Annotated in this window: 54 protein-coding genes and 1 pseudogene (2 of these 55 running past the window's edge); 30 read left to right on the forward strand and 25 right to left on the reverse strand. The window is 48.0% G+C overall.

The window, feature by feature from the left end:
* A protein-coding gene (locus EL309_RS09660; protein WP_004284847.1) for a Re/Si-specific NAD(P)(+) transhydrogenase subunit alpha crosses the window boundary here: on the forward strand, positions 1-475 show its final stretch. 1,061 nt of this gene lie to the left of the window's left edge; the window shows 475 of its 1,536 coding nt (coding positions 1,062-1,536); its start codon lies beyond the left edge, outside the window; the stop codon is at positions 473-475.
* 10 nt (positions 476-485) lie between these two features.
* The gene (gene pntB / locus EL309_RS09665; protein WP_004284848.1) at positions 486-1,871 is read left to right on the forward strand and encodes a Re/Si-specific NAD(P)(+) transhydrogenase subunit beta; all 1,386 of its coding nucleotides are present in this window, start codon (positions 486-488) and stop codon (positions 1,869-1,871) included.
* Positions 1,872-1,963: 92 nt separating this feature from the next.
* Here the strand turns inward: pntB and EL309_RS09670 are convergent, their stop codons facing one another.
* Positions 1,964-4,609: a restriction endonuclease gene (locus tag EL309_RS09670; RefSeq protein WP_004284849.1), complete on the reverse strand. Its 2,646-nt coding sequence runs from the start codon at positions 4,607-4,609 to the stop codon at positions 1,964-1,966.
* A gap of 62 nt (positions 4,610-4,671) precedes the next feature.
* Here EL309_RS09670 and EL309_RS09675 point away from each other — a divergent pair, with 62 nt between their 5' ends.
* The gene (locus EL309_RS09675) at positions 4,672-4,938 is read left to right on the forward strand and encodes a hypothetical protein (RefSeq protein WP_081463206.1); all 267 of its coding nucleotides are present in this window, start codon (positions 4,672-4,674) and stop codon (positions 4,936-4,938) included.
* On the opposite strand, the gene EL309_RS09680 is transcribed toward EL309_RS09675, so the two are convergent.
* On the reverse strand, positions 4,879-6,783 hold the full coding sequence (locus EL309_RS09680) for a site-specific DNA-methyltransferase (RefSeq protein WP_126382105.1): 1,905 nt from the start codon (positions 6,781-6,783) through the stop codon (positions 4,879-4,881). The two genes, EL309_RS09675 and EL309_RS09680, sit on opposite strands and share 60 nt — an antisense overlap.
* A gap of 118 nt (positions 6,784-6,901) precedes the next feature.
* The gene (locus EL309_RS09685; RefSeq protein WP_004284852.1) at positions 6,902-8,206 is read right to left on the reverse strand and encodes an aminotransferase class I/II-fold pyridoxal phosphate-dependent enzyme; all 1,305 of its coding nucleotides are present in this window, start codon (positions 8,204-8,206) and stop codon (positions 6,902-6,904) included.
* Between the two features lie 248 nt (positions 8,207-8,454).
* Between EL309_RS09685 and ccoG the strand changes: the two genes are divergently transcribed.
* From ccoG to EL309_RS09700, 3 genes are all read left to right on the forward strand, one after another.
* Positions 8,455-9,885, forward strand: a complete 1,431-nt coding sequence (gene ccoG / locus EL309_RS09690) for a cytochrome c oxidase accessory protein CcoG (RefSeq protein ID WP_004284853.1) — start codon at positions 8,455-8,457, stop codon at positions 9,883-9,885.
* Between the two features lie 55 nt (positions 9,886-9,940).
* Positions 9,941-10,441, forward strand: a complete 501-nt coding sequence (locus EL309_RS09695; protein WP_231987956.1) for a FixH family protein — start codon at positions 9,941-9,943, stop codon at positions 10,439-10,441.
* Positions 10,442-10,837: 396 nt separating this feature from the next.
* Complete coding sequence (locus EL309_RS09700; RefSeq protein WP_004284856.1) at positions 10,838-13,117, forward strand: NADP-dependent malic enzyme; 2,280 nt, start codon at positions 10,838-10,840, stop codon at positions 13,115-13,117.
* Between the two features lie 119 nt (positions 13,118-13,236).
* On the opposite strand, the gene EL309_RS09705 is transcribed toward EL309_RS09700, so the two are convergent.
* Entirely contained in the window at positions 13,237-14,550 is a 1,314-nt protein-coding gene (locus EL309_RS09705; protein ID WP_004285477.1) for a replication-associated recombination protein A, read from the reverse strand.
* A gap of 89 nt (positions 14,551-14,639) precedes the next feature.
* Between EL309_RS09705 and EL309_RS09710 the strand changes: the two genes are divergently transcribed.
* The 6 genes from EL309_RS09710 to EL309_RS09735 all read left to right on the forward strand — a co-directional run bounded on the left by EL309_RS09710 (position 14,640) and on the right by EL309_RS09735 (position 21,425).
* The gene (locus EL309_RS09710; RefSeq protein WP_004284858.1) at positions 14,640-14,831 is read left to right on the forward strand and encodes a hypothetical protein; all 192 of its coding nucleotides are present in this window, start codon (positions 14,640-14,642) and stop codon (positions 14,829-14,831) included.
* 71 nt (positions 14,832-14,902) lie between these two features.
* Positions 14,903-16,315: a threonine synthase gene (gene thrC, locus EL309_RS09715; RefSeq protein ID WP_004284859.1), complete on the forward strand. Its 1,413-nt coding sequence runs from the start codon at positions 14,903-14,905 to the stop codon at positions 16,313-16,315.
* A gap of 172 nt (positions 16,316-16,487) precedes the next feature.
* Positions 16,488-18,236 (forward strand): lipid A export permease/ATP-binding protein MsbA, encoded by a 1,749-nt coding sequence (gene msbA, locus EL309_RS09720; RefSeq protein WP_004284860.1) that lies wholly within the window; start codon positions 16,488-16,490, stop codon positions 18,234-18,236.
* Between the two features lie 71 nt (positions 18,237-18,307).
* Positions 18,308-19,084: a ferredoxin--NADP reductase gene (locus tag EL309_RS09725; RefSeq protein WP_004284861.1), complete on the forward strand. Its 777-nt coding sequence runs from the start codon at positions 18,308-18,310 to the stop codon at positions 19,082-19,084.
* Between the two features lie 586 nt (positions 19,085-19,670).
* Complete coding sequence (locus tag EL309_RS09730) at positions 19,671-20,576, forward strand: lysine exporter LysO family protein (protein WP_004285015.1); 906 nt, start codon at positions 19,671-19,673, stop codon at positions 20,574-20,576.
* A 78-nt stretch (positions 20,577-20,654) separates the two neighbouring features.
* A complete protein-coding gene (locus EL309_RS09735) occupies positions 20,655-21,425 on the forward strand; it encodes a DeoR/GlpR family DNA-binding transcription regulator (RefSeq protein WP_004285014.1) in 771 nt (256 codons plus the stop codon).
* Positions 21,426-21,490: 65 nt separating this feature from the next.
* Here the strand turns inward: EL309_RS09735 and EL309_RS09740 are convergent, their stop codons facing one another.
* Complete coding sequence (locus EL309_RS09740) at positions 21,491-21,847, reverse strand: RidA family protein (protein ID WP_004285370.1); 357 nt, start codon at positions 21,845-21,847, stop codon at positions 21,491-21,493.
* A gap of 177 nt (positions 21,848-22,024) precedes the next feature.
* Here EL309_RS09740 and ybaK point away from each other — a divergent pair, with 177 nt between their 5' ends.
* A complete protein-coding gene (ybaK, locus tag EL309_RS09745) occupies positions 22,025-22,510 on the forward strand; it encodes a Cys-tRNA(Pro) deacylase (protein ID WP_004285012.1) in 486 nt (161 codons plus the stop codon).
* 82 nt (positions 22,511-22,592) lie between these two features.
* Complete coding sequence (locus tag EL309_RS09750; protein WP_004285011.1) at positions 22,593-23,477, forward strand: DMT family transporter; 885 nt, start codon at positions 22,593-22,595, stop codon at positions 23,475-23,477.
* Positions 23,478-23,623: 146 nt separating this feature from the next.
* Here EL309_RS09750 and EL309_RS09755 read toward each other — a convergent pair whose 3' ends face one another.
* Together EL309_RS09755 and EL309_RS09760 are read right to left on the reverse strand one after the other, a co-directional pair.
* The gene (locus tag EL309_RS09755) at positions 23,624-24,778 is read right to left on the reverse strand and encodes an NnrS family protein (RefSeq protein WP_004285009.1); all 1,155 of its coding nucleotides are present in this window, start codon (positions 24,776-24,778) and stop codon (positions 23,624-23,626) included.
* A 56-nt stretch (positions 24,779-24,834) separates the two neighbouring features.
* A complete protein-coding gene (locus EL309_RS09760) occupies positions 24,835-25,200 on the reverse strand; it encodes a hypothetical protein (RefSeq protein WP_036494237.1) in 366 nt (121 codons plus the stop codon).
* Between the two features lie 139 nt (positions 25,201-25,339).
* On the opposite strand from EL309_RS09760, the gene EL309_RS09765 reads away from it, so the two are divergent.
* Positions 25,340-25,789: an Rrf2 family transcriptional regulator gene (locus EL309_RS09765; protein WP_004285007.1), complete on the forward strand. Its 450-nt coding sequence runs from the start codon at positions 25,340-25,342 to the stop codon at positions 25,787-25,789.
* Between the two features lie 107 nt (positions 25,790-25,896).
* Here the strand turns inward: EL309_RS09765 and EL309_RS09770 are convergent, their stop codons facing one another.
* Entirely contained in the window at positions 25,897-27,300 is a 1,404-nt protein-coding gene (locus tag EL309_RS09770) for an alanine/glycine:cation symporter family protein (protein WP_004285006.1), read from the reverse strand.
* Between the two features lie 320 nt (positions 27,301-27,620).
* Here EL309_RS09770 and EL309_RS09775 point away from each other — a divergent pair, with 320 nt between their 5' ends.
* The 5 genes and pseudogenes from EL309_RS09775 to EL309_RS09795 all read left to right on the forward strand — a co-directional run bounded on the left by EL309_RS09775 (position 27,621) and on the right by EL309_RS09795 (position 32,491).
* On the forward strand, positions 27,621-28,349 hold the full coding sequence (locus EL309_RS09775) for a YebC/PmpR family DNA-binding transcriptional regulator (protein WP_004285004.1): 729 nt from the start codon (positions 27,621-27,623) through the stop codon (positions 28,347-28,349).
* A 159-nt stretch (positions 28,350-28,508) separates the two neighbouring features.
* Positions 28,509-29,357, forward strand: a complete 849-nt coding sequence (hpnD, locus tag EL309_RS09780; protein WP_004285003.1) for a presqualene diphosphate synthase HpnD — start codon at positions 28,509-28,511, stop codon at positions 29,355-29,357.
* Positions 29,354-30,688 (forward strand): hydroxysqualene dehydroxylase HpnE, encoded by a 1,335-nt coding sequence (gene hpnE / locus EL309_RS09785; RefSeq protein WP_004285002.1) that lies wholly within the window; start codon positions 29,354-29,356, stop codon positions 30,686-30,688. Before hpnD ends, hpnE begins: the two co-directional genes overlap by 4 nt.
* Entirely contained in the window at positions 30,675-31,394 is a 720-nt protein-coding gene (locus EL309_RS09790) for an SDR family oxidoreductase (RefSeq protein WP_004285001.1), read from the forward strand. Before hpnE ends, EL309_RS09790 begins: the two co-directional genes overlap by 14 nt.
* A gap of 89 nt (positions 31,395-31,483) precedes the next feature.
* Positions 31,484-32,491, forward strand: a pseudogene (locus tag EL309_RS09795) (IS5 family transposase).
* Between the two features lie 162 nt (positions 32,492-32,653).
* On the opposite strand, the gene EL309_RS09805 reads toward EL309_RS09795, so the two are convergent.
* Positions 32,654-33,064, reverse strand: a complete 411-nt coding sequence (locus EL309_RS09805) for a DUF4124 domain-containing protein (protein WP_004284989.1) — start codon at positions 33,062-33,064, stop codon at positions 32,654-32,656.
* 458 nt (positions 33,065-33,522) lie between these two features.
* On the opposite strand from EL309_RS09805, the gene EL309_RS09815 reads away from it, so the two are divergent.
* From EL309_RS09815 to EL309_RS09830, 4 genes are all read left to right on the forward strand, one after another.
* On the forward strand, positions 33,523-35,328 hold the full coding sequence (locus tag EL309_RS09815) for a DUF294 nucleotidyltransferase-like domain-containing protein (RefSeq protein ID WP_004284986.1): 1,806 nt from the start codon (positions 33,523-33,525) through the stop codon (positions 35,326-35,328).
* A gap of 11 nt (positions 35,329-35,339) precedes the next feature.
* The gene (locus tag EL309_RS09820; RefSeq protein ID WP_232014418.1) at positions 35,340-35,957 is read left to right on the forward strand and encodes a 3'-5' exonuclease; all 618 of its coding nucleotides are present in this window, start codon (positions 35,340-35,342) and stop codon (positions 35,955-35,957) included.
* Between the two features lie 235 nt (positions 35,958-36,192).
* Positions 36,193-38,241, forward strand: a complete 2,049-nt coding sequence (locus EL309_RS09825; RefSeq protein WP_107860830.1) for a transferrin-binding protein-like solute binding protein — start codon at positions 36,193-36,195, stop codon at positions 38,239-38,241.
* A 160-nt stretch (positions 38,242-38,401) separates the two neighbouring features.
* On the forward strand, positions 38,402-39,850 hold the full coding sequence (locus EL309_RS09830; RefSeq protein WP_004284983.1) for a surface lipoprotein assembly modifier: 1,449 nt from the start codon (positions 38,402-38,404) through the stop codon (positions 39,848-39,850).
* Positions 39,851-40,044: 194 nt separating this feature from the next.
* Here EL309_RS09830 and guaA read toward each other — a convergent pair whose 3' ends face one another.
* From guaA to EL309_RS09860, 6 genes are all read right to left on the reverse strand, one after another.
* Entirely contained in the window at positions 40,045-41,610 is a 1,566-nt protein-coding gene (guaA, locus tag EL309_RS09835; RefSeq protein WP_004284982.1) for a glutamine-hydrolyzing GMP synthase, read from the reverse strand.
* A gap of 162 nt (positions 41,611-41,772) precedes the next feature.
* Positions 41,773-42,120 (reverse strand): hypothetical protein, encoded by a 348-nt coding sequence (locus EL309_RS09840; protein WP_004284981.1) that lies wholly within the window; start codon positions 42,118-42,120, stop codon positions 41,773-41,775.
* A gap of 177 nt (positions 42,121-42,297) precedes the next feature.
* Positions 42,298-42,744, reverse strand: a complete 447-nt coding sequence (smpB, locus tag EL309_RS09845; RefSeq protein WP_004284980.1) for an SsrA-binding protein SmpB — start codon at positions 42,742-42,744, stop codon at positions 42,298-42,300.
* 61 nt (positions 42,745-42,805) lie between these two features.
* Positions 42,806-43,027 (reverse strand): DUF1653 domain-containing protein, encoded by a 222-nt coding sequence (locus EL309_RS09850; protein WP_004284979.1) that lies wholly within the window; start codon positions 43,025-43,027, stop codon positions 42,806-42,808.
* On the reverse strand, positions 43,011-43,229 hold the full coding sequence (locus EL309_RS09855; protein ID WP_231987935.1) for a branched-chain amino acid ABC transporter: 219 nt from the start codon (positions 43,227-43,229) through the stop codon (positions 43,011-43,013). Before EL309_RS09855 ends, EL309_RS09850 begins: the two co-directional genes overlap by 17 nt.
* 119 nt (positions 43,230-43,348) lie before the next feature.
* Positions 43,349-43,552 carry a cold-shock protein gene (locus tag EL309_RS09860; RefSeq protein WP_002217533.1) on the reverse strand — a complete coding sequence of 68 codons (204 nt, stop codon included), beginning with the start codon at positions 43,550-43,552 and terminating at the stop codon, positions 43,349-43,351.
* 247 nt (positions 43,553-43,799) lie between these two features.
* Here EL309_RS09860 and clpS point away from each other — a divergent pair, with 247 nt between their 5' ends.
* Both clpS and clpA read left to right on the forward strand, forming a co-directional pair.
* Positions 43,800-44,114: an ATP-dependent Clp protease adapter ClpS gene (gene clpS, locus EL309_RS09865; RefSeq protein ID WP_004284945.1), complete on the forward strand. Its 315-nt coding sequence runs from the start codon at positions 43,800-43,802 to the stop codon at positions 44,112-44,114.
* Positions 44,115-46,355: an ATP-dependent Clp protease ATP-binding subunit ClpA gene (gene clpA, locus EL309_RS09870; RefSeq protein ID WP_004284944.1), complete on the forward strand. Its 2,241-nt coding sequence runs from the start codon at positions 44,115-44,117 to the stop codon at positions 46,353-46,355.
* 151 nt (positions 46,356-46,506) lie between these two features.
* Here the strand turns inward: clpA and EL309_RS09875 are convergent, their stop codons facing one another.
* A complete protein-coding gene (locus tag EL309_RS09875; protein WP_036494943.1) occupies positions 46,507-46,911 on the reverse strand; it encodes an RNA-binding S4 domain-containing protein in 405 nt (134 codons plus the stop codon).
* Between the two features lie 389 nt (positions 46,912-47,300).
* Here EL309_RS09875 and EL309_RS09880 point away from each other — a divergent pair, with 389 nt between their 5' ends.
* The 4 genes from EL309_RS09880 (at position 47,301) to EL309_RS09895 (ending at position 51,174) form a co-directional block, all read left to right on the forward strand.
* Positions 47,301-48,260 carry an acetyl-CoA carboxylase carboxyltransferase subunit alpha gene (locus EL309_RS09880; RefSeq protein WP_004284942.1) on the forward strand — a complete coding sequence of 320 codons (960 nt, stop codon included), beginning with the start codon at positions 47,301-47,303 and terminating at the stop codon, positions 48,258-48,260.
* 156 nt (positions 48,261-48,416) lie between these two features.
* Entirely contained in the window at positions 48,417-49,790 is a 1,374-nt protein-coding gene (tilS, locus tag EL309_RS09885; protein ID WP_004284941.1) for a tRNA lysidine(34) synthetase TilS, read from the forward strand.
* Between the two features lie 120 nt (positions 49,791-49,910).
* Positions 49,911-50,510 carry an RNA polymerase sigma factor RpoE gene (gene rpoE, locus EL309_RS09890; protein WP_004284940.1) on the forward strand — a complete coding sequence of 200 codons (600 nt, stop codon included), beginning with the start codon at positions 49,911-49,913 and terminating at the stop codon, positions 50,508-50,510.
* Between the two features lie 4 nt (positions 50,511-50,514).
* Entirely contained in the window at positions 50,515-51,174 is a 660-nt protein-coding gene (locus EL309_RS09895; protein WP_004284939.1) for a sigma-E factor negative regulatory protein, read from the forward strand.
* 162 nt (positions 51,175-51,336) lie between these two features.
* Here EL309_RS09895 and ruvB read toward each other — a convergent pair whose 3' ends face one another.
* The 9 genes from ruvB to fdx all read right to left on the reverse strand — a co-directional run.
* A complete protein-coding gene (gene ruvB, locus EL309_RS09900; protein WP_004284937.1) occupies positions 51,337-52,371 on the reverse strand; it encodes a Holliday junction branch migration DNA helicase RuvB in 1,035 nt (344 codons plus the stop codon).
* 30 nt (positions 52,372-52,401) lie between these two features.
* Positions 52,402-52,713: a hypothetical protein gene (locus EL309_RS09905; protein ID WP_004284936.1), complete on the reverse strand. Its 312-nt coding sequence runs from the start codon at positions 52,711-52,713 to the stop codon at positions 52,402-52,404.
* 116 nt (positions 52,714-52,829) lie between these two features.
* Positions 52,830-53,729, reverse strand: a complete 900-nt coding sequence (gene prmB, locus EL309_RS09910) for a 50S ribosomal protein L3 N(5)-glutamine methyltransferase (RefSeq protein WP_004284935.1) — start codon at positions 53,727-53,729, stop codon at positions 52,830-52,832.
* A 94-nt stretch (positions 53,730-53,823) separates the two neighbouring features.
* Positions 53,824-54,666 carry an SDR family NAD(P)-dependent oxidoreductase gene (locus EL309_RS09915; protein WP_004284934.1) on the reverse strand — a complete coding sequence of 281 codons (843 nt, stop codon included), beginning with the start codon at positions 54,664-54,666 and terminating at the stop codon, positions 53,824-53,826.
* 108 nt (positions 54,667-54,774) lie between these two features.
* A complete protein-coding gene (locus tag EL309_RS09920) occupies positions 54,775-56,064 on the reverse strand; it encodes an MFS transporter (protein ID WP_004284933.1) in 1,290 nt (429 codons plus the stop codon).
* Entirely contained in the window at positions 56,048-56,242 is a 195-nt protein-coding gene (gene ccoS / locus EL309_RS09925; protein ID WP_004284932.1) for a cbb3-type cytochrome oxidase assembly protein CcoS, read from the reverse strand. Before ccoS ends, EL309_RS09920 begins: the two co-directional genes overlap by 17 nt.
* On the reverse strand, positions 56,242-56,559 hold the full coding sequence (locus EL309_RS09930; RefSeq protein WP_004284931.1) for an HLGFF motif protein: 318 nt from the start codon (positions 56,557-56,559) through the stop codon (positions 56,242-56,244). The genes ccoS and EL309_RS09930 overlap by 1 nt, the downstream gene beginning before the upstream one ends.
* A gap of 142 nt (positions 56,560-56,701) precedes the next feature.
* On the reverse strand, positions 56,702-56,896 hold the full coding sequence (gene iscX / locus EL309_RS09935) for a Fe-S cluster assembly protein IscX (RefSeq protein ID WP_004284930.1): 195 nt from the start codon (positions 56,894-56,896) through the stop codon (positions 56,702-56,704).
* A 106-nt stretch (positions 56,897-57,002) separates the two neighbouring features.
* A protein-coding gene (gene fdx, locus EL309_RS09940) for an ISC system 2Fe-2S type ferredoxin (RefSeq protein ID WP_004286265.1) crosses the window boundary here: on the reverse strand, positions 57,003-57,145 show its 3' portion. It continues 199 nt past the right edge of the window; 143 of the gene's 342 nt are visible here — the last part of the coding sequence; its start codon lies off the right edge, out of view; its stop codon occupies positions 57,003-57,005.

Consider the following 57,145-nt stretch of genomic DNA (forward strand, 5'->3'; position numbering starts at 1 on the left):
GATTATCCGCAACATGACCGTTACGCGCGACGGCGAAATCACTTTCCCGCCGCCCGCGATTCAAGTGTCCGCCGCGCCGCAACAGCAAGCGCAAGCCGCGCCTGTGGCGAAACCCGAGCCGAAACCCGTTCCGACATGGAAAAAACTCGCTCCAGCGGTAATCGGTGCGGTTTTGGTATTGTGGATGGGTGCGGTAGCTCCGGCCGAATTCTTAAACCACTTTATCGTGTTCGTGCTGGCTTGCGTGATCGGCTATTACGTGGTGTGGAACGTGAGCCATTCGCTGCACACGCCGCTGATGTCGGTAACCAATGCCATTTCCGGCATTATCGTAGTGGGTGCGCTGCTGCAAATCGGGCAGGGTAACGGCGTGGTGTCGTTCCTCGCCTTTATTGCCGTGCTGATTGCCAGCATTAATATCTTCGGCGGTTTCTACGTTACCCGCCGCATGTTGAATATGTTCCGTAAAGGTTAAGGAGGCGAGAATGTCACAAGGATTAGTTACTGCGGCATATATCGTCGCTGCAATCTTATTTATTTTTTCATTGGCCGGCCTGTCGAAACAGGAAACCGCCAAAAACGGCTGCTATTACGGCATTGCCGGTATGGTGATTGCTTTATTTGCCACCGTGTTCAGCGAACAAACCTCAGGCTTGGGTTGGATTATTATCGCTATGGCCATCGGTGCGGCTATCGGTATTTACAAAGCCCAAAAAGTGGAAATGACCGAAATGCCCGAATTGATTGCCTTGCTGCACAGCTTCGTGGGTTTGGCTGCCGTGTTGGTGGGCTTCAACAGCTTTATCGAAGCGGACAAGGTATCTTCCGATATGCACACCATTCATTTGGTGGAAGTGTTTCTCGGCATTTTCATCGGTGCCGTAACCTTTACCGGTTCGATTGTGGCGTTCGGCAAACTGAACGGCAAACTCAGCAGCGCGCCCTTGCAACTGCCTCACAAACACAAGCTGAATCTGGCTGCTTTAGTAGTATCGTTTATCCTGATGCTGGTGTTTGTATCGGCTGATGGCAGCTGGTTGGCTCTGATTCTGATGACCGCCATCGCGCTCGCTTTCGGTTGGCATTTGGTGGCCTCCATCGGCGGTGCTGATATGCCGGTGGTGGTTTCCATGCTGAACTCGTATTCAGGCTGGGCGGCCGCCGCAGCGGGCTTTATGCTTGCCAACGACTTGCTGATTGTTACCGGTGCGTTGGTCGGATCAAGCGGTGCGATTTTGTCTTATATTATGTGTAAGGCCATGAATCGCTCGTTCATTTCCGTGATTGCCGGCGGCTTCGGCACCGACGGTTCTTCCACAGCAGCAGGCGGAGAAGAAATCGGCGAATACCGCGAAGTGAAACCTGCCGAAGTGGCTGAAATGCTCAAAGGCGCAAACTCAGTGATCATCACGCCCGGATACGGTATGGCCGTTGCCCAAGCGCAATACCCCGTTGCCGAAATCACCGATTTACTGCGCAAACAAGGTGTGGAAGTGCGCTTCGGTATCCACCCCGTAGCAGGCCGTCTGCCCGGACACATGAACGTATTGCTGGCCGAAGCCAAAGTGCCTTACGACATCGTGTTGGAGATGGATGAAATTAACGATGATTTCCCCGAAACCGACGTGGTGCTGGTGATCGGCGCGAACGACACCGTGAACCCTGCCGCCCAAACCGATCCGAACAGCCCGATTGCCGGCATGCCGGTATTGGAAGTGTGGAAAGCCAAAGAGGTGGTGGTATTCAAACGCTCGATGAACACAGGTTATGCCGGCGTGCAAAACCCGCTGTTCTTCAATGAAAACAGCGTGATGTGCTTCGGCGATGCGAAAGCGACTGTGGATGAGATTCTGGCGGAATTGAAGAAATAAGGCCTTCTGAAAAATATAGTATTTGTTTAAGCGTTTAAACAAAGGCCGTCTGAAAATTTTCAGACGGCCTTTGTTATTTACACAGATGGAGTTTAATCAGGATCGAGTTCACTAAGTTCTTGAACATCCCGATATTGCAATTCGGGCAGTTCGGCGAAATATTTTTCGGCGCATTCGATTTTCAAACGCTCAGAGTAACGGAGTTGGTCTTTATCCACGCCCGCTTGTATACCTTTAGCTGTGCCTTTGGTTTCTGCAACGAAAAACGCTTGTTTCCCGGTTTCGGCAACTACCGCCCAGTCGGGATTGTAGTTGCCCAAAGGTGTGGGAATCTTGAACCATTTGGGTAGTTTGAAATAGAAAGGTATTTTTCCAAACGTATCGTCGTTGTAGTTTTCACAATCGCGGGCGAAATTTTTTTCAATAGCTGAATCCAGCGGGATATAGTTTTCATTAATGGTTTTCTCCGGTCTGCTTACTTTAAACGTGTAGTCGTTTTCGTAAAACTCCGTGCCGTTGGTTTCCATATCTCGCCATTTTTCCATCAGGCTTTGGCAATAGCGTTCGTCTTCGCTGATGTCGTAGCGTATGCCTTTTACCATCAGGTTTTGCAGAGCAACGTTGATTTTGTCGGCGGCAAGGTCGATAAAACGTTGCGGATTGCCGGGTAGGTCGGGCAGGCGGTCGGATTGGACGAGGATTTCATACACGGTGCGCCGTGTCAGCCCCGTTTTTTTCTGAATGGCACCCAATACGTCGGGAATAGCCCATTCGGCTTCCACGGCCAAGCTGCGGCTGGCGGTTTCTTCTGCCCAAACGCCGTCGGTTTGCGACTGCTTGATTCGGGCTTTGTGCATTTGTATTTTCGGTTTTTGGATTTCGGGCATATGGCGCACGGTTTCGGCGGCGGATTCAATCAGTACGGCCGTGTCGAAATCCACGCGGTAGCGCGGTTTGCGGCTGAGTTTCTGCCAAACGGCCTGAAACGCGGGGTCGAGCGTAAAATCTTTACGGTAGCGCACGGTTTTTTTACGGGCGGCGTTTTTGATATTGTCCGATGCAAACGTGATGCCGCACTCGTCTTGGTATTCCTGTTGCAGTGTGGCGGCAAAATGCTCGTAGCTTTCATTGGGAATAACCGTGAGTACGTTCACTTTTTCATCGCGCACCCGCACACCGCTTTGGTTGACTGCCAAACGCAGGCCGCGTCCGATTTCCTGCCGTTTTTTGATCGGCGAGTTGCTTTCGTTAAGCGTGCAGATTTGAAACACGTTCGGGTTATCCCAGCCTTCTTTCAGGGCGGAATGTGAAAAGATAAAGCGCAAAGGACTGTCGAACGAAAGCAGCGTTTCTTTGTCGCGCATAATCAGATGGTAAGTGTCGTTGTCGGCCTGCGTTGTACCGTTGGTGTTTTTCAGACGGCCTTGTTTGTCTTGCGAAAAATAGCCGTTGTGTACGCCTTCCGGGCTTTCTCCGCCCGAAAGTTCGGTGTAAATCTCTTCAAACCACAAAGCAAACTTGCCCGCTTCGCCCGCCGCCGTGCGGTAGTTTTCCACCTTGTCGATAAAAAACAGCGACAGCACCTTGATGCCGTAGGCTTTCAGGCGTTTTTCCTTTTTCAGGTGTTCGGCAACGGTATGGTGAATCTGCATTTTCATGATATTGTCGCGCATCGCATCACCGCTGCCGCGCTCGATTGTTCGGCCGTCTGAAAGCGCGATTTCCTGTGTTTCGCTATCCATGCCTTCAATGATAAAGCCGTGTCGGTAGGCTTCGTTGCCGCCCGATTTGTCAAACAAATCATCGCCGCTTTTTACGCTCACGGTTTTCTTTTTCGTCTGCCGTGCATCCTGAACCAGAATGTTCACTTTCGCTTTCAGACGGCCTTTTGCTGGCCGCACCACTTCCAGCAGCTCTACCGGCGCACCATTCACATCGTTTTGCGCCGTAACCGACAACACTTCGATCTGCTTAACCAGCTTCAGGTTATAAGCCTGCACCGGGTTCAGGCTGTAAATCTTGTGGCGGCTTGCTTTGTGGGTGGCCGAATAACGCAATGTAAACAGCGGGTTGAGCGATTCAATCGCTTTCAGACGGCCTTCCGTTTCCATATTCTGCGGTTCGTCGATAATCACAATCGGACGCGTTTGGCTGATTTGCGTAATGGGCGCATCGCCGCTTTCGTTGACCTGATTGATCACATTCAAGTCTTTTTCAAACGACTGGATATTGATGACCAAAATTTCAATATTGTCGTTAACGGCAAAAGAGCGCAACGCCGACAAACGGCTGCTGCTGTATTCTGCATAATTCATCACGGGCTTGTCGAACAGGTCGGCAAAGTGCGTGCGCGTGCTGCGCAGGGTTTGCAATACCCCCTCGCGGATGGCCACGCTCGGCACCACAATCACAAACTTCGTCCAGCCGTATTGCCGGTTCAACTCGAAAATCGTGCGCAGATAAACATAGGTTTTGCCCGTACCCGTTTCCATTTCTACCGAAAAATTCAAGCCGTGTTTGCCGATGTCGGTTTCAGGCAGGCCTTTTTCAGCCTGTACCGTATTCAGATTGCGGCCTATGGTTTCCCAATCCAAAGCCAATTCATTACCCACAAAGCGGTTGGGAGCGCTGCTTTGCAGGGAAAAAACCTGTTTGCAGTCCGGCTGCCCTTCAAACAGGCCGACGACTGCTTTTTCCGCATCAAGCTGGTAATTCAGTTGTTCAAATTTCAGTTCCATATCGTTTTCTTTTTAAGATCATCACTTGCATTGAGCAGATATTTTTAGACGGCTGCGGCGGTTTGAAACGGCTTGAAAACCTTAAAACCGTATCTGCCGTAGGGCGGGCATCCCTGCCCGCCGAATCGGACGGCAACATGGGCAGCAGCACGGCGGGCAAGGATGCCCGCCCTACGGGCTTTTTTGCTTATTGCCGCATTTGGCCGGTAGGTCGGATACTTGTATCCGACGGCCTGATGGGCGGGCATTGTCGGATTCAAGAATCCGACCTACACACATTCAAAAACAATGCCCGCGTCGCGCATCTGCAAAACGGTATTGCTTTTTAGCGCGTCATTACCGTCAAACAAATGGTCGAGTGCCACGACTTTGGCGGGATTTTCGGCAATCACCGTATCTATCAAAGCTTCGTCGGCGCGGGTAAGCAGCAGGGCGGTGCGTTTGCCCGTGTCTTCGTCTTCCGCCCAATACACGCCGTCTGATACATGTAGTGGGCAGGTGAGTTTCAAACCTAAGCGCAGCATCAGTTCGTAGGCCATATTCAGCGGTTCGACATGTTCGGCAACAGGATCGATAAACATGGCCAGTTGCGCCTCGAGGCCGTCTGAACCGTTTTCAGACGGCCTCCGCGGTTTGAAATGGCTTTCGGCCAGTTTGAATACCTTGAAGCCGGTATCAACGGTTTTTTCAGGGTGTTGTTCGCAGATTTGCCTGCCCGCACGGCGGATGCGTTCTTTGGCGATTTCGGCGATGGTGTCGAAACTGGCTTTGCGCGCTTCGGATTTTTCGTCGGTTTCTTCGGGCAGTTGCACGCAGATATAGCGGCGGTTGCCATCGTCTTCGGCGTTAAGCTGCATCACGGCATGGGCGGTGGTGCCGGAGCCGGAGAAGAAGTCGAGGATTAAATCACATGAATTTGATCCAAGTATTAGTGCCTGTTTAATTAAACTGACTGGTTTTGGATAATCAAAAAACTGTTTACCACTCATTAATTCTTTCAAATCACGATTAGCGGCATCTGTATGACCAACCTCTGTGTATTCCCAAATAGTTGAACTGGTGCGCCCTTTTTTTACTTCAGATAAAAATCTCTTAATACTGGGTACATTGTCCCCCTTTTCTCCAAACCAAATACGATTATCAGAAACCAATTCTAAAAATTTTTCTTGAGAAACTCGCCAGCAACTTCCGCTTTGGGGCAAAACTTTCCTTCCACTTGGTGTAATAATTTCATAAATATCTTTTTCGTTTGTTCTTCCAATTGATAAATCACCAGCTTTCCAGGCACCGCGTGGATCATTATCACGATTGGTATATCGCTTATCTTGTTCTTCTGTTCTTGGTAATAAGTTCTGTTGATATTCCAAAATATTTTTTGCATAAACTAATACAAAATCATGATTAGTTGAAAAAAATTTTGCATCATTTTGAATGCCATATTTCTTTTTCCAAATCACATCAGCCACAAAATTCTCTGCCCCAAACACTTCGTCACACAGCAGTTTCAATTGCGCCTGTTCGTTATCGTCAATCGAGATAAAAATCACACCGTCGTCGTGCAGCAGGGTTTTCGCCAGATGCAGGCGCGGCAGCATCATGGAGAGCCAGTTGCTGTGGTAATGACCGCTTTCCTTGCTGTTTTTGCGCCATGCGCCTTGAAACACGCCGTCACGTTTCAGGTAGCCTTCGTCGTCTTTGTCGCCGACGCGACGGGCGTATTCTTCGCGGGTTTCGCTGAATTTGTCGGGATAGATAAAGGAATCGCTGCCGGTGTTGTAAGGCGGGTCGATATAGATCATCTTCACGCTGCCAGCATAGGCTTTTTGCAGGATTTTCAGGGCTTCGAGGTTTTCAGCTTCGATAAAGAGATGGTTCGTGCCGTCGAAATCCACCGATTCGGCTTGGCAGGGAATCAGTGTGTTGGACGTGGGCGCTTGCAGCGTGCGGTAGGCCTCGCTTTTGCCTGCCCAGTTGAGCTGGTAGCGTTCGTTGTGATGGGCGAGATTCTCTTCGCCGAGAATGAGCTTGAGTTTTTCCCAGTCGATTTGGTCTTCGCAAAAGGCTTCGGGAAAGAGAGATTTTAGTTTTAATATGTTGATTTTATTGTAATTTTCATTTATAATTTGGTTGCTGGTTGCTGGTTGCTGGTTGCTGGTTGCTGGTTGCTGGTCCATATTTCGCCTTAGAGTTAAAAAGTGTAATGATAACAGAGTTTTTTAGTTTGCTAAGGTTGAAAATAGGCCGTCTGAAAATTTTCAGACGGCCTTTTACTGTTAATTAAATAAGCAAAAATCAGTAAATCGCTTTGCCGTTTACGGCCAGCGTTTCTGCAATATCGTCGGCCAGTGTTTTGCAGTCTGCCAGGGTCAGGTTGCCGATGGTGATGCGTACGGCGGGTTTTTTGCCGAAGTTGAATGAAGCGCCGCTTTGTACGGCCCAGCCTTTGGCGGCGAGAAACTGGATGATTTGGGATTCGTTGGGTACGGGCAGCCAGATGTGCTGACCTTCGCCTGTGCTGCCGGGAACATGGATGCCGTGTTGTTTGAGATGGCTAATCAGGCTGTCCCGACGGCTTTGATAACTTTCGGCAATGTTTGCGAGGCCGTCTGAATCCAGTTGTTGCCAAAGGTGCAGGGTGATGTGTTGGAGGAGTTTGCTTATCCAGCGCGGGCCGAGTGAGAAGCGTTTTTTCATGGCACGCAGGGTAGGGCCGTTGCTGGCGGCAATAGCGATGCGGGCATCGGTGCCGAGAAATTTGCTGGTGGAAGTGCTGTAAATCCATTCGTTGGTAAAGCCTTCCATGCCGTGGAAAGGTTTGCGGCTGAGGGCTGCCCAGTGGTCGTCGATAATCAGGAGCGGATTGTGGCGACTGAGCCATTGTTGCCATTGCTGCCAGCGGTTTTTGCTGTAACAGATACCGGTCGGGCTGTGGGCGCGGGCGGTCAGGATGACGGCGGAAATGTGGTCTGGGGATAGGTGGGCGGGGATAACGGCGCCTTCTTCGTCCATTTCCATCGGTACGGCTTCGAGCCGCAGGTGGGCGAGTAAAGCGGGTAAAGGCAGCCAGCACGGGGATTCTACCAATATTTTGGCTCCGGGCATGCAGCGTTGGGTAAGTGCGCGTTCGATGATTTCAAGGCTGCTGGAGAGCAGCATGGTTTCGGTTTGTATGCCGGTGTTGTTTTGTAACCAGTTTTCGATAAAACGGATTAATTCGGGGTGATCGCCGTGATTGCCGACATCGTTGGCAAGTTGATAGTGCGCGAAAGTGTGTTGGTCTAGGCGGGGAAGCAGGTTGGGGTCTATGTTGCCTGAAGCCAAGTCGATCAGATTCGGCGGCGTGGCGGTTTCCGTGTGCAGGATTTCGGTTGTGTGGGGGACGAAGCTGCCGCGGCGTCCGTCGGTTTCGATAATGCCGGCATGTCTGAGTTGTTTGTAGGCGGCGGAAACGGTGTTGGGGTTGACGTTTAATTCTGCGGCCAGCAAGCGGACGGTCGGCAGGCGGTGGCCCTCAGGCCAGCTTCCGTTACGGATAAGTTCTTCAATAGAGTGGGCAATATTGACAGCGGTGGTGCCTTTGGGTTTTAATTCACTCATACAAAATCCATTTTGTATTAATACAAAGTAATTTATAGTGGTTTTGAATATTTGGCAAGTATTTTTCAGACGGCCTCACCAAACAGAGCAGAGGCCGTCTGAAAATCTTGATGGTAAATGGACTTAGACGGCTGCCGAACCGTAGCGTATCTGCTTGGTGTTTTGGTATCGGTGATAAGTTTATTTGCGATATAATCCGTGCGATGACAACAATAAATTTATATAAGTAAGGATAAAGGAACGCTACCATGTCGAAAGAATCACAGGGACGGCAGCCTAAAGAGCAGGTTATCCAGCTATATCAAGGCAGTAAACGTATTCATCCTAAACTGGCGAAAGGCCGTTTTACCAATTTGAGGGTGTGGGCGGTTATTGCGACGCAGTTTGTGTTTTATGTATTGCCGTGGTTCAACTGGTCGGGCCGCCAAGCGGTTTTGTTTGATATTCCGGAACGGCATTTTTATATTTTCGGCTTGTCGCTGGGTATGGGCGACTTGATTTATTTGGCCGGTCTGCTGATGATTTGTGCGTTCGGTCTGTTTTGGTGGACAACCATTGCCGGGCGTTTGTGGTGCGGTTATGCGTGTCCGCAAACGGTGTATACCGAGATTATGCTGTGGATCGACCATTTGGTAGAGGGCGACCGCAACAAGCGGTTGAAGCTGGATAAGGAACCGTGGAATTTCCGTAAAATCCGTATCAAAGCGGTCAAATATCTGTTGATTTTCGCGGTAAGTGCTTGGACAGGTATTACTTTTGCCGGTTGGTTTACGCCCATTCGCGAGTTGGTTCCCGCTATTTTCACTATGACGGTGGGCGGCGGTATTTTATTCACTGCAGCGTTTTACGGTTTCATGACTTGGTTTATGGGGCATATGATGCGCGAGCAGGTGTGTAAATATATGTGTCCGTATGCGCGTTTCCAGAGCGCCATGTTTGACCGTGATACGTTGATTATTTCTTATGATGTGGAGCGTGGCGAACCGCGCGGCGCACGTAAGAAAAATGCAAATAAGGAAGAAACCCAGTTGGGCGACTGTATCAACTGTACCATGTGTGTGCAGGTGTGCCCGGTCGGTATCGATATCCGCGACGGTTTGCAATATGAATGTATCGGTTGCGCGGCCTGTATCGATGCCTGCGATGAAATTATGGATAAGATGAATTATCCGCGCGGTTTGATCCGTTATACGACCGAAGCGGCGCTGGAACATGAATATCCTGAAAAAGCCATCAAACGCCGTCTGCTGCGTCCGCGGGTGTTGGGTTATGGCTCTGTATTGATGTTGGTGGTGATTGCTTGGCTCATCGGTATTGCCACGCGTGCAACTTTGGAAGTCGATATTATTAAAGACCGCGGTGTTATGGTGCGCGAAAATAATAAAGGCTGGTTGGAAAATGCGTATAATCTGCGTATCGTTAATGCCAGTGAAGACGAACAGGTGTTGACGGCAAAAGTCAGCGGTTTCGATGAGATCGCGTTGACCGGCTTGCCTGAAGAAGGTGTCCGTGTGCCGGGAGGGGAAACCATTACGATTCCTGTTCAGGTATCCACCATTCCCGAATATGCCGACAAAGGCAGCCATCCGATTGAATTTGAATTTACATACAGAAGCACGGTAGATGCGGATGCAAAACCTGATGTGATTACCGAAAAAGCTTCATTTATTGGAGAGTAACTTGGCAGAACAGCAATCCAAAGTCTGGTATAAGGAACCTTGGCCGTGGCTGTTGATGGCAGGCCCGATTATCGTGGTTTTTGCGGGTTTCTATACTTATTATCTGGCTCAGAAAAATGCAGCGGATTTGGTTTCCGACGATTATTACAAAGACGGCAAACATATCGATATTTTGCTGCATCGGGACGAAGAAGCGCTGAAGCGAAATATTCATGCCCAGATTCTGATCAGCCCGAACAACAGTGCCGCCAAAGTATTTGTGAGCGGTGACTTCGATAAAAAAGAACCGTTGAATTTGGTACTTTTGCACCCTTCGAAAAAATCGGAAGACCAAACCGTTGTTTTGAAGGCGGAGCAGAATTATGTTGCCAGCGGCGATAAAATCGAATATTCCGCAGTATTCAAGCCGTTGCCGCATGCCAATCACTGGTATGTCCGAGTTGAAGATACCGGAGGAAAATGGCGCGTTGAAGACAAATGGATTGTCAGTCAGGGAAATGCCGTCAATTTGAAACCGATGGAAAAGCTGCTGAAACAGCCTGAAAGCTCCAAGTAAGGAAAAACGCTTTGCATGATCTGCAAAGCGTTTTTCGTATATGGCTGCAAAACATAGGTTTCATTTGGGGAAAGATAAGGTATAGGTCAAGTATAAGAAGGCCGAAATAACTCTTTATACCTGTGAAAATATCATCAGCATTGAATTATTCAATCTGACATATTTATCGGAACCATAAGCGGTTTCCGGTGAGGCCGTCTGAAAAATCGAAGCATGGCGGAATAGCGCTTGCATGCTTTGAATTTACGTTGTTTTTTAAGCGTTTGTGCCATATTGTTTTGAAGTTTGGGTATATCCGCCATTTTAAGGCTGTGTTAAGATTATTACTTTAAATGCCGTCTTATTTCTACAGTTTTCAGACGGCCTCAAACCGATAACTATGATCAGGAAATCAGCATGGACGATTTAATCAAAGAAGCCGCCCTCCATTTTCACGAATATCCCAATCCGGGCAAAATCCAAGTAGCCCCCACCAAGCCTTTGGCGACGCAATACGACCTTTCGCTGGCTTATTCGCCGGGTGTGGCCGCTCCGTGTATGGAGATTTATAACGATCCGCTGGCTTCTTACAAATACACCGCCCGCGGCAATCTGGTTGCCGTGATTTCCAACGGTACCGCCGTATTGGGTTTGGGTAACATCGGCGCTTTGGCCGGCAAACCCGTGATGGAAGGTAAGGGCGTTTTGTTTAAAAAATTCGCCGGTATCGACGTATTCGACATCGAAGTCAACGAAACCGACCCCGACAAACTGGTTGAAATCATCGCCTCTTTAGAGCCTACATTCGGCGGTATCAACCTTGAAGACATCAAAGCGCCCGAGTGCTTCTATATCGAGCAAAAATTGCGCGAGCGCTGCAATATTCCCGTATTCCACGACGACCAACACGGCACGGCCATTATTACCGCCGCTGCCGTTTTGAATGCCTTGCGCGTTACCGGCAAAGCGATTGAAAACGTATCGCTGGTGTGTTCCGGCGCTGGCGCGGCTGCCATTGCCTGCTTGGATTTGCTGGTAGCCTTGGGCATGAAGCGCGAAAACATCACCGTATGCGATTCCAAAGGCGTGATTTACACCACCCGCGAAGACCGCGAACGCATGGACGAGAGCAAAGTGCGCTACGCCGTTCAAGACAACGGCCAGCGCGTATTGGCCGACGCGGTAAACGGCAAAGATATTTTCTTGGGCTTGTCCGGCCCCAATGTGTTGAGCACGGATATGCTCAAAACCATGAACGCCAGCCCCATCGTGTTTGCACTGGCCAACCCTACGCCCGAAATTTGGCCGCCTGAAGCCAAAGAAGCGCGCCCCGACGTGATTATCGGCACGGGCCGTTCGGACTTCCCCAACCAAGTCAACAACGTATTGTGCTTCCCGTTTATCTTCCGCGGCGCATTGGACGTAGGCGCAACCACCATCAACGAAGAAATGAAACTCGCCTGCGTGCGCGCCATTGCCGATTTGGCGATGGCCGAATCCAGCGCAGAGGTGGCCGGTGCCTATGAAGATGCCGATTTAACCTTCGGCCCGGAATATCTGATTCCCAAGCCGTTCGACCCGCGCCTGATCGCCAAAATCGCTCCGGCCGTTGCCCAAGCGGCGATGGATTCCGGCGTGGCAGCCCGTCCTATTCACGATATGGACGCTTATGTAGAAAAACTGAACCAGTTTGTTTACAAAACCAGCCTGTTTATGCGCCCGATTTTCAACCAAGCGCGCAAACAAATTAAGCGAATCGTGTTAACGGAAGGCGAAGACGAGCGCGTATTGCACGCCGCGCAGCAAGTGGTGTCGCAAAAACTGGCGTTCCCGATTTTGGTGGGCGACAAAAAAACCATCGAAGAGCGCTTGCAGTCGCAAGGTTTGACCATTCAGCCCGGCAAAGACTTCGAACTGATCGACATCAACTGCAATCCCCATTTCGAAGAAAGCTGGAAAGAGTATTACCAACTGCGCAAACGCAAGGGCGTAACCGAAGAAATGGCACGCCGCCGCCTGCGCGCCAACAGCACATTGATCGGCGCCTTGATGGTACGTCTCGGCCATGCAGACGGTATGCTGTGCGGCACGATGGGCCGTTTTTACGACCACTTCAACATCTTTGAAGAAGTCATCGGCTACAACAACCCGGAAAACCACGCTTTTGCCATGAACGCGCTGATTTCCAACAAAGGCAACTTCTTCATCGCCGATACCTACATCAATGAAGACCCGGATGCCGACCAATTGGCCAAAGGTACGTTGATGTGCGCCAAAGAAATGAAACGCTTCGGTATCAAACCGAAAGTGGCGTTGGTGTCCAACTCCAATTACGGTTCGCGTAGCGATAAAGATGCCATCAAAATGCAACAAGCGCTGGAGATGATCCGTGAAATCGACCCGGATTTGGAAATCGACGGCGAAATGCAGGCCGACGTGGCGATGGATGAAGAGATGCGCAAAAGCATTTATCCCGAAACCACACTCACCGGCTCGGCCAACCTGTTGGTGATGCCGAATGTAGAAGCCGCCAACATCAGCTACAACCTGCTGCGCGTGAATGCGACCAACGGTATTACCGTCGGCCCGATTCTGATGGGCATGAACAAACCGGTACACATCGTTACTCCGATTTCTACCGTGCGCCGTATCGTGAATATGATCGCGTTGACGGCGGTAGATGCGCAGCGTCAATAAGGTTTGATGAAATAATTTGATTAAATAAGCTAAAGGCCGTCTGAATTTTCAGACGGCCTTTTTGAACAGGTATTGTATTTATCCGTTGGGTTGGCTGTTAAAAATCCGACATATGCATATTAAGTTTCGGATTGATTGGCTTCTTCGTCCAAAGTTTTCAGCCAAGCCAGTTTTTCACCGATTTTGATTTCCAAACCGCGCGGTACGGGTTGGTAGAAATCCGGTTCGTCTACACCGTCGGGCATATAGCTTTCGCCTGCCGCGTAAGCATGCGGCTCGTCGTGGGCGTAGCGGTAAGCTTTGCCGTAGCCTAGGTTTTCCATCAATTTGGTCGGAGCATTGCGAAGGTGAACCGGTACTTCGTGTGCGCCGTTTTCTTTTACGAAAGCCCGCATCTGGTTGTAGGCTTTATAGCCGGCATTGGATTTTGCCGCTGCCGCCAAATACAGCACGGCTTGAGCCAAGGCCAGTTCGCCTTCGGGTGAGCCGAGCCGCTCATAAGTCGTGGCGGCGTCATTGGCAATTTGCAAGGCGCGCGGGTCGGCCAGGCCGATGTCTTCCCATGCCATTCTGACAATGCGTCGGGAAAGATAGCGGGGATCCGCACCGCCGTCGAGCATGCGGCAAAACCAATATAAGGCTGCGTTTGGGCGGGAGCCGCGAACGGATTTGTGCAATGCGGAAATTTGGTTGTAGAAGCTTTCTCCGCCTTTGTCGAACCGGCGGATTTGCGTGCCTAAGCTGTCGGCGAGAAATTCGGCGGTCAATTCTTTTAAGCCGCGTGTTTGTGCGGCACGCAGCAGCTGTTCTAAAAGATTGAGCATTCTGCGCGCATCGCCGTCTGCCGCGTGAATCAGCAGAGTTTGCGCTTCTTCGTTAACGACAAATTCTCTGTATTCGGGCAGGCGGAGTACCTTTGCAATCAAGAGGCGCATATCTTCTTGGTTGAGCGGTTGCAAGACATAGACTTGTGCGCGACTGAGTAAGGCGGGATTGACTTCGAAAGAAGGATTTTCCGTTGTCGCACCGATAAAGGTGAGCAAACCGCTTTCCACATAAGGCAGAAATGCGTCTTGTTGGGCTTTGTTGAAACGGTGGACTTCATCGACAAATAAAATGGTGGCCTGGCCGTTTTGCAAAGCGACTTGCGCTTTTTCTACCGCTTCCCGAATATCTTTTACGCCTGAAAAAACCGCTGATACGGGCAAGAATTGTGCATTGAAACTTTGGGCGAGAATCCGTGCCAGCGTGGTTTTGCCGACACCCGGAGGCCCCCAAAGCAGCATGGAATGGGGCTTGCCGCTTTCGATGGCAATTCTGAGCGGTTTGCCTGTGCCGACCAAATGCTGCTGACCGATAATTTCATCCAAATCCTGCGGCCGCAGACGCTCTGCCAAAGGGGCATCGGGTTGGCGGCAAAATAAGTCGGTCATCATGGCGGCTTCCTAAAAAATTCAGACGGCCTCCGATTATATAGCCAATCAAATTGCATGAATATCATTCGATATGGATGGCAAGGATTATGCGGTTTCCCCAACAGATTGATGCCGAACCGAAACGCACGGACGGCAACGTAATCATTAGCTTGAATAAGCGGCTTGCGGTACAATATGCGGCATTGTGCCGGTTGCCTCATCCTGCCGTTTCGGCAGTCAGTGCAGTATCGGCTTGTTTTGAAAAACTTTATAGTGCCGACAGGATTCAGACGGCTTGATCAGATATTCGGGAGGCCGTCTGAAAATTATTCAGACCGGTTCGGCTTCAACGCAAAGAAGAAAACAAATCATGAAATACATTAGTACCCGCGGGCAAACCGCCCATAAACCGTTTAGCGAAGTATTACTGATGGGTCTGGCACCCGACGGCGGTTTGATGCTGCCTGAAAGTTATCCGCAAATCAGCCCGGAAACCTTGCAGCAATGGCGCGGTTTGAGCTATCCGGAGCTGGCTTTTGAAATCATGAGTCTGTTTGTAACCGACATTCCGTCTGAAGATTTGCGCGATATTCTCAACCGCACCTACACCGAAGCCGCATTCGGTACGGCGGAAATCACGCCCGTGCGCACGCTTTCGGACGGCATTAAAATCCAAGCATTGTCCAACGGCCCGACTTTGGCATTTAAAGATATGGCTATGCAGTTTCTCGGCAACGCGTTTGAATATGTGTTGGCAAAAGAGGGTAAGCAGTTGAATATTCTCGGCGCTACCAGCGGCGACACCGGTTCGGCGGCCGAGTATGCTTTACGCGGCAAAAAAGGCGTGCATGTGTTTATGTTGTCGCCCGAAGGTAAAATGAGTGCGTTTCAGCGTGCACAGATGTACAGCCTGCAAGACGAAAACATCCATAATATCGCCGTTCACGGTATGTTTGACGACTGCCAAGATATCGTTAAGGCCGTGCAAAACGATGCGGCGTTCAAAGAAAAATACCATATCGGTACGGTAAACTCGATCAATTGGGGCCGCATTGTCGCGCAAGTAGTGTATTACTTTGCCGGTTATTTCAATACAACGCAAAGCAACGAGCAAAAAGTCAGCTTCTGCGTACCGAGCGGTAACTTCGGCAACGTGTGTGCCGGCCACATCGCCCGCCAGATGGGCTTGCCTATCCACCGTTTGATTGTCGCCACCAATGAAAACGATGTATTGGACGAGTTTTTCAAAACCGGCGAATACCGTCCGCGTACGGCCGAGCATACGCATGTTACCTCCAGCCCGTCGATGGACATTTCCAAAGCCTCGAATTTTGAACGCTTCATTTTCGATTTGACCGACCGCGATGCAAGCCAGATTCAGGCTTTGTGGGCGGAAGTCGGTACGGGTAAAGGTTTTGATTTGAATTGGCTTTTGTCGAAAGTGCGCAACCAATACGGCTTCGTTTCAGGTAAGAGCCTGCATCAAGACCGCCTGCGTGTGATTGCCGAAGTTTATCAGACAGACGGCCAATTGGTTGATCCGCATACCGCAGACGGCATCAAAGTGGCGCGTGAAGTCAGAGAGGCAGGCGAATTGATTGTTTGCCTGGAAACGGCATTGGCGGCCAAGTTTGAAGACACGGTTTATGAAGCGGTCGGCAAAGTCGATATTCCCCGTCCGGCAGGTTTGGAGGGTTTGGAATCGTTGCCGCAGCGCGTTCAGGTTGTGCCGAATAATGCGGAAGTGGTTAAAGAAATCATCCGCGAAACGTTGGAAAAATAATCCTAGCAACCTAAATTTTCAGACGGCCTTCGATGGAATCAAGAGGCCGTCTGAAAATCTGCCGGTTGGTCTGCGTGCCTGAAGCAGGCGGGCAGCCGGCAAACCGTAAACATTGTTGTGCAAAGTATTTTTGTTTAAAATAACGTGTTTACTCTAATGTTTAAGAGTATCTATGCCTACACCTAAAGAACAATCCAGTTGGCAGCTTTACCGGCGTTTGTTGGGCTATCTGAAAGATTACTGGAAGATTTTCCTGCTTGCATTATTTTCCATGTTGGTCGTAGCCATAACGATGCCGGCATTCGGTTATCTGCTCAAGCCTTTGATTAATGAAGGCTTTGTGGATAAAAATATGGAAAAAATGGTTTGGCTGCCGATGGCGGTGGTCGGCCTGTTTCTGATTCGCGGCGTGTTCAATTTTATCAACGAATACTGCACAACTTATCTTTCCAGCCATTTGGTTCAACGTCTGCGCGGTGAAATGTTCGGCAAGCTGATGCGGCTGCCGAGCGCATATTTCAGCAATAACGCCAGCGGCAGGGTCATGTCGCGGATTTTGAGCGATGTGAACCAAATCACCGAAGCCGGTTTCAACGTAATTACAGTGTTGGCCAAAGACGGAGTGAGCGTAATCGGCCTGTTTTGCCTGTTGCTGTATTTGGATTGGAAGCTGACTCTGATTACCTTTGCCGTCCTGCCTATGGTTGCCTTAAGCGTGCGCCTGGTCAGCAAGCGTTTGCGCAAACTGTCGCAAAGCAACCAGCTTTATTTGGGGCAGATGATGCAGGTGCTGGGCGAGAGCATAGATGGCGCGCGGGTCGTTAAAGTGTATGGCGGTCAAAAATACGAATGCAACCGCTTCGACAATGTGGCCACACAAGTGCGCCGCAATATCGTCAAACAGGCTTCTGCCAGCTCGTTCGGAACGGGCTTCACCCAGCTGATGGCTTCGATCGCTTTGGCCGTGATTGTTTATATGGCCGCCAATCAAGCCAGCAATACCGATTTCAGTGCCGGCGATTTCATGTCGTTTTTATCCAGCATGATTATGATGTTCGATCCCATCAAGCGGATGACCGGCGTGATGCAGTCTTTGCAGCGCGGGTTGGCGGCTGCGGAAAGCGTATTCGGATTTTTAGACGAGCCGGAGGAAGTGGACGGCGGCTTGCAACGATTGGGCAATAAGCCCGGCGATATTGAATTTGTCGATGTCGTACACCGTTATCCCGAAGCGGAACGCAACAGCTTGAACGGGATCAATCTGACCGTACCGCAAGGCAAAGTGATTGCTTTAGTGGGCGCGTCGGGTTGCGGTAAAACCACGTTGGCCAATATGCTGCCGCGCTTTTTCAATCCTACCGAGGGCGTAGTAAAGATAAGCGGCGTCGATATCCGGGAATACACGTTGGAAAGTCTGCGTGCCCAAATGGCATTGGTCAGTCAAGATGTCGTGCTGTTTAACGGCTCTGTGGCCGGAAATATTGCATACGGTTCTTTAAACAAAGTCAGCGAAGCCGATATTATCGATGCGGCCAAAGCCGCCAACGCTTGGGAATTTATCAAAAATATGCCTCAAGGGCTGCAAACCGAGATCGGCGAAAACGGCTTGAAACTGTCGGGCGGTCAGCGCCAACGCTTGGCGATTGCCCGCGCATTGCTGAAAAACGCACCGATTTTGATTTTAGACGAAGCCACCAGCGCACTGGACAACGAATCGGAGCGCTTGGTTCAGACGGCATTGGAAACGCTGATGCAGAACCGTACCACGATTGTGATCGCCCACCGTTTGTCTACTATCGAAAAAGCCGACAGTATTGTGGTGATGCACGAAGGCAAAGTTGTCGAGCAGGGCACGCATCAAGAACTTTTGGCACGCGGCGGACGCTATGCCGACCTGCACAGCCTGCAATTTGACGGTTGAAGCAACGGCTCTCGGCAAAAGATTTTTCAGACGGCCTTGACAGGCCTGATATTTGAATAGGAACTTAAACAATGGCAGCATTTAATACCCAGAAAGTATTATCCGTTCATCACTGGACAGATGCTTATTTTACTTTTACCTGCACACGCGACGAGAGCCTGCGCTTTGAAAACGGCCAATTTGTGATGGTCGGCCTGATGGTTGACGGCAAACCGCTGATGCGCGCGTACAGCGTGGCCAGTGCAAACTGGGAAGAGCATTTGGAATTTTTCAGTATCAAAGTCCAAAACGGCCCGTTGACCAGCCGTCTGCAGCATTTGAAAGTCGGCGATGAAGTGCTGATCAGCAAAAAACCGACCGGAACATTGATTTGCGGCGATTTAAACCCGGGCAAACACCTGTATCTGTTGAGCACGGGAACAGGCATCGCTCCTTTCCTGAGCATTACCAAAGATCCCGAAGTGTACGAGCAGTTTGAAAAAATCATTCTGGTGCACGGCGTGCGCTACAAGCAGGACTTGGCCTATTACGACCGCTTCACCAAAGAGCTGCCCGAGCATGAGTATCTGGGTGAAATGGTCAAAGAAAAATTGATTTATTATCCGATCGTTTCCCGTGAGGAATATGTTCATCAAGGCCGTTTGACCGATTTGATGACCAGCGGCAAACTGTTTGAAGACATCGGCTTGCCACCCATGAATCCGCAAGACGACCGCGCCATGTTGTGCGGCAGTCCTTCCATGTTGAAAGACACTGCAGCAGTATTGGACAGCTTCGGTTTGAAAGTCTCTCCGAAGATGGGACAGCGCGGCGATTATCTGATCGAACGTGCATTTGTAGAGCAATAAACCGATCTGCCTTTTTGGCAGCGAGGCCGTCTGAAAATTTTCAGACGGCCTCAAATTTTCAGACGGCCTCAAATTTTCAGACGGCCTCAAATTTTCAGACGGCCTCAAATTTTCAGACGGCCTCAAATTTTCAGACGGCCTCAAATTTTCAGACGGCCTCAAATTTTCAGACGGCCTCAAATTTTCAGACGGCCTCAAATTTTCAGACGGCCTCAAATTTTCAGACGGCCTCAAATTTTCAGACGGCCTCAAATTTTCAGACGGCCTCAAATTTTCAGACGGCCTCAAATTTTCAGACGGCCTCAAATTTTCAGACGGCCTCAAATTTTCAGACGGCCTCAAATTTTCAGACGGCCTCAAATTTTCAGACGGCCTCAAATTTTCAGACGGCCTCAAATTTTCAGACGGCCTTAAAATTTTCCCGCCCGCCTGTTTTGTAGACAATCGGTATGTTTTGAAATCGGGTGTAAAATAAATTCGGGTATAATACCCGGTTTCAAAATGAATGTTCATGCGGTAAAACTTTGTGGGAAAACATGATGTTGTCGTTGCAATAGGTTGAAGGCCGTCTGAAAAATAAAAGAATATGAATAGTTTGATGACTTTGGCGATGGTGTTGACGCCGCTGTTTTTGGGATTCTTTATCCGCTTGCCCAAAGCTTATCTGCCGGCTGTGGATAGGTTGCTGACGGTGTTGGTGTACATGATTTTGGCTTTAATCGGCGTCTCTCTGTCGCGTGTTGAGAATTTGGGCGGGCAGATCCAAACGATAGCCGGTGCGGCGGTTTTGTTGTTTGTGTGTGTGATCGGCATGAATCTGTCGGTATTGATGTGGTTCGACCGGCGTTATCCATGGCAGACTTCGGGGGGCGGGAAAAAATCCAGAGTCAGTGTTGCGGGCAGCATCAAACAGATGGGCTGTGTGGTTTCGGGTTTTGCATTAGGTGTGGTTTTGCCTGAGTTTTTATTGCCGCCTGAAAATTTGGGTACGTATTGCCTGATGTTGATGGTGTTGTTGGTCGGTGTGCAGTTGAGCAGCAGCGGTGTCCGTTTGCGGCAGGTGTTGGTCAATAAACGCGGTGTGCAAACCAGTATCGGCATTATTTTGTCTTCATTGGCGGGCGGGTTGCTGTTTTCCGCTTTGATGCCCGGTGTTTCTTGGATAAAAGGTTTGGCTTTGGCATCGGGCTTCGGTTGGTATTCGCTGTCGGGCATCGTGATGACGGAGGCTTACGGGCCGGTGTGGGGCAGTGTGGCTTTGTTAAACGATTTGTCGCGCGAGTTTTTTGCTTTGGTTTTTATTCCGATTTTGATGAGACGTTATCCGAGTGCGGCGGTCGGTGTGGGCGGGGCGACAAGTATGGATTTTACGTTGCCGGTGATTCAAAGTGCGGGCGGTTTGCAGGTCGTGCCGTTGGCCATCAGTTTCGGCTTTATTGTTAATGTTATTGCGCCGTTTTTAATGGTTGTTTTTTCTTCGCTGCGCTTTTAAGCTTGATACTGCCTTGCAGGTATCGGATAATTTTGGCAGAATATCATAAAATTATGATATAAATAAAAGAATTCAATTATGCCGCCACGCATACAAAGACACGAAAAAATCATTGCCTTGGTTCGCGAGCATAACTTTATGCCGATCGAACAGCTTGCCCGGGAATTGGATGTTACGCCGCAGACGATCCGTCGCGACATCAACCAGTTGTGCGAGGAAAATATCCTGCGCCGTTATCATGGCGGCGCTACATTGGGCGAGGGTTTGGAAAACGATGATTTTCAAAGCCATAAAGTCAAACTGCAAACTGAAAAAGCGCATATTGCCGATTTGGTTGCGTCGCATATTCCTGATAATGCTTCATTGTTTTTAAGTATCGGTACGACTATTGAAGCGGTTGCTATGGCTTTGATTAAAAAGCGTAAAAACCTTTGTATTATCACCAATAACATTCATGTTGCCTCTATTGTTTCCGGCCGCAGCGATTACAATGTATTGATTACGTCGGGTGTGGTCCGTCCTATCGACGGCGGGGTAACGGGTGTGGCAACGGTGGATTTTATTAATCAGTTTAAAGTCGATTATGCGGTTTTGAGTGCGTCGGGTATCGAGCAGGACGGTTCGTTGTTGGATTTCGATTATAAAGAAGTCAGTGTGATGCAGGCGATGATGGCCAATGCGCGTTTGCGTTATTTGGCGGTGGATCATACTAAATTCGGCCGTAATGCTTTGGTGCGTATGGGAGATATGACGGAATTTAATGCGGTGTTTACCGACCGTGTTCCGAGTGATGCGGTGTGTAAGCGTTTGCAGGAAGCCGGTGTGCCTTGGTATGTTGCCGAAGAATAAGGCTCGGATTGATATATAGAAAAAGGCCGTCTGAAATTTTCAGACGGCTTTTTTTGTGCCGGCATTTATTTTTTTATCTGTACGGCTGAAACTTTGATTTCGACGCCCCAGTCGGGATTGGCCAGTTTGGCTTCGACGCAGGCACGGGCGGGGGCGTGGCCGGGTGCGACCCAAGCGTCCCATGCTTCGTTCATGGCTTGATAGTTGTTTAAGTCGGGCAGAAAAATGGTGGCTTCCAAGATATGTTTTTTATCCGAGCCGCACTCGGCCAGCCATTTGTCGATTTGGGCCAGTACATCGCGGGTTTGTTCGGCTACGTCGACATCGGTATTTTCGGGAACCATGCCTGATAGGAAAACGAATCCGTTGGCAACGGTGGCTTCTGAAAGACGGTGTGCTTGTCCGAAATATTGAACGCTCATTTCTATATCCTTCGTTTGGGTTTGTCGTGGTTGATAAGGTATTTATGGTAACATAGCTGCCGCCGAAACAGCGCTGCTTTGCTGTTTCGGCTTATGTGTTCCGGTATTTTGTCTTGCTGAGGTAGATTTTAAAAAGCGGCCGGGCAGATTTTTCTTTTTCTTTTTTCAGACGGCCTTATGAGTAAATCAGATTATCCGGTTACGACCGCCATACGTTTTTTAAGGGCGCACGGCATCGATTTCGAACCCAAGCTTTATGAGTATGTCGAACACGGCGGAACGGCTCAATCGGCTTTGTGTTTGGGTGTGGACGAGCATCATGTGGTCAAAACAATTGTTCTGCAAAACGAACAGAAAAAAGGCATGATTGTGTTGATGCACGGCGACAAGCAGATTTCGACCCGTAATTTGGCGCGCGAATTGGGTATGAAACATATCGAGCCTGCCGATCCGAAACAGGCAAACAAGTGGACGGGTTTTTTGGTGGGCGGTACCAGTCCGTTTGGCACGAAAACCGTGCTTCCGGTTTATGTGGAACATACGGTTTGGGATTTGGATACGATTTATATCAACGGCGGTAAGCGCGGCTTTTTGGTGGCGGTGTCGCCCGAGGCTTTGAAGGCGTTGAATCCGCAAAGCGTGAATGTGGCAACCGATGCCTAGGCTTCTACCGGTAGCGGAATATTCAGACGGCCTTTTGCCTGATGTTGCATAGGCCGTCTGAAATAATAAGGATGTTGGATTTATGATTTATTTAATGATCAGTATTTTGTGCAGCGTTTCGGTATCGGTGTTGCTGAAGGTTGCGCGCAGTAAGAAAATCGATATCGAGCAGGCGGTCGGTGTGAATTATATTGTGGCGATCGCGCTGTGTATGTTGGTTTTGAAGCCTGATTTGGGGGCGTGGCAGAAATTGCTGCCGACTTGGTGGGTGTTTGCGGCTTTGGGTGTTTTGCTGCCTTCGGTGTTTGTGGTTATGGGACGGGCGGTGGCTCAGGCCGGGATTGTGAAGTCTGATGCGGCGCAGCGGTTGTCGCTGTTTTTACCGATTACCGCTTCTTTTCTGATTTTCGGTGAAACGCTGACGCAGGGGCGCATTATCGGAATTGCTTTGGCTTTTGTTGCTTTGTTTTGTTTGTTGTGGAAAGAAGGCGGTGGAAAAAAGTCGGACAGTCTGATCAAGGAAGCCGGTTTGCTGCTGGGCGTGTGGCTGGGTTACGGCGTGATCGATATTCTGTTTAAGCAGTTGGCCAAAAGCGGTTCGGCGTTGTCGGGAAGTTTGTTGGTGGCGTTTTGTTTGTCGGCCGTGTTGATGTTCGGTTATCTGTTTTACAAAGGCAGCAAGTGGAATATGGCCGGTGTGTTGGGCGGCGTGGTGTTGGGTGCGCTCAATTTTGCCAATATTCTGACTTATATTTGGGCACATCGGGCTATGAGTGAAAATCCGACTCTGGTGTTTGCCGGGATGAATATCGGTGTGATTGTGTTGGGTACGCTGGTGGGAGCGGCTGTATTTAAGGAAAAAGTCAGCACGATCAATGCGGCAGGAATTGTGATCGCGGTTTGTGCGATTATTTGCCTGTTTTATTGGAGCAGTATAGCGCCGTTGTTTCGGGTGTTCGGTATATAAACGCTGAAGCAGGGCCGGTCTCGGAAATGTATAAAAAACACTTGGCATGGAAAGCCAAGTGTTTTTTATTTGCGCTTATCGGTTTGGAATGGGATTCGGCTGGTGTTTAACGGTAAGGCCGTCTGAATTTTTATCAGCAAATCCAATCAACCGGGTTTGCCGTCCGCGCGTGCGGAGAGCAGCCAAGGGGCGTAACGCCAAGCGTAAAGCAGCAGTGAAACGGCAAATAAAGCGGCCGACAAACGGATGCTGTGCGTATAAGCGGTTCCGCTTGTGAATGCGGCCAAAGCGCGTACCAGTGTGGCGGCGAGCATCAGTAGAAATGCTGGCGGCATGGTTTTGGGAGCGGGGTAGATAGTACGGCCGGTGTGTCCGAGTGCGGTTCGGGCCATCATGCCCACGGTAAGCAGACCGATACCGCCGACGCCGATTAGATGTACGCCGAGGCTCATATAAGCGGGCATCCATTGTGCGAAACCGAAAACGGTAAGTCCGGCGGCCGTGAAGCCGTAACCGGCAAACAGTACCCACAGCATGGGTTCGCGCAATACGCCGCGGTGCCACCAACGGAAAATCTGAATAAAGTTGATGATGCCTGCGGCCAGTGCGGCAAGCGCGGCAATGGTCGGGGCAGTGTGCAGCATGGTTAAGACGGCAGTCAGCATGGGTAAAACCAATGCCGACAGCGCCACCCACATCGGGCTGCCGACTTGGGGGATATTCAAACGTTTGGCCGTGAAGAAAGGCATAATGCGCATACCGACCAAGCCGATAAATCCGGCAACCATAATGAGCCCCGAAAATAAGCCGTTTAGCAGTTCTGCGGCTTGGAACGGGTATAGGAAGAGATGGAAGACGGCATGGGTCAAGCCGAATAGGAACAGGGCGGCAACGGCAATATAGTTACGGCTGTTTTTGCTGCGGATAACCGGAATGGCCATACAGACTGATGCAGCCCAGAAAAATAATGTGCCGGCTATGCCGCTGATGACGGTGTAGCCTGAAAAGAAAACGGTTATGCGTGCAACAAGCCATAATGCCGCCAACCCGGCGAGGGCAGCGCCGCGTGTCGGCGGCTGTTGTGTCCATGTGGCTACTGCGGTCAGCAGAAAGGCAACGATAACGGCACCGGCATAGCCCCAAATCATTTCGTGGGCATGCCAGTAAAAGGAAGGAAGGGCTGCTGTACCTTGATAGCCGAAGCCCCAAAGTAAAATGGACAGCGCTCCGTAGAGTGCGGCAAGCAGATAGAGCGGCCGGAAGGCGAATGCCCAAACGGGCTGCTTGAACAGCGTAGTCATAATGGTTCCTTTTGCGCTTTATGGGTGGGGTAGGGTAAGGAGAAGCGGGCGTCCAGTCAGTCCAATAATGCCTGTGCAGCCGGAAACAGTTCGCGTTCTTCAAAGCGGACGTGGTCCCGCAATGTTTGGGCAAATTCGGTATTCCATGCGCTGTTGCCGTGCTCGGGAGAGGCCGCCATTTCGCGCAGTTTTCGGTGGTCGGATTCGAAACGCTGTTGCAGCTTGGGATCGAGCAGGTGCCAAATGCCGTCAAACTGCTCTTCTTCGCTTTCAAAGTGTTTCAATAAATCGGGAATATGGGCTTCGATGTCGTCTTGGTGACTTTCAGACGGCGTTCTCAATATGCGTACGCATAGGGCGAGCGAATGATGGTGTTCGCGTGAACGCTCTTGAAGTACGGGGTGTCTTTTCAGCGGTTTCATGATTAAAATAATAATGTCAGGGTAGTCGGTTTTTAAAGTTTCATATATTATGAAACTTATGGCGGTATGAAGTCAAACAGTCTGTCTGTTTTTGTTTAACCCGCTGAAATAATTTTAAAAAACGTAGGTGAAGTGTGTTATGTATCTGACCCAACATACGGATTATGGTTTGCGGGTATTGATTTATATGGCGATTAACGATGATGCCTTGGTCAATATCAGCGAAATTGCCGATGCGTATAAAATTTCCAAAAGTCATCTGATGAAAGTGGTAACGGCGTTGGTAAAAGGCGGTTTTGTAGAGAGTATCCGCGGTAAAGGCGGTGGTTTGCGCTTGGGAAAACCGGCGCGTCAAATCAGCGTGGGGGCGGTGGTGCGTTATATGGAGCCGATGAAGTTGGTCGAGTGTATGTCGGAAGACGACAAATGCCTGATTACGCAAAATTGCCGTTTGGCCGGCGTATTGAGCGGCAGCATTAAGGCGTTTTTAAATTATCTCGACAGTTTTACTTTGGAAGATTTGGTTAATAAGCCGACCTACGATTTGCTGTATACGCCCAAAGTGGTTGTGGAAGAAGAGCAGGTTTGATATCGGATTGGAATATATAATCAAGGCCGTCTGAAAAATCAGCTGAATTTTCAGACAGCCTTTAATATATATATTGAATCAGGTAATATATATATTGAATCAGGTTGTTACTGATACGGGTAAGACAAAGGTCTGCCCGATTTTTTCTGCTTCAGATAATCGTCAAAGATCTCGCGAACTTCGCGGCGCAGTAAAAACAACGCAATTAAGTTCGGTATAACCATAAAGCCGTTAAACATATCCGACAAACTCCATACGAAATCCACTTTTCCGAGCGTGCCCAATACAATCGCCGTCAACACCATCAGGCGGTAAACGCCCAGATATCTGCCTTTGAACAGGTAGCGGATGTTTGATTCTCCAAAGTAATACCAGCCGATGATGGTGGTAAAAGCGAAAAAAGTCAGGCATACGGCGAGCAGTTTCTGCCCTGTGGTGCCGAACGCAATATTGAACGCTTCCTGAGTAACTGCCGCGCCTTGCAGGCCGAGCGAATCGGCTTTGGTCAGCAAAATAATCAAAGCAGTGGCCGTGCAGACTAAAATCGTGTCGATAAACACACCGATAAAAGCAGCCATGCCCTGTTGAACCGGATGTTTGACATCGGCTGCGGCGTGGGCATGCGGCGTCGAGCCCATGCCTGCTTCATTGGAAAACAGGCCGCGGGCAACACCGAAGCGGACGGCTTCTTTCATGCCGATACCGGCCAGTCCGCCGCCCAATGCAGCAGGGTTGAAAGCGGCAATGAAAATGTGTTCCAAAGTCGGAATAATCTGTTCGGAAAACTGCCATAAAATAATGACGGCACACAAAATATAAAGTACGGCCATAAACGGTACGACAAACTGGGTAACCGCCGCAATCCGGTTGATGCCGCCGACAATAATCAGACCGGCTAAAGCCGCCACTGCCAAGCCTACCCACAAAGGCTCGACCGCAAAAGCAACCGTTGCCGCGGAAGCAATCGAATTTGATTGCGTGGCATTGCCGATAAAGCCGAGTGCAAGAATAATCGCGACGGCAAATACACCGGCCAGTATCCGTGCAGGTTTGCCGCCGATTTTACCGGATAAGCCGTAAGTAATATAAAAAGCCGGGCCGCCGACGTATTTGCCGTTAACGTTTACGCGGTATTTTTGTGCCAAAACCGCTTCGGAAAAAATCGTACCCATGCCCAACAGCGCCGACAGCCACATCCAAAAAACCGCCCCCGGCCCGCCGGCCGTAATGGCGGTAGCGACGCCGGCTACGTTGCCTGTACCGATTTGGGCGGATACGGCAACGGCCAGCGCTTGGAATTGCGATAGCGATTGCCCGTTTTTTTCAGACGGCCTGTTCTTTTGAAACAGTCCGCCGAATACAGTGCGTAAAGCCGTACCGAATTTGGTGATTTGCGGTAAGCCGAGATAAAAACTGAAAAACAGTCCCATGCCGAGCAGGGCGTAAATCAGCAGATAATCCCACAAAACCGTATTGATAATGCCGACGGCATTGGTCAGCATGGTGTCCATAGCGTTGTCCTTTTATTGAAAAGCGGGTTTTGAAATTTCAACTTGTTGAAATTCAGACGGCCTGAAAATCTGCTTGCTCCCATTTTTGATGTCCGAAATGGTATTGAATGCTAATTTAGTTACAGAATTATACGTTTGATACAGTAATTTTAACGTTGAATGGTAACAAAATTTCAATTAAATGTTAATAGAGTAAGGCTTTTTCAGACTCGGAAAGCAGCAGGGGCATACTTTTTAAGGCGGCTTTTCTTATGGTAAAATCGCGCTTTATATTGATTGACTACCCGTATTACCGGGCGGTGCGTAAGTAAGGAAAATACATGGCAGGTCATAGTAAATGGGCGAATATCCGCCACAAAAAAGAACGTCAGGATGCCAAACGCGGTAAGATTTTTACCCGTTTGATTAAAGAAATTACCGTTGCGGCCAAAATGGGCGGCGGCGATCCCGCTTCCAATCCGCGTCTGCGTTTGGCGATGGACAAAGCTTTCGACAACAATATGCCGAAAGACAATATCCAACGCGCTATCGACAAAGGCACAGGCAATCTGGAGGGCGTGGAATACATCGAATTGCGTTATGAAGGCTACGGTATTGGCGGTGCGGCGCTGATGGTGGATTGCCTGACCGACAACAAAACCCGTACCGTTGCCGATGTACGTCATGCATTCAATAAAAACGGCGGCAACTTAGGTACGGACGGCTGTGTGGCATTTAACTTCGTGCATCAAGGCTATCTGCTGTTTGCGCCGGGTGTGGATGAAGATGCGTTGATGGAAGCGGCATTGGAAGCCGGTGCGGAAGATGTGGTAACCAATGACGACGGTTCTTTGGAAGTGATTACCGCGCCGAACGATTGGGCAGGCATCAAGAGTGCTTTGGAAGAGGCAGGCTTTAAATCCGAAGACGGCGATGTAACCATGCGCGCGCAAAACGAAACCGAGTTGAGTGGTGAAGATGCCGAAAAAATGCAGAAGTTGATTGACGCTTTGGAAGATTTGGACGACGTTCAAGACGTTTATACTTCCGCCGTGCTGAATCTGGATTGATTTTCAGACGGCCTGTAGTAAAACGGTCCCTGCCGCAACGGATAAAACCGCGCCGGCAGGGATATTTTTATACCCCTGAAATATCGGGATTGGGTTTGTTGGTAACTCAAAATACCGTTACAATTAGACCCATATCATATACATTACTCAGGACACGTTGTGCAACCACTTGAATATTGCCGTTATAAAGCCGCCGAGAGCAAATCGAGCTTTCTGGCGGGTTTTCGTTTTCTGCCCCAGGCCAAACAGGATGCCGTAACCGTGCTGTATGCTTTTTGCAGGGAATTGGACGATGTGGTTGATGAGTGTTCGGAAGCGGCGGTTGCGCAAACAACCTTGAACTGGTGGCGCATGGATTTGCAAAAAGTGTTTGGTGAGGAAATGCCGGAACATCCGGTTTGCCAAGCATTGAAAAGCGTGGCGGCCGATTATGCGCTTCCTAAAGAAGAGCTGGACGACATCATTAACGGTATGCAGATGGATTTGGAAAAAGCGCGTTACGGGCGTTTTGAAGAGCTGTTACGTTATTGCTATTGCGTGGCCGGTGTGGTAGGGCGTCTGATTGCGCGTATTCTCGGTTTCAGACGGCCTGAAACTTTGGTTTATGCGGAAAAAATGGGTTTGGCACTCCAGTTAACCAATATTATCCGCGATGTCGGCGAAGATGCGAGAAAAGGGCGGATTTATCTGCCGACGGAAGAATTGGAGCGTTTCAATGTTCCCGCCAGGGTAATTATGCAGGGCGAGCCGAATGCTGAATTTGCACAATTGATGGCCTTTCAGATAGCGCGTGCGAAACAGGCTTATGCCGAAGCTTTGGCTTTGTTGCCTGCCGAAGACAAAAAAACGCAGAAAGTCGGTTTGATTATGGCCGGTATCTATTATGCGCTGCTGAAAGAGATTGAGGCGGACGGCGCTGGAAATGTATTGAAATATAAAATTGCCATTCCCACTCCGCGGAAAAAGCGGATTGCTTTGAAAATCTGGTTGCTGGGGTTGAAATTATGAAGCCGAGCGAAACCCGTTTTAAAATTGCCGTTGTCGGCGCGGGTTGGGCAGGTTTGTCCGCAGCCGTTCAATTGGCACGCCGTGCCGATGTGACGGTTTTTGAAGCAGGACGCAGGGCAGGTGGCAGGGCGAGACGGGTTGACAGCAGCGGTGTACTCAGTTTTTTAGATAACGGCCAACATATTCTGCTCGGCGCTTATCACGGGGTGTTGGGAATAATGCGCCAAATCGGCGTAGATGAAAAAGAAGTATTCCGCCGCATGCCCCTGACATGGTATATGGCGGAAGGCATGAATTTTCAGACGGCCTCGTTACCCAAGCCCTGGCATTTGCTGTTGGGCGTGTTGCGTGCGAAAAACTTGGCTTTTTCGGAAAAAATGGCTTTGCTGAAAAGCATGCGCGTTTTGAAGAAATACGGTCAATCTGATGCGGCCGATATTGACGTTGCCGCGTGGCTGCAACAAAACCGTGTATCCCATAAGCTGCAAATCGAATTTTGGCAGCCTTTGGTTTACGGTGCATTGAATACGCCTTTGGAGCAAGCCGGTTTGAAAACCCTGTATCATGTTTTGCATGACGGCGTTTGGGCGGAAAAGCAGGACAGCGATTATCTGCTGCCCAAGCGCGATTTAAGCAGTGTGTTGGCCGAGCCTGCCTGTTCGTATCTGCGCAGACGCGGTGCGAATATCCGTTTGGAAAACAGGGTGAACGGCTTGGAATGCCTGCCCGACGGCAAGGTAGCTGTCGACGGAGAACCTTTTGATGCCGTTATTTTGGCGGTAGCTCCTTATCATGCGGCGGCATTGATGCCGTCTGAAACTCCGGATAATATTCAGACGGCCTACCGCTCGATGAAGTATCATGCGATTACGACGGTTTATTTACGTTATCCGGAAGCCGTTTCTTTACCGGCTCCGATGACGGGTGTAAAAAACGGTACGGCGCAATGGCTGTTTGACCGGCGGGCTTTAGGCTTGTCCGATCGGGAAATGGTGGCGGTGATCAGCGTGTCGGACGGTTTCGGCGATTTAACCCGAGACGAGTGGATTGATAAGATTGATGCAGACATTAAAAAAATTTGTCCGCATTTGAGCAAACCGTCGGCAGCCAAAGTGATGACGGAAAAAAGGGCAACCATCGCCGCTACCGTTGACCGGTGTTTGCCCGATACGACATGGCTTCATCATCAGAATATTTATCCGGCCGGCGATTATCTGCACCCTCGCTATCCGGCAACATTGGAAGCTGCGGTACAATCCGGCTTTACCGCAGCAGATTTATGTCTTACAGAATTAGCCAATCAAAAAAGGAAAGAATATGGGCCGACTTGAAGGCAAAATTATTTTAGTAACCGGTGCTTCGCAAGGTATCGGCGAACAGGTTGCCAAAGCCTACGCTTCGGAAGGTGCAACGGTGATTTTGGTTGCGCGTCATCAGAAGAAACTGGAAAAAGTTTACGACGATATTGTCGCCGCAGGCTATCCCGAGCCGTTTGCCATCTGTTTTGACTTGTTAACTGCGGAAGAAGCCGAGTTTGGCCGGTTTGCCGTTACCGTTGCAGAAGCAACCGGCAATAAGTTGGACGGTATCGTGCATTGTGCCAGCTATTTTTATGCTTTGTCGCCTTTGGATTTTCAAACCGTTGCCGAATGGGTCAACCAATACCGCATCAACACGGTTGCGCCTATGGGCTTGACCCGTGCGTTCCTGCCCTTGCTGAAAGAGTCTTCGGATGCTTCGGTTATCTTTGTCGGCGAGACTCACGGCGAAAAACCTCAAGCTTATTGGGGCGGCTTCGGGGCTTCCAAAGCAGCGTTGAATTATTTATGCCAAGTGGCGGCAGACGAGTGGGAGCGTTTCCCGAACCTGCGTGCCAATGTGTTGGTGCCGGGATCGGTTAACTCGCCGCAACGGATGAAAACCCATCCGGGTGAGGCACGTAACGAGCGTAAGGAATACGCAGACATCATGCCGCATTTTATTTGGTGGTCAAGCACTGAGAGCAAAGGCAGAAGCGGCGAGATTGTTTATCTGTAAAACCGATTAAGGATTGAAAAAGGCCGAGACCTTTGCAAAATTCCCCACAATCCCCTAAATTCCCTCCCAAGACATTTAGGGGATTTTTCATGAGCACCTTCTTTCAGCAAACCGCCCAAGCTATGATTGCAAACACATCGGCCGCTTCCCCCTGTTGAAGTTGGAGCAGGTGATTGATTGGCAACCGATCGAGCATTACCTCAACCATCAAAGAACCCGTTACCTTCGAGACCACCGCGGTCGTCCAGCTTATCCCCTGCTGTCCATGTTCAAAGCCGTTTTACTCGGCCAATGGCACAGCCTTTCCGATCCCGAACTCGAACACAGCCTCATTACCCGCATCGATTTCCATCTGTTTTGCCGTTTTGACGAACTGAGCATCCCCGATCACAGCACCTTATGCCGTTACCGCAACCGGCCGGCGCAAGACAACACCTTGGCCGAATTACTGGATCTGATTAACCGCCAACTGACTGACAAGGGTTTAAAAGTAGAGAAAGCATCCGCCGCCATCGTTGACGCTACCATTATTCAGACGGCCGGCGGCAAACAGCGTCAGGCCATAGAAGTGGATGACGAAGGGAAGGTCAACAGCCAAACCACACCGAGTAAAGACAGCGATGCCCGTTGGGTAAAGAAAGACGGCCGATACAGACTGGGTTACAAACAACATACCCGTACCGATGCGGAAGGCTATATTGAGAAACTGCACATCACTGCCGCCAATGCCCATGAGTGCAAACACCTGCTGCCTTTGTTGGAAGGCCTAGCCAAAGGCACGACTGTCTATGCCGATAAAGGCTACGACAGTATGGAAAACCGGCAACATCTGGAAGAACATCAGTTGCGGGACGGCATCATGCAAAAAAGCACACCGTGGCTGCCCGTTAAGCCAAGAGCAAAAAATCCGCAACGGCCGGCTGGCGAAAGTGCGCTATGTGGTGGAACAAAGCTTTGGTACGTTGCACCGCAAATTCCGCTATGGACGGGCAGCCTATTTCGGGTTGGGCAAAGTGAGGGCGCAAAGCCACCTGAAGGCGATGTGTGTGAACCTGTTGAAGGCGGCCAACAGGATAGGTGTGTCTGTTGCCATCTGAAAGGCAGCTCAGATACCCGATTATCGGGTATTTGAGGGGAATAAAGGGGATATTTAGAACGGAAAACAGCCGAAATCCTGTGTTTGGGTTTCGGCTGTTGGGTAAAGGGGCTATTTTGCAAAGGTCTCAGGCCGTCTGAATTTTCAGACGGCCTTTCTGTATTTATTGAGGAAGCGGTATGGAAGTATCTTTGTCCTTCAGGGCTTTTTCTGCAGCCTCTACGTTTTGTTCCAAACTGCGGATACGCTCTTGGTATTTGCTGTAGTTGCGCTCGTTGCCTAAGCGTACGTTTTTACCGTCTTCCAAGGCCTGTTTGGCTTGATCCAATTTTTGTTTGGCTTCGGTTTCCGAACGGTCTTTGTCGGTGCCGGCGTTAGTCTTGGCTGCCGGAGGGGTGTACTGAACCGGTGCGGAGGTATAACCCGATGGTTTGCCCAAGTCGGATTTTTTACAGTTTGCACTTGGGTTTTGGGTGTAAACGCGATTACCGTTAACTGTGCATTCGTAAACGGAAACTGCCTGAGCGAATGATGCAGCAAGCAGGGCGAGAGCAAGCAGAGAGATTTTTTGCATGATAAGTCGCTAAATAAATATGTGTTTGAGTAAGAAAGTTTCGTTTAATTCAGCCAAAAATACCAAACGGCAATCAGAATGACGGCGATAAGGATATTGCTGGCTAAAATGATTTTCCAATCTTTCTTATCCGCTTTCCGGTTTTTAGCCGATGATATCCGCCGTACATAGAAAAACGGGCTGAGTAAGATGGAAACGGCGGAAATTAAAATAACGGCCGCATAATATATTTTTTCGGGTTCCATAAATTTTTACCCGGATGTGGAGTCTCAATACGGTTGTTTGAATGAGTTATATTTGATAAGCGTACTATAAAAGCAGCTGTCGACGCAAATAGATAGTTTTATTGTAAAAATTTCTTTATTGATATCTATTTGATTATTTGTTTGGAATGCTGCTTTTTTAACAACAGTCATGGCATAATCGGATAAAACCACAACCATTTTAGGAGAAATAGGATGGACCGCTTTGATTTTAGTTATGCACCGTATGACAGCTTGAATCCGAGTCAGCGCCAGATTCTGCAAAGTTCGGTCAATATCACATTTTTTGATGACGAAGAGGTCATCATCAAGCCGCAGCAGCCTATCGAGCATTTATATGTGATTATTAAGGGCTTGGTTAAAGAAATCGGAGCGGAAGGCGAAGTGGTTGCACTTTATCATGCGCGGGATACGTTTGATACCCGTGCTTTGGCGGAGGGGGTCAGCCAACATCAGTTTATTGTTGCGGAACAGGCTTTGGTTTATACGATTCCCAAAGTGGCGGTGATGCAGATCGTGGAATCCAATCCGCAGTTCGGTGCTTATTTTTATGCTTCCGTAGCCGAGAAATTTGCCAGTTTGTCGGAAAACAAAAATGAAGACGAGTTTGCCAGCCTGTTTACGGCAAAAGTGAAAGATGCCTGCCGGAATAATACGTTGTGGTTGGAGGGCGGTGCCACAATTTTGGAGGCGGCGCAGTTGATGAGAGAGGCTAAGGCGAAGTCTTTATTGGTTAATCATGAAGGTAAAGTCGGCCTGTTTACCGAATCTGTTTTCAGAAATATTGTAATTGCCGGTGCTTCTTCGGATGAACCTGCTCATAAATGGTCGACATTTGATTTGATTTCTATCGAGAGCGATGATTTTATTTTTAACGCGCTTTTGAGAATGACGCAGTTTAATATTCAAAGGGTAGTTGTTGAGGAAAATGGCAAGGTAGTCGGAGCATTGGAGCAAATCGATGTTTTGGCTTATGTTTCTAACCACAGCCATTTGGTTGCACAGCGTTTGGAACGGGCGAAGAGTGTCGATGAGTTGGTCGGTATTGCTTTGCAGATGACCGAATCGATTAAAGTGCTCCGCAAAAATGGCGTTCGGGCCGCCCAGCTTGCGCAATTGATGCAGGTGTTAAACAGCAGCCTGTTTGAAAAAGCCTGGCGTATGATTGTGCCGCCAGAGATTTATGAGCAATCCTGTCTGATTGTGATGGGTTCGGAAGGCCGTGGTGAACAGGTTTTAAAAACTGACCAAGATAATGCTTTGATTTTAAGAGAAGGCGTCGATATTCAGACGGCAGCCGAGGCGGCGGAGCGTTTTTCCGAAGTATTGGCCGAGCTTGGCTATCCGCCTTGCAAGGGTAAAATCATGGTGAATAATCCGGAATGGCGCAAGACTTTACCTGAATTTAAAAAAATGGTCAGCCGCTGGTGTTTTGAGCCAAGCCCGGCTGCCATGATGAATTTGGCTATTTTCATAGATGCAAAATCTGTGGCAGGAGACTCATCGTTATTGGAGGAAGTCAAAGGCCATCTGAAAAAACATTTAAGCAACGACGCAGGAATGCTGATGACTTTTGCCCGCGCCATCGAACAATTCGATGTGCATGGCCAGGGCTTTTTCTCTCAGCTTATCCGTCGCGAGTCTGCCCAAAAAATGGATATTAAGAAAATGGGCCTGTTCCCGGTTGTGCACGGTGTACGAGCGTTGGCATTGGAAGCGCGTCTGGACGAGACCAATACATTTGAGCGTATTCAGAAATTGGTGCAGTTGAATATATTGGACGAACAACTGGGTAAAGATGTAGCGGAAGCCCAACGCTATTTGATGGAAATGCGGTTAAAAGCCGGTTTGCTGTCTATGCATAATGGTCAGGTTAGCGAGCCGAACCAAGTAGATATTTACAGTTTGAGCACTTTGGAACGGGATCTTTTGAAAGATGCTTTGCAAGTTGTCAAACGCTTTAAAAATGTCGTGCGCCACCATTTCCACCTGAATGCTTAAGGGGTATGAATATGAGTATTTGGGAGAATTTAAAGCGCCGTAGCGAGCGTAAGAAGTTGACCGATAAGCATTACGATTTTTTATTTGAGGAGCATCCTGACGAATTTGTCAGCTTTGATTGTGAAACGACCAGTTTGGATGTTAAAGAAGCTGAAATTATTTCAATAGGCGCAGTGAAGTTGCGCGGAAACCAAATTTTGACCAGTGAATCGTTTTATGTTTTGGTTAAGCCCGAAGGCATGATGGAAGCTGCGAATGTCACTATTCACGGATTGCGGCCCAAAGATTTAAGTGGCGGTATTCCGATTGAAGAAGCATTAAAGCAGTTTTTGGAGTTTGTTGGCGGAAGACCGGTTATCGGTTATTTTTTAGAATACGATGTGGCAATGGTCAACAAATTCCTCAAACCCATGTTGGGCATCAGATTGCCGAATAAGCAAATCGAAGTTTCCAGTATTTATTACAGGCAAGAAGTAAATAAGCGTTTTTATGACAGCTACGTTGACATGAGAATGGCGCCTATGATCAAAAAACTCGGGATTCCCGACTTGCCGAGGCATGATGCATTAAACGATTCTATTAATGTTGCCATGATGTATTTGGCTTTGATGGCGAGAAGCAGGAAATAATTTTACATTCATCAGGTAAAAAATCAGCCGATACTGCGCAAGTATCGGCTGGTTTTATTTTTAATTTATTGATTATATTTTAAATTATTTTATACATAGTAAATTAATAAAAATAATATGTATTGATTTTTAAATTTTTTGAATATAAACTATTCTCATTTATTTAAATGTAAAAATGCTAAAGTTTTTATTTTTAATTAAAAATAAATTAAAAGTTTTAAGGAGATGGTTAATTATGGATAAGTTTAAATTAAGCATGATTGTTGTTGCATGCTCATTAGCATTGTCAGCATGTTCAAGCGGAGGCTCTGCTCCTGCTAATCCGTTGGCTCAAGATACTCCAGGAAAAGGTGCTGCAACAGGTGGCGGTACGGGTGGTTCGCAGTCTGGAAATGGAAGTAGTAGCGGCAGTGGCAGCAGCACCGAAGGCAGCGGCAGCAATACCGAGGGCAGCGGCAGCAATACCGAGGGCAGCGGCAGCAATACCGAGGGCAGCGGCAGCAACACCGAAGGCAGCGGCAGCAACACCGAAGATAGCGGAAGCGGTGATGTGACTGTTGAACAAGCTGATCCGGCATCAGTTGATTTCAGTGCGACATTTAAAGCCGATACAGACGGTTTGATGCAATCAGGTGTAAGAAATGGTGCATCGGTTACCTATGAAGATAAATCAGGTAAGGTTCTGTCTTCAGGCACTTCAGCTTTGGCAGATCAATATGATACAGAACCGCATAAGCTGGAGATTGACAGTAAAGCGGTTCATAAATTTGATAAGTATTCTTTTTCTACTTCTGATGATGAAAAAAATAAAGATATTCAGATTGTGAAAAATTTCCAAGTAGAAGAAGGTACGGGCAAAGGTCTTTTTGGCACTGTGGGTGAGGACCATGTTCGTTACGGTGTTTATCAAGATCAAGGCAAGAGTACGTTGTTTGTACATGGTGAGCCTAAAGGTTCTTATGGTAATATGCCTAAAGAAGGCAAGTTCACTTTTAAAGGCGGTGCGGTTTATGGAAAATCAGGTAATTACGTGCCGGCGCTGTCACATGTAAACGTAGATTTTGGGGATACTAAAAATGTGAATATCCGCATTACGCCGAGCAACAATCATGCTGCTTTTGATTTTTCAGGAAAAATTAACGGCAATACCTTTAGCGGCGCAGATGGAGGAGTAAAACACCGAGGCGGATTCTTTCGGGCAGGATGGAGAGATGAAGCAGGATATGCCGGTGGCGTTTTCCAAAGAACCGAGGGTGAGTTTGCAGGTTACCATGGTTCTTATGCTTCTAAAAAACAGGCGGCATATGAAGAATTCAATGCTCAGGTTGCCCCGCCTGCGGTTCCTGAAGAGCCTAAACCGCCTGTATCTGAACCTGAAGAGCCTAAACCACAGCCGCCGGTTGTTGTTCCTACGCCGCCTTCAAGTGAACCTGTTCCGCCTGTTTCTGTTTCAGGTGCATTTGAAGAAGCAATGAAAAACGGCTTTGTTCAAGATGATAAGTCTAGACCTGGTTACATGAAATCAGGTATCACAAGCTATTACGATCCCAGTACATATGTTACCAATGGTGTTATTTTAACTGTAGGTAAAGAAGGCAAATTCAGTGCAGTACGTCCAGAAGGTAAAGAAGCTGACAGCTTTAGAGAGCTGAAGTTAAATGGACATATTATTCCTCTATTGGCTAGCGGTCAGGATTTGTTAAACGGTATTAGCATGAGAGCGTTTAATGCTAAAGATTTGAAGCGAGATGGCGGAGTATATGACGAAACTAAAGACGGTAAAGGTTTAGTTGGTTCTACAACTGATAGTTTCCATTCAGAGGGCTTTAAAGCCATGCGCTTTGGCGTTTATCAATTAGAAGGAACCAACCATCTATTTGTACAAGGTCAGCCAAGCCGTTATATGCCTCCTGCAAGCGATAAAGATTATGCTTATGAGGGATATGCCGTGCATGTTGATAGTAACAATGCTTATTCGCGTGTTAACGGCGTAAAAGCCAAAGTCAATTTTGGTAAGAAGACTGTTGATGTGACTCTGAAGCCGGCTGGTAATGTGTTAGGCACAAATCGTCCATATGATAGTGCGTTGTCATTTTCAGCCACCATTACCGGTAATACATTCAGTAGCAATAGCGGTGGTGTAAGCACCAAAGGCGGATTCTTTGGTGGTCTCGGTCAGGATATGGGTGGTGTATACAATGTTGGAACAACCTATAAGAATCCTGAATACCACAACAGCAAGGGCGTATTCGGTACAACACAAGTTGATCCAAGAAAAAGATAAATTCGGTTAACTTGGTAACAATCAAGGCCGTTTGAAAATTAATTTCAGACGGCCTTTTTATGGTTTACAATAGTGTTTCATTTGATAAGTGGTATGTAAAATCATCTTATCGGTATGATTACGGACTCACTATTCACAATATATAACAATAGGATCGGATATGTTTTCTTCATCTCTTATTCGCAAAATAGCAGTTTCGGCATCATTGGCCGTATTTGCTTTGCCTGTTTACGCCGAAGATGTCAAGCCTCAGCCCAAACCGGTGGAACCGGAAGGGCATTTTAACGTGACAACTCCGGTTAATAGGCCTGCAAACGTACCGGAAGGCTTGGAAAAAAAGCGGGAACAGGCCAGTATCGATATTAGCGAAGAAGAGCTGCTTCAGCGCCCGGATTTGTTGAAGCGTGCATTAATTTCATCAGTTTTGTTTAGCAATGTGGAGGGCGTTAAAGTCCTGTTGCCGTTATATAAACAGCTTCCCGAAAAGAAAGACGAACTGTTAATGAAGATTTCGGAAGCCATGATCGCCCGTTCGGAAGGGGAATATGAACAGGCAATCCGGCAATACCGCGAAGCGTTACAGCAAAACGGAGATTTGCAGTTTGCACGTATTGCTTTGGCTCAAGCATTGTTTGAGAATCATGCGGATAAAAGTGCGGAAGCAGAATTTCAAAAAATCAAGCAGTTGCCGGATGCACCCAAGCAAATTGTCAATATGGCCGACAACTATTTGAAAGCTTTGGACGAACGCAAGAGCTGGCAATTTAATGTCGATGCGAATTATGTGCGTGATAACAACATCAATAATGCAACAGGGAAGAGGCAGATCAAAGACGGCAAAGGCACTTGGACTTTGCCGAAAGCAGAATCCGCACAAGGTATCGCTTACAATGTCGGCGCCAGTAAAAATTGGCGTTTGGCCGATAATTATGCATTAAGAACCGAGCTAGACGGTTACGGCAAATTTTATTGGGACAATCATAAATATGATGATTTGACCGTCCGCGCCGGAATTGGCGGTGTGTACCAAACTGCACGTTTGGAAGCGTCTTTACAGCCTTTTTTTGAAAGACGTTGGTACGGCACCGAAAAATACTCCAAAGAAAAAGGTTTGCGTGCGGCTGCACAGTATTGGGTAACGCCCAAGCATAAAATGTATGTAGCGGCGGAAGCCGGTGATCAGCGTCATGAAAGACGGAAGCATCTAGACGGTAAAAACTATACGGCATCAGCCACTTGGCTGTTTGTTCCCAATAACCGCCAATATTGGACATTAGGTGCGGATTGGGCGCGCAAAGAAGCTAAAGACCGCTCGGATGCTTACCGACGCAGCGGTGCCCGAGTGGGTTGGACGCAGCAGTGGCAGAAGCATTTAACCACATCTATGTCGCTTGGATATGCCGTTCGCAATTATGAAGCAGCAGATATTTTTCAAGTGGTCCGTAAAGACAAAGAATATTCCGCCAGTTTGGCTGTTTCCCATAAACGTTTGAGTTTTAAAGGTGTAACGCCGAAGTTGGTTGGCGTATGGCAAAAAACCAAGAGCAACCATCCGTTTTACGGTCATGAGAAAAGCAATGTTTATATTCAGTTGAATAAAAACTTCTAAGTTTGAATGCTGATTTGTATGAGGCCGTCTGAAAAATTACGATTTTTTCAGACGGCCTTTATGTATCGTCAGCTTTCATCACTCTGTTTTGAATGTAGCCACCGGCTTTTGGATTTGTGAAACAGTAATAAACTTGAAAAAAGTATTATCTTTACAAAAAGGCCGTCTGAAATTTCAGACGGCCTCTTTTTATTTTATTCCCACTCAATCGTGGCAGGCGGTTTGCCGCTCACGTCGTACACCACGCGGTTGATGCCGCGCACTTCGTTGATGATGCGGTTGGACACTTTGCCCAGCAGCGAATAAGGCAGTTCGGCCCAATGTGCGGTCATGAAGTCGCTGGTTACGACAGCGCGCAACGCAACCACATATTCGTAAGTGCGGCCGTCACCCATGACGCCGACAGATTTTACCGGCAGGAACACGGCAAAGGCTTGGCTGGTAAGATCGTACCATGAAGTGCCGTTTTCGTCGGTGGTGTTGCGCAGCTCTTGGATGAAAATATCGTCGGCACGGCGCAGGAGGTCGGCGTATTCTTTTTTCACTTCGCCAAGAATGCGCACGCCCAAGCCGGGGCCGGGGAAGGGGTGGCGGTACACCATTTCGCGCGGCAGGCCGAGAGCTACGCCGAGTTCGCGCACTTCGTCCTTAAACAGGTCGCGCAGCGGTTCGAGCAGCTTCAGGTTGAGGGTTTCAGGCAGGCCGCCTACGTTGTGGTGGCTCTTGATGGCATGGGCTTTTTTGGTTTTGGCACCGGCACTTTCGATCACGTCGGGGTAAATCGTGCCTTGTGCCAGCCATTTGGCGTTTTGGCGTTTGCCGGCTTCGGTTTGGAACACTTCTACGAATTCTGCGCCGATGATTTTGCGTTTTTGTTCGGGGTCGGTCACGCCGGCGAGTTTGCCCATGAAGTCGTCGGTGGCATCCACGTGAATCACGTTGACGCCTAAGTTGCGGGCAAACATGTCCATCACCATTTGGCCTTCGTTCAGGCGCAGGAGACCGTGGTCAACGAATACACAGGTAAGTTGGTCGCCGATGGCGCGGTGAATCAACGCGGCGGCTACGGAAGAATCCACACCGCCGGACAAGCCGAGAATCACTTCGTCGCTGCCTACTTGCTCGCGGATTTTGGCCACGGCTTCGTCGATGTAGTTGGGCATGGTCCAGCTGGGTTGTGCACCGCAGATGTCGAGCACGAAGCGGTTGAGCAAGGCGCGGCCTTGTTTGGTGTGGGTGACTTCGGGGTGGAACTGGATGCCGTAGAATTGTTTTTCGGCATTTTCCATCATGGCCACGGGGCAGCTTGGCGTGTCGCCGATGATGCAGAAGCCTTCGGGCAGCTTGGATACTTTGTCGCCGTGGCTCATCCACACGTCAAGCGTGTTGGGTTGGCCGTCTGAAAGGCCGCGGGTGAGTTCGCAGTCGATGGTTTTTACTTGGGCGTAACCGAATTCGCGCTGGTCGCCGGGGGAAACTTCGCCGCCGAGATGATGCGCCATAAACTGCATGCCGTAGCAGATGCCGAGTACGGGAATGCCTAAGTCGAAAATGCCGGTGTCGGCCTGATAATCGGATTCGTAAACGGAATTGGGTCCGCCGGAAAGAATAATGCCTTTGGGCGCAAAAGCTTTGATGTCTTCCAAAGGCATGTCGTAGGAATGCAGTTCGCAGTAAACGTGGGCTTCGCGCACGCGGCGGGCGATGAGTTGGGTCACTTGCGAGCCGAAATCGAGAATGAGGATTTTGTCTTGGGTCATGGCAGTTTCTATTGAAAATAGATTGAAAAAATAATGGGCGCCATTTTACCATAAAAAGGCCGTCTGAATTTTTTCAGACGGCCTTTTTATATTGTATTGAAGGTGTTGATGGCGTGTATTTTTTATGCGTGTATTGTAGATTTTTGCATAAAAAAACGGTAATCAATTGAGTGGATGTTTGAGATGTTTGTGCTGTTTATAAGGGATGATGCTGCTTCTTGAGAGTAATAGTAAGCAGCCCAATAAAATCATACCCAAGGCGATCAGTGGAGAATAGCCTAAGAAGTATTGGCCGCGTATATAAATTGCCGCACCGATGTAGATGAGCAACGGCCCGGCCACAATAGACTGCTTGTTAATACCGTCCATAATCAAAACAATCAGACCGATAACGGCCAGTGCGACAGCAACAAGCGTGGACGTGGCAGGCAGAATGTCTGTGGCCTTTAAAAACCAAACTGCACCGCCGATAATCAGGAACAGGGGGAGAACAAGTGAAGATTGTGGCATTTTAGGTTTTCCAAAATATTTTCAGGCGGCCACGATTATAAACACTGAGGCCGTCTGAAAGATAGGCTGTAGCTTGGCGCTGAACGGGGAATGTAAACGGGACTTTGAATTAATCTTTTGTTTTTAAATCATTACTTTTTATCAGGGCGCCGAATCTATAAATAATTTTACTGCTATTTAACGCGCGTTTTTCATCAGGCGTTGTTTTTCGCGCTTCCAATCGGCTTCTTTCATACTTTGCCGTTTGTCGTGCTGCTTTTTGCCTTTGGCTAGGCCGATGTCCATTTTGATTTTGCCCCGGCTGTAGTGGAGATTGAGCGGAACAATGGTATAACCGGCACGCTCGGTTTTTCCGATCAGTTTATTGATTTCGGATTGGTTAAGCAGCAGTTTGCGTTGGCGGACGGCATCGGGTTTGATGTGTGTCGAAGCTGTCGGTAGGGCGGTAATGTGGCAGCCGACCAAATAAAAAGCGTCTTTTTTCCAGTGGATATAGCTTTCTTTCAATTGCACACGACCTGCGCGGAGGGCTTTGACTTCCCAGCCTTCCAATACCAATCCAGCTTCGATTTGGTCTTCGATAAAATAGTCGTGAAAAGCTTTCTTATTATTTGCTATGCTCATGGTAATTCGCTTGAGATAAGTTCGGACGGCTTATTCTAACAGAGATAGGCCGTCTGAAAAATTAAAACGCTTGGATACAGGTAAAGCGGGGTTGCATGGTTTGACCTATTTTGATGTTTTCGGAAAACATGGCCGCCGGACGTATCCATAATCCGTATGTGCCGTATAACGCTCGGTAAACCACCATGTTTTCGCCGGTTTCTGAATGGGTGGCAGAGCCGATAACTTCGTAGAGATTGCCTTTGTAATGGCGGTAAATACCGGGTTTAATCTGATTCGGCATGATTGATGTGTTTGTTGTAGTAGTTTCGGATATCGTTGATGGCTTTGGTATCTGTGGGTTTCAGCAGATATTTTAATGTATCCAGACGGATAAGCAGCATGTCTTCCTGTTCCGCAATCTCGCAGCTGGCTTTGCCTTTGCTGCGAAAGTGTACCATCAGCTCGTCGAGTTGCTTTAAAGCGGTTTGATAATCGTCATTCATGTCATTCATAATGCTGATGAATTCGGGGTGGTATAAGACAAAAATAAAAACAAAAATGGCAGGCTTGAAAACCTGCCATATATTATTGGTGCCTGCTTGAAGGCTCAATATTTAAATAATTAAGCAGCTTGAATGTTAGCAGCTTGTTTGCCTTTAGGGCCGGTGGTAACGTCGAAAGAAACGCGTTGGCCTTCTTTCAAGGTTTTAAAGCCTTCCATGTTGATCGCAGAGAAGTGTGCGAACAAATCTTCGCCACCTTCGTCCGGAGTGATAAAACCAAAACCTTTAGCGTCGTTAAACCATTTAACAATACCGGTTGCCATTGAACTTCCTATACTAAAAATAAATTAATAAAATCCAGCAAAATAAGGCAACGCTGAAAACCTAAAAGTTTTGAGTTCCTCCCAAACAATTATGCTTTTTTGTGCATGCCAAGCTCTGCTTAGTTAACTTTTTACCTTTGTTAAGTAGTGTAGTCAAGTAATGTTTGGGAAAAAGGTCAAAATTTATTAAAATAATAAAAAATACAACATAATCTTATTTGAAAACCACTTTTAAAGACCAAAAATTATGAGCAAAGAACAAACGGGACGTGAATCCGGCATAGGCTTGGCAGAGCGCAAGCATTTGTCGCCACCGAGAAAATACGGTGTGTTTTTGTTGAATGACGATTACACGACAATGGATTTTGTGGTCGGAGTGTTGACGGAAATTTTTTTGCTCGCGGAAGAAAAAGCTCATGCCATTATGTTGTTGGTGCATCACGAAGGTAAGGGTTTGTGCGGTGTGTACAGTAGGGATGTCGCACAAAGCAAGCAGCAGAAAGTTCTGGATAGGGCGCGGCAGGAAGGGCATCCTTTGCAGTGTATCTTAGAGGAGATGTAAATGATTTCGGCTCAGTTGGAGCGGATTCTGCAATTATTGTATGCGGAGGCGAAAACCCAGAATTATGAGTTTATCGGTCTCGAACAATTATTGATGACGCTGATTCAGGAAGATGAGAATGTTGCCGGAGTATTGCAACGTTGCGGCGCGGACTTGAATATTCTGGAACGCCAACTGCATGAAAGTGTGGCAGATAATACGCCTGTGGTACCCGAACATATGTTGGATAGGGTGGAAACCCAGCCGACAATCGGTTTCCAACGGGTTATTCAACGGGCGATGGTACATGCGCAGTCGGCAGGGAAAGAAGAAGTATTGCCTTTGGATGTTTTAGTGGCGTTGATGAGCGAGACCGAGAGCCATGCCGTTTACTTTCTTCAGCTGCAGTCGGTTAACCGTTTCGAGGTTTTGCGCAGCATTGCTTACGGTGGCTTTGATGAGTCTTCGTCTGTCGATGAACATGCTGATGAAGAAAAGACGGCTTCCGATAAAAAAGATGCCTTAAGCAATTACACAGTCAATTTAAATGCAGAAGTTGAGGCCGGCCGTATTGATCCGCTCATCGGACGGAAGCATGAAATGGAGCGGTTAGTTCAGGTATTGTGCAGAAGGCGCAAAAATAATCCGCTGTTAGTCGGTGAGGCCGGGGTTGGGAAAACGGCATTGGCGGAAGGTTTGGCATATCAAATCGTGCATAAACAGGCTCCTGAAATTTTATTAAACGCTACGGTTTTTGCTTTGGATATGGGCGCGTTGGTGGCCGGTACAAAATATCGGGGTGATTTTGAAGCCAGGGTCAAAGCGGTATTAAAACAAATTTCGCAAGTTGAACACGCTATCTTGTTTATCGATGAAATTCATACGATTATCGGAGCAGGTAGTGTTTCCGGCGGGACGATGGATGCCTCTAATTTATTGAAGCCGGCATTGGCTAAGGGGCAGTTGCGCTGTATCGGAGCGACAACTTATGACGAATACCGTACGATTTTCGATAAGGATCACGCACTCAGCAGGCGTTTTCAAAAAATCGATATTGTTGAGCCTTCTGTTGCGGAAACCGTGCAGATTTTGCGCGGCTTAAAACCGGCTTTTGAAGCGTTTCATCAGGTTAAATATACGCAAGGTGCGGTTGAGGCTGCTGCCGAATTGTCGGCACGATATATCAATGATCGCTTTTTGCCTGACAAGGCGATTGATGTGATGGATGAAGCCGGAGCAGCACAGCGTATTATGGCGAAATCTAAGCAGAAGAAAGTGATAGGTAAGGCTCAGATTGAAGCTGTGGTAGCTAAAACTGCACGTATTCCGGAAAAAAATGTTTCGCATGATGATAAGGAAGTGCTGAAATATTTGAGCCGTGATCTGAAAAATATGGTGTTCGGTCAGGATAAGGCCATCGAAGTTTTAGTTGATGCGGTGAAAATGTCCCGATCAGGATTGGGGCAGCCGAATAAACCTATCGGGAGTTTCCTGTTTTCAGGGCCGACCGGTGTCGGCAAAACCGAAGTGGCGAAACAGCTTGCTTATTCGTTGGGCGTGCCTTTGCAACGTTTTGATATGTCAGAATATATGGAGCGGCATGCCGTATCCCGTTTGATTGGCTCGCCGCCGGGATATGTCGGATTCGAGCAAGGCGGTTTGCTGACTGAAGCCATCAATAAACAGCCGTTTTGTGTATTGCTGTTGGACGAGATCGAAAAAGCGCATCCGGATATTTTCAATATTCTGCTTCAAGTGATGGATCATGGAAAGCTAACCGATAACACCGGTAAAAGTGCCGATTTCCGCAATGTGATTATTATCATGACAACCAATGCCGGCGCTGAAGGTTTGAGCAGACCGACTGTTGGTTTTACTTCGAAGCGTGAGCGCGGCGATGAAATGGTGGCAATCAACAAGCTGTTTACGCCTGAATTCCGCAACCGCTTGGATGCAATTGTGCCGTTTGCGTCGTTGGATAAAGAGATTATTGCCCGAGTGGTTGATAAATTTTTGTTACAGCTGGAGCAGCAGCTGCAAGATAAAAAAGTGGAAATCGAATTTTCTCCTGCGCTTAGAGAATATTTGGCCGATAAAGGCTTTGACCCAAATATGGGTGCTCGTCCGATGGGCCGGTTGATTCAGGATAAAATCCGTAAGGCATTGGCCGATGAGTTGTTATTCGGTAGATTGTCGGAAGGCGGTAAAGTATTGGTGGATTGGAATAGTGCTGATGAAAAAACGGTGTTGGTGTTTCAATAAGCCATTTATTCTATAAACGTCGCTGTGTGATTGAGGCCGTCTGAGATTTTCAGACGGCCTCGTGCTTAAGTAGAAAATATTGTTTATTAATATATTGGCTTAATTTGCTGCCGGTCTGTATTGTCGGTTACTACAGCTTTCTAACCGGTGCTTACCAGTCTCCCCTTTTCAATTTTTCGATTTGACGGCGGTCGCGCTTGGTTGGACGACCGTCAGGATAAGCAGCACTGACTCTAGAAGCCTGATCCAGCAGCTTTTGCTGTTCGCGTAATTCGGCTGTTTTCATATCTTCTTCATATAGCAGTCGTGCTTCCGGGGCTGGGCGGCGTTGATGGTTGAGTGCTTTTACAGATATCTTGTAGGGAAGTGAGTTTAGGGTTAAGTCGATGGTGTCGCCTACGCTGATATTTTTGCTGTTTTTGACTTTGGCTCCGTTAACCATAACCCGTCCAAGCTCGATGTGCTTTTGCGCTAAAGCACGGGTTTTGAAAAAGCGTGCTGCCCACAGCCATTTGTCTAAGCGCATAGATGATGAGTGGTCATTGTGTTGTTTCATAAACTGAAGCCGGTGTTGTCGGATGATGAAAATAGTTGGGATGATAACCGAGTTTGATATTGCCGGAAATATGCCCAGTTTAACTTTATGACCACAGCCTGACAGAAAAAATAATCTGGGCAGCAGCGGGTATGTAGAAACCCAACAGATTGCTGTTCGGGCTTATTGTAAGGTAAAATTATCGTTTTAGTGTTTTTATACTAAATGAAAATACCTGTTATTATTTGTTTGAATTTCAAACGGCCTGAACGCTAATCAGTGTGACAATATGCTGCAAGGATGTCTAAAAAAAGCATTTAATTTTAAATAAGCAGTGATTAAAGTGCTGCTAAAGCGTCTTTCTTAGCGTATGATAACGCTGGAATACCATTGATGAGAGCATCAGCTATATGAAACCTGTTTTCTTGGATTTTGAACAACCCATTGCCGAATTAATTAAAAAAATTGAAGAACTGCGTTTTATGCAGGGTGAATCGGCTGTGGATATTTCAGATGAGATTACCCGTTTGCAACGTAAAAGTGCCGATTTGACCAAGTCGATTTTCAATAAATTGACGCCTGCGCAAGTATCGCAAGTTTCCCGGCATCCGCAACGTCCTTATACTTTTGACTATATCAAAGCAATTTTTACCGATTTCGAAGAGTTGCACGGCGACAGACATTTTGCAGACGATCATGCAATCGTCGGTGGTTTGGCGCGTTTTAACGGACAAAGCGTAGTGGTTATCGGTCATCAAAAAGGCCGGGACACCAAAGAAAAAATCCGTCGCAATTTCGGTATGCCGCGCCCTGAAGGTTATCGTAAGGCATTACGTTTGATGCAGATGGCGGAGAAATTCCATCTTCCGGTTTTTACCTTTGTAGACACCCCGGGAGCTTATCCCGGCATCGGTGCGGAAGAGCGCAACCAATCCGAAGCTATTGGCAAAAACTTATATGAGCTGACCAAATTGCGAGTGCCCGTTATTTGTACCATTATCGGTGAAGGCGGTTCAGGTGGTGCATTGGCGATTGCTGTTGGTGATTATGTGAATATGCTGCAATATTCCACTTATTCGGTAATCTCGCCTGAAGGCTGTGCGTCTATTTTGTGGAAGACGGCAGAAAAAGCGGCCGATGCTGCACAAGCTTTAGGTATTACCGCAGACCGTTTGGCCAAATTGAATTTGATTGATCGGGTGATTGAAGAACCTATGGGCGGTGCACATAGAAATCATGAAGAAATGGCCAGACGGGTTAAAGAAGTGTTGGCAGAGCAATTGCGTATGGCTCAAGATATTCCAATGCCGGATTTGTTGACGCGTCGCTTTGACCGTATTATGGCTTATGGAAAATTTGCAGAAAAATAATGATTTGAAACGATGTTTACAAGCAGGCTTAAAGCCTGCTTGTTTTATTTTCAGACGGCCTTCTGAATATATGTGTAAAATTTGATACGAATATTGAGTTAAGTCATATTATTTTTATTATATATTTGTATATAAATGTAATGAAATTGTAATATTATGGTAAACGTAGATATCCTTCCTGAATCGGTTAAATGCTTGCTTGATACGGTAAGGCAGGAGTTTTTAGCTGCCGATATCAAATATGCAAGTATAGAAGTGGCATTGAGCGGCGGGGTCGACTCGGTGGTGTTGCTGCATATTTTGTCTTGCTTAAAAGAAGAGTTGGGATTTAAGTTATATGCTGTGCATATAAATCACGGTTTGCAGCATTGTGCTGATGAGTGGGTAGATTTTTGCAAAAAGCTATGCGGAAAATTTGATGTTCCACTAAGAGTAGAAAAGGTAACAGTTTCTAAGGATGGTTTAGGAGTTGAAGCGGCTGCCCGTCGTGAGCGTTACCGGGTTTTTGGGCACAGTAGCGCAAAAGTTTTAGCTATGGCACATCACCGCGATGATCAGGTGGAAACCTTTATCTTGGCGGCATTGCGAGGTGGAGGCACGCGTGCATTATCCGCTATGCCTAAATGGAGAAAGCTTACCGAACACTTGGTTGCATGGCGCCCGTTGTTGGATGTATCGAGATCAGAACTTGAATCTTATGCAGCAGAATGCTCACTGAACTATGTTGAAGATCCGAGTAATGGTGATAGCACTTATTTGCGAAACTGGGTGCGCCACCAATTGATGCCGGTATTGCATGACAGGGTGCCTTTTATCAAGCAGCATATTTTGCACAGTGTTTCTGCTTTACAGAATGAATTGGCTTTGTTGGATGAAGTCATTCAGGAAGACTTTAAGTATATTATGCAACCAGGTTTTTTTGACGTCGTTCGTTGGCGTAAATTGAGTGAGTTGCGAAAAAAACAACAGTTAAAGTTTTTTGTGAAACAGTGTGCTTTGGGATATTGTAGGGGTGATAGTGTTGCTGATTTTTCGCGTGTTTTGAGTGAGATAGGTAACTGTTCGGCTCTTTGGAAGCTGCCTGAGGGTGAGATTTATGCGTATGCTAACCGGTTATTTATTTTAAGAAATGGTTGGCAAAGTGAGTACAGATGGTTAAGCTGCCCATTGCATTTTGATAAGACAAGACAAAATCTTATGCAAGATTATGGGTTTGTTTTAAGTGTGAGTAAATTGGGTTTGAGTCGGGAAGGAATAAAGCGTATTAAGTCTATTCGTGCTGTCAATTCCGTTGATTCATTAAATTTAACCGTTTGTCGTAAAAATATTGTAAAAATCCTGAAAGAACGCAAAGTACCACCATTTATCAGACATAAGTGGCCTGTATTGGTGGACGAAAATGACAGGTGTATCGCGGTGGCGAACATCGCTGTTGATCACAGTCATGCGGTGGACAATGGTTTTTTACCTGTATTTGAGAGCCTTAACCAGTTTATCGTGGAACCAAAATCAAAGTTTGGCGTCTATTAGGTAGATAGTATGATGTGCTTGATCCCATCGAAATCAGAAACTGTTTACCGTCCAATTTTTTATTGGCTCGCTTTATCGTTTGAGTTTTTTATTGTTGTTTAGATAAATTAAAGGTTGCACATGAACGATCGTAAAATCGATCAGGCATTGGTAGAGCGTGCTCAAAAAGGTGAAAAAAAAGCATTTGAACTGTTAGTTGCGAAGTATCAACATAGGCTAATACGCCTGTTGGCACGTTTTATCAAAGATGAGCATGAAGTTAACGACATTGCTCAAGATACGTTAATCAAAGCTTACAGAGCCTTGCCTAGTTTTCGTGGCGAGAGTGCGTTTTATACATGGCTGTACCGCATCGGTATGAATACGGCTAAGAATTTTTTGGCTAATTCAGGAAAAAGACCCTTTATTAGCTCAGATGTTGCCAACGAAGACGGGGATATTTTAAGTTTGGCAGATCAGCTGTCAGATAATCATACCCCGGAAGCGGAAATGATTAACCGCGAAATATTACAAACAGTAGACGAAGCAGTCGCCAAGCTGCCGGAAGATTTGAAAAAAACAATTATATTCAGGGAAATGGAAGGTTTGTCTTATGAAGAAATTGCTCAGATTATGGATTGCCCCATCGGTACGGTTCGCTCCAGAATCTTCAGAGCTAGGGAAGCTATTGCCCAAGAGTTGAGGCCATTATTGGATACCTCGGAAGACCGAAGGTGGTAAAGTTATGAATACGAAAGATGAAGATTTTGAATATGTGTCTGCCGCAATGGATGGAGAATTGTCTGAAGACATACTTGATCGATTGCTGGCAGATGAAGATGCACAGCAAAGATGGAGAGAATATCATTTAATTCGTGATTGTTTGCAGAAAAAAGATTGCTTGGAATACCGCAGTCAGCTTTTAAATCAACAACCGTTTACTGCAGGAGAATGGTTCTCTGATGAAGTAAGTAATGATGAGAGCCAGGCAGAGGATGTTTCGGATTCACTAGCAAACTCTGAATCGGGGTACGCAAATAAAAGAGCATTTAATTTTTTTGCGATGGTGGCCAGTATAGTTGCCATTACAGTTGTGGCTTGGCAATTGTGGGTTCCCGGTTTATCTGCTTCGCAGGAAGTTGTGGCTACTGAGACGGAATACCATAATAAAGGTATTTTACCGAGCGAATCTCAGCAGTTGGCGACAGATGTAGTGGTTGATACAGGTATGGTTCAGTACCCCAATAAAAATAACCCACAAGAACAGCAACAATATGTTGTGCCTAGTGCTGTTGCTCAAATTACAGATGCGAAAGATGCTGAAAGCAGAGATGTGGTTCATGTTGAGCCTCTGAAGGTTGAACAGGAAGAATTGGAAGTTAAAGCTGCTAGCAGTGCGATGTAATTTACATTTCAGTAGATTTGAATAAAACAGACGGCCTCCGGTAATGAAATTATCGGAGGCCGTCTTAATATTTTAAGCTCGTTTTTTTGGATAAAAGATTAGGTTGGGCTTGCTTCAGTAGAATCTTTGTTTCTGGTGTGTTACCAAGTTTGTTTTTTATAGTTATTCAGGTTGGTTTTTCAAGCCGAAATGGTTATAGCATATTTCCGTGGCCGTCCGCCCCCGTGGAGTGCGTTGGAGGAAGCCTTGCTGAATAAGGTAGGGTTCGATGACATCTTCAATGGTGTCGGTAGACTCTCCGATAGCTGCTGCGATATTTTCGAGGCCGACGGGCCCGCCGCTGAATTTATATAGAATCGCTTCCAAGAATTTTCTGTCCATTAAATCCAGGCCTGCTGCATCGACATCCAACATGCTTAAGGCTGAGTCTGCTATCTGGGCATTAATGATGCCGCTGTTTTTGACTTCGGCATAATCGCGCACCCTGCGGAGTAAACGGTTAGCTATTCTGGGGGTTCCTCGACTGCGTTTGGCGATTTCCATAGCGCCTTCTGTTTCCATATTGAGCTGCAGTAATTGGGCGGAGCGTTTTACGATAGTGGAAAGGTCTTGATTTTCGTAAAACTCCAAGCGGGCTACAATGCCGAAGCGGTCGCGTAACGGGTTGGTCAGCATGCCTGCCCGGGTGGTGGCACCGATTAGGGTAAAGGGGGGAAGATCGATTTTAACCGAACGTGCGGCCGGGCCTTCGCCAATCATAATGTCGAGCTGGTAGTCTTCAAGTGCGGGATAGAGAATTTCTTCAACAACCGGGCTGAGCCGGTGAATTTCGTCGATAAACAGTACGTCGTGTGGTTCGAGATTGGTCAGCAGTGCGGCCAAATCGCCTGCGCGCTCCAAGACGGGACCGCTGGTTTGGCGCAGGTTAACTCCCAATTCTTTTGAAATAATGTGTGCCAAAGTGGTTTTGCCTAGTCCGGGCGGGCCGAATAATAAAGTATGGTCTAAAGCCTCGCCGCGTTTCTTGGCTGCTTCGATAAAGATGGCCAGTTGTTCTTTGGCTTTTTTTTGTCCGATATAGTCTTCTAAGGTTTTGGGCCGCAATGCGCGCTCCAGCAATTCTTCTTGGCTGGAGATTTTTTGTGCGGTAATGATGCGTTGGGACGGGTTTGCAGTCAGATTATCGGTTTGCAGCATGATTGGGGCTCATTTTGTGTCGGACGAAATTCATAGGGCGGTTTTTTCTCGCCACATCAGGTAATCGCGCAACGGCGGTACGGGCGGGTTCAGGCAGTGTGCGCAAATACCGGTAACGTCTTCGTCATCATATTCTTCGATATGTTGTGCATTCGGATCGAATCTGGCCTGCTGGATAACGGCTTGAGCTAAGGCTTGAGCCTGTACAACGTCAAAATCAAATCCCGATAGGATTTCTGCCAACAACTGGTGTTCGGCTTTGCTGAAGCCGGAGCTGTGTTTGGTAATGAGATTTTGATAGTCGGGATTGCTGATTTTTAAGGTTAATAGCGCTGTGTGCATCGTGTTGCCTGAAAATAATCTTGTGGTGGCTATTATAGTCAATATGATTGCCGGTGTGGGTTAAGAAAGGCCGTCTGGAGATTTTTTCAGACGGCCTGATATTTTATTTCGGCAGTTTATTCTTCGCCTAACAATTGTTCTCTGGTTAACAGAAAGACAAATCCGTCTCCGCCGCTGGTTTCCAACCAAGTGAACGGCAGTTCAGGATAGGCAGCTTCGAGAACATCGCGGTTGTGGCCGATTTCCACCAGTAGTACGCCTTTGGGATTAAGGTATTTGGCGGCATACAGCAGGATTTGCCTTGTGGCATCCAAGCCGTCTTCGCCGCTGCCCAAAGCCAGTTCGGGTTCGTGCAGGTATTCTTCCGGCAGGGCTTCGACCGATTCCGCATCAACATAGGGAGGATTGGAAACAATCAGGTCGTATGTGCCTTCCAAACCTTCGAATAAATCGGTGTGAATCAGATTGATTCGGTCTTCCAAACCATAGTCTTCGATATTGATGGCGGCAACTTCCAGGGCGTCCAAACTTAAATCGACGGCATCAATTTCTGCGGCAGGGTAGTGGTGTGCCATTTGAATGGCCAGACAGCCGCTGCCGGTGCATAAATCTAAGGCTCGGTGCACCAACTCATCGTATTCGATCCACGGGCGGATGGTGTCGCCGAGCAGCTCGTAAATGAATGAACGAGGCACAATGACTCTTTCGTCGACATAAAAGTCGAATTCGCCTTGCCAAGCTTGATTGGTCAGGTAGGCAACGGGCAGCCGCTCGTTAACGCGACGCTCGATCAGGCCGAGCAGGTTTTCTTTTTCAGCGTTTAGCAGTTTGGCGTCGAGATAGGGTTCCAAACTGTCTAAGGGCAGGTTTAGCGTGTGCAGGATCAGATAGGCTGCTTCATCGTGTGCGTTGTCGGTTCCGTGGCCGAAAAACAGTCCGGCTTCGTTAAAACGGCTGACGGCAAAGCGCAGGATGTCGCGGACGGTGGTCAGTTGTTGTACGGCTTCTGTAAACATGATGTGTTGCTTTGATAGATAAAGTGGGAATTATAGCGGATTATGGTATGGAATGTTTGAGGCCGTCTGAAAATTCAGACGGCCTTTGGGTATTTTATTTTCCTTGTCCTTTGACTGCGCCGCGTTGTAAGCGGTCAAGCAGGAAAGTTGGCAGTATACGCTTGAGATACCAAAACAGAATAGTCGGAAATGTAACCAAATAGCGCGCTTTGGGTTTGCCGGCGGTTAATGCTTTAACGCATACTGCAGCGCAATCGGGAGAGGACATGGTAAACGGTGCTACCGAGCCTTCGGCTTCCAAGCGGTTGAGTTGGGCTTGGTAGGCTGCTTGATGGACGCTGTTTTCGATGTCGATATGTTGCTTGAATTTAATCAAGGCGTTGGGACGGAATCGGGTGGCAATCGGGCCGGGCTCAATCAGGCTGACAAAAATATTGCTGCCTGCCACTTCGTGCCTTAAGGTGTCGCACATACCTTCGAGTGCGAATTTACTGCTGTTGTATGCACCGCGCCAAGGCATGGCGGCAAAGCCTAGAATGCTGCTGTTGACCAAAATCCGCCCGTGTCCTTGCCGGCGGAACAGGCGCATGGCTTCGCTGATACATTCCCATGCCCCGAAAACATTGGTTTCAAATTGCTCGCGCAAGGCGTGTCGGGAAATATCTTCAACCGCACCGGCCTGCCCGTAGCCGGCGTTGCAGAATAGGGCGTCTAAATGACCGCCGGTGGTTTCGGCAATGTATTGAAATACTTGGCGGATATTGCCGCTGTCGGTAACGTCCAGTTTCAAGGCGTCGGCTAAGCCTTCGTGTTTCAGGCGTTCTACGTCTTCGGGGCGGCGGCAGCCGGCAAATACGCGCCAGCCCATAGCGTGCAGCTGTTTGGCCGTATCATAGCCGATACCGGTTGAACAGCCGGTGATTAAGATGGTTTTCATATTTTTAGCATTGGTCGGAATAATGGCAGCATTATAGCCAATTCGGCTGTATCGGAAGAGGGTATAGACTGAAAAAGGCCGTCTGAAATTCAGGCGGCCTCGTTATCTTCAACGCGATTTAATAAATCGCGGCTCGAGTTTCCATAAATACAGCATGAGCGGAATATTGCCTAAAGCCACAAATAAATACAGCAGGGTAATGCTGTCAAATAAAAACAGCAGCAAGGCGCTGATTAGGGCGGCTGTAACCATAAACAAGCCGTTGACAATATTGTTGGCGGCAATGGCATGGGCACGGAAAACATCGCTGCTGGCAGTTTGCAGCCAAGTATAAAGCGGTACGGAGAAAAAGCCGCCGAAAAAGCCGATGGCGGTCATGGTCAGGATGACAGGATATGCTTTGGCTTGGGATAAAAACCACACGATCCCTTGCAGTTGGGTGAAGCGTTCCCCGTGAGTCAGCCACACCAATATCAAACCGCATACGGTCAGCCCTATTGTGCCGACGCTTACCAATTTGAGGTTTAAATGTTGCTTGCTGATTTTGGCACACAAGATAGAGCCGATGGCAATGCCTATGGAAAATAAAGCCAGCATCAGGTTGAATACATTATCGTTGCCGCCCAAATGGATTTGGGTGAAAGTCGGCAGTTGGGTGGTGTAAACCGAGCCGACAAGCCAAAACCATGATATACCGATAACGGCTGTGTAGAGTTCGCGTTGGGCAAAGGTTTGTTTTAGTAAATCTTTGGTGTTTTTGACTATATTTGCCTGTATCCGCATGTCGGGTTCTTTGGCGGCAACCGATGGCATAAACAGGCTGGCAACGGTGCCGGAAACGGCAATGGAAACAACAATGACACCGACCCAATGCGGAGGCAGGCCTGCCATGCCGGTACCGAGAATCTGGCCGAGCAGGATAGCGATAAATGTTGCCGACTCAATCAGACTGTTGCCCATGATTAATTCTCTGTCATTAAGATAGTCGGGCAGAACGGCGTATTTAAGGGGGCCGAACAGGGTGGATTGCGTACCCATGCAAAACAGGCAAAACAGCAGCAGCGGCGCGGATTGGATATAAAAGCCGTAAGCTGCCACACTCATTACCACGATTTCCAGCAGTTTGACTACACGGGCTAAGCAGGCTTTATTGAATTTGGTACTCAATTGGCCGGACAAGGCTGAAAACAGGAAATAAGGCAGAATAAACAGTAGGGCACCGAGATTCAGCATTTGGCCGGCAGGCAGCCAATCATTGTTTCCCAAACCGTAAAAGCTGATCATCACGAACAGCGCGGTTTTAAAGATATTATCGTTGAATGCGCCGAGAAACTGGGTGGCAAACAAAGCGGAAAAGCGTTTTTCTGCCGCAAAGCCCAAATTACTTTTTAAATTCATCGGCGGTATCTTTTTCTTGAGACGGTGTACGGTCGGTCGAATCGTCATCCATCAAAATCCGGTGTGCGGGGCCTTCCAGGTCATCAAATTGACCGCTTTTACCGGACCACCAGAAAAAATAAGCAATGATAAAAGCCAGAATAATACTGATGGGGATCAGGATAAATACGCTTTCCATTACATCATTCCTGTCAGATCGTTTAATACAAGAGTTTGCCCGTGCAGGGTCAGGTATTCGTTGCGGATGCGGCCGATCGGCTCTGTGCCGCCGTATAGGGCGATGCCGTTTTTTTCCAGCAGCCAAGTTAACGGAGAATCAACGGTTTCACAAGCATGGACGGCTTGGGCGGCTGCCTCGTCTTTCGGAGCTTGTTCGCTTTGCAGTTTGACGGTCAAATATCCGCTTCCGGGCGGATTTTCATGTTCGTTGTCGGCCATCATCACCAAAAAACCGAGATGTTCGCCTGCTAAGGTGTGGATACTGAAATAATGCATTTTTTAATGGGAGAAGTAAAAACAGGAATACTGTAGCAGTTTGCGGTTTGAGTGAAAATCAAATATTTGAAAGCAGAGGCCGTCTGAAAACCGTTTGGGCTTAAGCCGGGTGTGTTTTTCAGACGGCCTTGAAAGCATCGGCTTATTCCGCTTCGTCAATCCAAGCCTGCTGCACGGCTTCGAGGATTTTTTCGCCGCAACGGGCAGGGTCGTCGTCAAAATCGGGCAGGGCGAGAATCAGCTCGCGCAAGTGGGTGAAGCGGATGGTTTTCGGGTCGATATCGCCGTGGGTGTCGTAGAGTTCTTCGGCAATGCGTTGGGTGTCGGTCCATTTCATCGGTGTACTCCTTTGTGATTTTTGAGACGGAACCCATCGGAAAACGGTATAGGTTCCGTTAAGGCTTCAGGCCGTCTGAAAATAATTGTTCAGACGGCCTCTGCGATTAATGATGCTCGCGCGCATGGTTGATGGTGTATTTGGGAATTTCCACCACCAAATCTTCATCGGCGACTTTAGCCTGGCAGCTCAAGCGGGATTCTGCTTCCAAGCCCCATGCTTGGTCGAGCAGGTCTTCTTCGATTTCAG

The sequence above is a fragment of the Neisseria weaveri genome (assembly GCF_900638685.1).
Lineage (GTDB): Bacteria > Pseudomonadota > Gammaproteobacteria > Burkholderiales > Neisseriaceae > Neisseria > Neisseria weaveri.

Bases quoted from the DNA above. Each gene is read 5' to 3' on its own strand.
- EL309_RS09895 (WP_004284939.1), top strand. From the start codon at position 50,515: ATGAATACGAAAGATGAAGATTTTGAATATGTGTCTGCCGCAATGGAT.
- clpA (WP_004284944.1), top strand. From the start codon at position 44,115: ATGATTTCGGCTCAGTTGGAGCGGATTCTGCAATTATTGTATGCGGAG.
- EL309_RS09880 (WP_004284942.1), top strand. From the start codon at position 47,301: ATGAAACCTGTTTTCTTGGATTTTGAACAACCCATTGCCGAATTAATT.
- EL309_RS09685 (WP_004284852.1), bottom strand. From the start codon at position 8,206: ATGAGTGAATTAAAACCCAAAGGCACCACCGCTGTCAATATTGCCCAC.
- EL309_RS09830 (WP_004284983.1), top strand. From the start codon at position 38,402: ATGTTTTCTTCATCTCTTATTCGCAAAATAGCAGTTTCGGCATCATTG.
- EL309_RS09820 (WP_232014418.1), top strand. From the start codon at position 35,340: ATGAGTATTTGGGAGAATTTAAAGCGCCGTAGCGAGCGTAAGAAGTTG.
- msbA (WP_004284860.1), top strand. From the start codon at position 16,488: ATGCCTACACCTAAAGAACAATCCAGTTGGCAGCTTTACCGGCGTTTG.
- pntB (WP_004284848.1), top strand. From the start codon at position 486: ATGTCACAAGGATTAGTTACTGCGGCATATATCGTCGCTGCAATCTTA.
- EL309_RS09670 (WP_004284849.1), bottom strand. From the start codon at position 4,609: ATGGAACTGAAATTTGAACAACTGAATTACCAGCTTGATGCGGAAAAA.
- ybaK (WP_004285012.1), top strand. From the start codon at position 22,025: ATGAGTAAATCAGATTATCCGGTTACGACCGCCATACGTTTTTTAAGG.
- EL309_RS09735 (WP_004285014.1), top strand. From the start codon at position 20,655: ATGCCGCCACGCATACAAAGACACGAAAAAATCATTGCCTTGGTTCGC.
- EL309_RS09860 (WP_002217533.1), bottom strand. From the start codon at position 43,552: ATGGCAACCGGTATTGTTAAATGGTTTAACGACGCTAAAGGTTTTGGT.
- ccoG (WP_004284853.1), top strand. From the start codon at position 8,455: ATGTCGAAAGAATCACAGGGACGGCAGCCTAAAGAGCAGGTTATCCAG.
- EL309_RS09725 (WP_004284861.1), top strand. From the start codon at position 18,308: ATGGCAGCATTTAATACCCAGAAAGTATTATCCGTTCATCACTGGACA.
- clpS (WP_004284945.1), top strand. From the start codon at position 43,800: ATGAGCAAAGAACAAACGGGACGTGAATCCGGCATAGGCTTGGCAGAG.
- hpnE (WP_004285002.1), top strand. From the start codon at position 29,354: ATGAAGCCGAGCGAAACCCGTTTTAAAATTGCCGTTGTCGGCGCGGGT.
- EL309_RS09730 (WP_004285015.1), top strand. From the start codon at position 19,671: ATGAATAGTTTGATGACTTTGGCGATGGTGTTGACGCCGCTGTTTTTG.
- EL309_RS09875 (WP_036494943.1), bottom strand. From the start codon at position 46,911: ATGAAACAACACAATGACCACTCATCATCTATGCGCTTAGACAAATGG.
- EL309_RS09850 (WP_004284979.1), bottom strand. From the start codon at position 43,027: ATGCCGAATCAGATTAAACCCGGTATTTACCGCCATTACAAAGGCAAT.
- ccoS (WP_004284932.1), bottom strand. From the start codon at position 56,242: ATGGAAAGCGTATTTATCCTGATCCCCATCAGTATTATTCTGGCTTTT.
- EL309_RS09805 (WP_004284989.1), bottom strand. From the start codon at position 33,064: ATGCAAAAAATCTCTCTGCTTGCTCTCGCCCTGCTTGCTGCATCATTC.
- EL309_RS09905 (WP_004284936.1), bottom strand. From the start codon at position 52,713: ATGCACACAGCGCTATTAACCTTAAAAATCAGCAATCCCGACTATCAA.
- EL309_RS09840 (WP_004284981.1), bottom strand. From the start codon at position 42,120: ATGCCACAATCTTCACTTGTTCTCCCCCTGTTCCTGATTATCGGCGGT.
- EL309_RS09705 (WP_004285477.1), bottom strand. From the start codon at position 14,550: ATGACCGACTTATTTTGCCGCCAACCCGATGCCCCTTTGGCAGAGCGT.
- EL309_RS09700 (WP_004284856.1), top strand. From the start codon at position 10,838: ATGGACGATTTAATCAAAGAAGCCGCCCTCCATTTTCACGAATATCCC.
- EL309_RS09770 (WP_004285006.1), bottom strand. From the start codon at position 27,300: ATGGACACCATGCTGACCAATGCCGTCGGCATTATCAATACGGTTTTG.
- EL309_RS09775 (WP_004285004.1), top strand. From the start codon at position 27,621: ATGGCAGGTCATAGTAAATGGGCGAATATCCGCCACAAAAAAGAACGT.
- EL309_RS09915 (WP_004284934.1), bottom strand. From the start codon at position 54,666: ATGAAAACCATCTTAATCACCGGCTGTTCAACCGGTATCGGCTATGAT.
- EL309_RS09815 (WP_004284986.1), top strand. From the start codon at position 33,523: ATGGACCGCTTTGATTTTAGTTATGCACCGTATGACAGCTTGAATCCG.
- guaA (WP_004284982.1), bottom strand. From the start codon at position 41,610: ATGACCCAAGACAAAATCCTCATTCTCGATTTCGGCTCGCAAGTGACC.
- EL309_RS09765 (WP_004285007.1), top strand. From the start codon at position 25,340: ATGTATCTGACCCAACATACGGATTATGGTTTGCGGGTATTGATTTAT.
- smpB (WP_004284980.1), bottom strand. From the start codon at position 42,744: ATGAGCATAGCAAATAATAAGAAAGCTTTTCACGACTATTTTATCGAA.
- EL309_RS09855 (WP_231987935.1), bottom strand. From the start codon at position 43,229: ATGAATGACGATTATCAAACCGCTTTAAAGCAACTCGACGAGCTGATG.
- EL309_RS09825 (WP_107860830.1), top strand. From the start codon at position 36,193: ATGGATAAGTTTAAATTAAGCATGATTGTTGTTGCATGCTCATTAGCA.
- EL309_RS09680 (WP_126382105.1), bottom strand. From the start codon at position 6,783: ATGGACCAGCAACCAGCAACCAGCAACCAGCAACCAGCAACCAGCAAC.
- EL309_RS09755 (WP_004285009.1), bottom strand. From the start codon at position 24,778: ATGACTACGCTGTTCAAGCAGCCCGTTTGGGCATTCGCCTTCCGGCCG.
- EL309_RS09710 (WP_004284858.1), top strand. From the start codon at position 14,640: ATGCGGTTTCCCCAACAGATTGATGCCGAACCGAAACGCACGGACGGC.
- tilS (WP_004284941.1), top strand. From the start codon at position 48,417: ATGGTAAACGTAGATATCCTTCCTGAATCGGTTAAATGCTTGCTTGAT.
- EL309_RS09930 (WP_004284931.1), bottom strand. From the start codon at position 56,559: ATGCATTATTTCAGTATCCACACCTTAGCAGGCGAACATCTCGGTTTT.
- iscX (WP_004284930.1), bottom strand. From the start codon at position 56,896: ATGAAATGGACCGACACCCAACGCATTGCCGAAGAACTCTACGACACC.
- prmB (WP_004284935.1), bottom strand. From the start codon at position 53,729: ATGTTTACAGAAGCCGTACAACAACTGACCACCGTCCGCGACATCCTG.
- thrC (WP_004284859.1), top strand. From the start codon at position 14,903: ATGAAATACATTAGTACCCGCGGGCAAACCGCCCATAAACCGTTTAGC.
- EL309_RS09760 (WP_036494237.1), bottom strand. From the start codon at position 25,200: ATGAAACCGCTGAAAAGACACCCCGTACTTCAAGAGCGTTCACGCGAA.
- EL309_RS09695 (WP_231987956.1), top strand. From the start codon at position 9,941: ATGGCAGGCCCGATTATCGTGGTTTTTGCGGGTTTCTATACTTATTAT.
- EL309_RS09740 (WP_004285370.1), bottom strand. From the start codon at position 21,847: ATGAGCGTTCAATATTTCGGACAAGCACACCGTCTTTCAGAAGCCACC.
- rpoE (WP_004284940.1), top strand. From the start codon at position 49,911: ATGAACGATCGTAAAATCGATCAGGCATTGGTAGAGCGTGCTCAAAAA.
- EL309_RS09920 (WP_004284933.1), bottom strand. From the start codon at position 56,064: ATGAATTTAAAAAGTAATTTGGGCTTTGCGGCAGAAAAACGCTTTTCC.
- ruvB (WP_004284937.1), bottom strand. From the start codon at position 52,371: ATGCTGCAAACCGATAATCTGACTGCAAACCCGTCCCAACGCATCATT.
- EL309_RS09790 (WP_004285001.1), top strand. From the start codon at position 30,675: ATGGGCCGACTTGAAGGCAAAATTATTTTAGTAACCGGTGCTTCGCAA.
- EL309_RS09750 (WP_004285011.1), top strand. From the start codon at position 22,593: ATGATTTATTTAATGATCAGTATTTTGTGCAGCGTTTCGGTATCGGTG.